Here is a 57,671-nt window from a genome sequence, read left to right on the forward strand (position 1 = left end):
TGGGTAAAAATTAATGCTTTAATTAATTAGCCATAAGGATTAAAACGCATAATTCATTGATAAATAGGCCACTGAAAAACACAAAACAAAAACACAACTCCAAATAAGGCATAAACACGTTTAACATTTATACTGTTTAGTTTATAAACTTCGCATATTAAAGAAACTTAGGACACCAAAAAATGCGACTATAAAATACAACGGAAAGGCCGCATAAGCATTTAACTACTTTGGAAGTAAAGGGCGTTGTGGTGTTGTACAGCCCCATGTTAGCGACACCGCATATTAAAAAGCATAAAAGCCAAATACAATACTTGCAGTATTGTATTTGGCTTTAAAATCTTTTAAGTGTGGTTTACGGCATTATGACACGCTCAATGGTGCTATACCGAACTTAGAAAATGCTATTTAAAGAATGAATCTACAAACTCATATTTATTAAAGACTTGTAAATCTTCAATACCTTCACCTACACCAATATATTTTACAGGAATTTGAAACTGATCACTAATTCCTATAACCACTCCTCCTTTGGCAGTTCCGTCTAACTTAGTTACGGCTAAAGAAGTAACTTCGGTTGCTGCTGTAAATTGTTTTGCTTGTTCAAAAGCATTTTGACCTGTTGAGCCATCTAAAACTAATAAAACGTCGTGCGGTGCATCACCAACAACTTTTTGCATCACACGTTTTACTTTGGTGAGCTCATTCATTAGGTTAATTTTATTATGTAAACGCCCGGCAGTATCAATAATAATCACATCTGCATTTTGAGTCACACCTGACTGTAAGGCATCAAAAGCAACAGATGCCGGATCAGATCCCATTTCTTGTCTAATCATAGGCACATCTACACGGTCTGCCCATACTTGTAATTGATCTATAGCTGCTGCTCTAAAAGTATCTGCAGCACCAAGTACAACTTTTAAACCTTTCTTTTTAAACTGATAAGCTAACTTTCCAATAGTTGTCGTCTTACCAACACCATTAACACCTACAACCATAAGGACATAAGGTGTTTTAGAACCATTAGCTTGTTTTGGCAAATCAGGAATAGTGTATTCCGTTTCTTCTCCAGATTTGGTTTCAGACAATAAGCCTGCTATTTCCTCTCTTAAAATTTTATTTAATTCTGAAGTGCCTAAATATTTATCTTTAGCGACCCGTTCTTCAATACGAGTGATGACTTTTAATGTCGTGTTAACGCCAACATCGCTAGAGACTAGAATTTCCTCTAGATTATCTAAAACGTCATCATCGACTTTAGATTTTCCTGCAACGGCTTTATTTAATTTGCTAAAAAAAGAGGTCTTAGATTTCTCCAAGCCTTTGTCTAAGGTTTCTTTCTTTTCGGAAGAGAATATTTTTTTAAAAAAACTCATTTTATTGTTTCGTTGGTTTCTGTTAAGTTGTGACATCTCATCCCTTTAACTTTAGATATATTAAATCTAATAGTCCTAAAAGACAGATGAACTAACCCAATACAACAACCTTGCCTTTAATGAGTTACTGCTAAGTTGTCATACACACTCAAATATAACCATAAAAAAACTGCTTTCATACGAAAGCAGTTTAGTTAATCTATATTAAAATAAAGATTATTTTTTATTAAAAAAGTCATTGACAAATTCTGGTGCCATTACTGATTCTACGAACATGTATGCTCCAGTTTTTGGTGATTTCACCATTTTTATAGCTTTTGTCAAACGTTTTGATCCTGTCTGTAAAGACGCTACTGATTTCTTTGCCATGGTTTCTTATTTTATCTCTTTATGAACAGTCATACGCTTAAGGATAGGATTAAATTTCTTAATCTCCATACGATCTGGCGTGTTCTTCTTATTTTTTGTTGTAATATATCTTGATGTTCCTGGTTGTCCAGAAGTTTTGTGCTCTGTGCACTCTAAGATAACTTGTATTCTATTTCCTCTTTTTGCCATAGTAAATTGACTTAAGCGCTAACGCTATTATTTGTAAAATCCTTTTGCTTTAGCTTCTTTTAACATTGCAGCGATACCAATTTTATTGATAGTCTTTAATGCAGATGTAGAAACTTTTAATGTTACCCACTTATCTTCTTCAGGAATGTAAAAACGTTTTTTGATCAAGTTTGCATCAAACTTGCGTTTCGTTTTATTCATAGCGTGAGAAACATTATTTCCAACCATCGCTTTCTTCCCAGTAAGTTCACAAACTCTTGACATTGTTTTCTTTCTTTAGGTCTATAATTATTATTCTGTTAATTCGTATTGCTTTTAAAGGACATCCTTCAAATTAAGTTCAATAAGAATCTAAAATCCGAACATGGATATTTTAAACAGGGTGCAAATTTAATAAAACTTTACGTTTCAACAAACATAAAACTCTACTTTTTCAAAAAATATTTTTGAAGCATTTCAAAAGCCTTATTTGTAGCTCTTATAATGACTTTCTCTCGATGGTTTCCAAAGTCAAAAACTTCTGAATAAATCTTATCTTTTGAAGCAATTGCAATCCATACGGTTCCAACCTCTGCATCCGAATCTCCTTTTGTTGGGCCTGCATTTCCCGTAGTACTTATAGCATAATCACTATGATACAACGTTCTCACTTTTTGTGCCATGGCTTCTGCCACTTCCTTACTAACAACAGAATACTTCCTAATAACAGCTTCAGAAACCCCTAAAACCTTTACTTTATATTCTGTTGCATAAGACACAACACTGCCTTTAAAATAGGCTGACGCTCCTGCATTTATGGTTAATGCTTGTGAAATACGACCACCTGTACAACTTTCTGCTACCGCTAGTGTTTTATGTGTTTCTGTTAATCGTTTCCCTATTATGGCTTCTATAGAGCCATCTTCTTCATAGCCAACAAAAATATCCGCTATTTGTGGTAAAAGCAAATTAACTTGCTTTTCCATTTCGTTCTCAACAGTAGATCGATCTGCAGCCTTGCCCGATAAACGCAAACGCACACGTCCCAAACTTGGTAAGTAGGCCAGTTTTATAAAACTAGGTAAATTATCTTCCCATTTTTCAATCCGCTCGGCTAATGCACTCTCACCTAAACCATAGGTTAAAATTGTTTTGTGCATTATATAAGGAAACTTAAATAAGGTTCTTAAGTTCGGAATAACCTGCTCGGTTATTAAAGCCTTCATTTCATAGGGCACTCCCGGAAGCGACACAAACACTTTTCCGTTTTTCTCTAACCACATACCTGGCGCTGTACCATTATGATTCATAAGTACCTTAGCCTTAGTAGGGACTAAAGCTTGCTGCTTATTAACCTCTAAAAGTGGAGCCGCACTATATTTAGCAAAAATCTGCTCTACATTAGCTAGCACCGCTTTATCTTCTACTAAAGTGTCATTAAAGTATTCGCAAATTGTATGTTTGGTAATGTCATCTTTAGTTGGTCCTAATCCACCTGTAATAATGATGATATCCGCATTTTCTTCAGCCTCTTTTAAAGCCTTAAGAATATGTGATTTCTCATCTTGAACAGATGTGATTTGATAAATTGAAATCCCAAATTTATTGAATTCTTTTCCTAAGAATGCGGAATTTGTATCTACTATCTGACCAATAAGGATCTCATCTCCTATGGTAATAATTTCGGCTTGCATTACAGATTGAAATCAGCTTTTATTTCATTGGTAGCGTTTTCTACAGCGGTTAAAACAATTTGAAGTTGTTCATCGACATTCATATCCGATTTCTCAAACTTCCCCCAATCTTGTACTTCAATTAAGGTGTCTAACACGCCTAATTCAAATAAATCAATTGTAGGTTTCATTTTATGTGCTGCTTGGTACACTTCTTTATAATCTTTTGCAGGGACTGCTGTTCTTAAACGTTCAGCATCTTCTGGTACTTCTTCTATAAAAGCGGCCGCTATAGCTAAGACAAAATCTTCATCGTTATCAGCCATTTCTCGTACCCGGTGTAATTGATAATATTTTGACATTTATTTTATTTTTATTGAAAACATTTCCTCGTCTTCAAGATATCCTTTTAACTGATCGTTTGCACAAACTTTGCCAACTCCTGCTGGTGTGCCCGTAAATATAATGTCTCCAATTTTTAAAGTGAAATATTTTGACACATATTCTATGAGTTCATCAATTTTCCATAACATTAATTCTGTATTTCCGTTTTGAACGCACGCCTCATTCTTCTTTAAACTAAAGTTGATATTATTAATATCTTGAAACTTTGTTTTAGGTAACCATTTCCCAATAACCGCAGCACCATCAAAGGCTTTGGCTTTTTCCCATGGTAAGCCTTTGCCTTTTAATTGCGCTTGGAGATCACGCGCTGTAAAGTCAATTCCGAGTCCAATTTCATCATAATACTTATGTGCAAATTTCTTATCGATATACTTCCCTACTTTATTGATTTTCACCAAAACCTCAACTTCATAATGCACATCATCCGAAAAATCAGGAATAAAAAACGGCTGCTTCTTTAATAGAATGGCCGTGTCTGGTTTTAAAAACACCACAGGATCTGTAGGTTTTTCATTTTCTAGTTCTTTAATGTGGTCGGTGTAATTGCGACCTATACAGATTAGTTTCATTTGTTAGCTGTTGGGTATTAGCTTTTGATTCTTGGTTCTTGATTTTTGATTCTTGGTGCTTTGCTCTGTTTTATCTAAAAAAATTAAAGACACTTAATAAATATAGCTCTTATTTTTCTTATGAAAGCCCAAAAATGTAAAATTTATTCAAGCGAAAAAACTTACGAAAAACAACTTTTTACGCTTAACTTTTCACTTTTCACTAACTCAACTTATTATTAAATTGACGTAACTTTATTGCTGTTAAAACTTTTTTAGTATAGAGTGGAAAATCGGCATTTAACAACCAACCAAAATAACCAGGCTCTTGCTCTAAAACATCTATAACGCGTTTTCCTTTATGCTTTCCAAATGAAAAACATTCTTCTCCGTCTTTATTAAAGATTAAAAAACCAGCAAAGTCAGCAAACTTTTTACGCGAACTAAATTCTGCTAAAAACTTAGTGTCATTTTCTAAATCTTGGTAGCGGTCTAATTGCGCCTTTAAAACTTCGTAAGTTGCTTTTGTATCTGCTTCCGCACTGTGAGCATCACTTAAATCCTTATCACAGTAAAACTTATAAGCAGCCACTAAAGTACGCTGTTCCATTTTATGAAATATGGTTTGCACATCTACAGATTGTGTATTTTTCATATCAAAATCTATTTCGGCTCGCAACATCTCTTCGGCTAAAAGCGGAATATCAAAGCGGTTAGAATTAAAGCCCCCTAAATCCGAATCCTTAATCATGTTATAAATCTCTTTAGACAAAGCCTTAAAGGTAGGCTTATCTGCAACATCTGCATCTGAAATACCATGAATTGCTGTAACCTCTGCAGGAATTGGCATCTCCGGATTCACAAGCCATGTTTTAGCTTCTTCTTTTCCGTTAGGATGTACTTTTAAGATTGAAATTTCTACAATTCTATCTTTTGAGATATTGATTCCTGTAGTTTCTAAATCGAAAAAACAGATAGGCTTTATTAGGTTGAGTTGCATGACGTATTTATTTTTTACAAAGGTAATTAGATTCTTTTATAAAGACCGATTTGCTTAAAAAAACCTATAACATATAGAACCATACTTTAGTAATTTACTTTTCTTTTTTATCAAAAAAAACTAAACGCTACCCCCAAAGCATTCCGCTATTAATATTATAAAATACCCACAGTTAGAACAATAAATTTCAGTATTATTGTAGGACAATAAAACATTTTGTCGACCAACAATGCGATTTTTACTTTCCTCCATGCTATTACTTTTACTCGTTTGGAGAGGGCATGCCCAACAGACAAATGACACCAATGCTAGTACCCTAGACGCTTCCGAATCTGAAATCACAAGTCATATTGATTCCATAAAAAACGTAATGATAGCTGATTATTATGAAGAAAACTACAGCTCTGTAATTCTTAATGCCAGCCAAATTTTAAAAATTGTTGACCAAAATGAGCTTCCTCTCGAAGTTTTTAATATCCAGAGTTACTTAGCCAATTCTTACCTTCATTTAAATGATTCAATAAAAGCTATTACATACGCTCAAAAAAATAATAAATTATCAGAACAACTAAAAGACACTACAGCCATTGTAGGGGCAAAAATAGACCTAGGTAATATCTATTTAGCGTTTGGCTCCGCTATGGAATCTATACATTCTTTTGAACAAGCCTTACCCCTAGCTGAAAAGCAAAATAATAAAATGGCGCTTTTTATACTCAACTATAATATTGCTGATATCCATTTTAACCAACTTAACGATCCTATTGGAGCTAAGCCTTATATAGATGCTGCTGAAGAAAATGTGGCCAAAGATTTTAAATTAGGGCAAACAGGTATTAGTTTACTTAAGTCGCATTATGCGTTTTACAATAAAGATTACGATGTAGCCGCAGGTTTATACCAACAAACCATACGCATGGCTAAAGAAACAAACTATATCGATGTCTTAAAACAAAGCTATGAAGGCTATATTAATTGCCTTGTAAAAAAAGAAGATTATAAAAAAGCTTACGAGATTGGTAAAATACAAGACAGTCTTTCGCTTGCTAGACGTGAAGAAGAAATTGAGAAATCGGCAAAAATTTTAACAGCGGGTTTAAAAAGTGCGCAAATTCAAGAAGAACTTGAAAATGAAGAATTGAGAAGCAAATTAGTGATTGAGAAATCCGAAGCTCAAAAAGATCTATTAATCGGCAGTATCTTAGTTTCATTACTCCTTTTAGGCCTTTTAATCTACCTTCTAAAAGTGACAAAAAACAGAAGAAAACTTAACAATGAACTCAAGATTAAGAATCAAGAATACTTAGAAGCGAAACTAGAATCTGAAAAATTAGCAGAAGTAAAATCGCGTTTCTTATCTACAATGAGCCACGAGTTACGCACACCCTTATATGGAATTATTGGATTAAGCACTGTACTTAACAACGATAAAAATTTAAAATCTCATAAAACAGAATTACAATCCTTAAAATTTTCTGCAGACTACTTACTCAATTTAGTAAATGACGTATTGACTTTAAATAAAATGGATTCTAATGAAAAAAATGAATTAGAAACTAAGGCCTTTCACCTTAAAGATTTATTAAATAATATAAAAGAGTCTCTAGAATACATCACAGGCCAAACCAACAATAACCTTACAATAGCTTTAGACAACAAAATCCCTAATTGGATAAAAGGCGATCAGACAAAAATGTCGCAGATCTTAATTAATTTGCTTGGTAATGCTTTAAAATTTACCAATAAAGGCGAAGTACAACTGGTTGTTACTCTAATAGAAAAGACAAAAAACAATTTAAAGCTAAAATTTGAAGTCATAGATAACGGCCAAGGCATCTCTAAGACTGACCAGAAAAAAATCTTTGAAGAATTCGGGCAACTAAAACATCAAGGTCATTTTCAAGGCTCAGGACTAGGACTCACCATTGTACGTAAATTACTTTTTGACATGGGGTCTAAAATAGAACTCAAAAGTGCTGTTGGTGAAGGTTCTAATTTCTATTTCGAAATCAAAGTTGGCCTAGCAAAAAAAGAACACTCCAATAAAAATATCGAAGACAAGACATCGATAGACATGCTTCAAAACAAAAGAGTTTTAGTTGTAGATGACAATACAATCAACCTCTTAGTTACCAAAAAAACGCTAGAGAGTCACAATATTTTAGTAGATGTTGCCAATAACGGACAAGAAGGTATCGATAAAATAATGCAAACCCAATACGACATAGTTCTTATGGATGTTCACATGCCGGTGATGGATGGCATTGAAGCGACAAAAAGAATCCGAGAACTTCAATTACCAATAACCATTATTGCCTTAACGGCCGTAACACAAAACGAACAAGATAATCGTTTTAAAGAAGCGCAGTTTGATGACGCTATTGTAAAACCTTATAAAATTAACGAATTCCTAAAAACACTCGCCTACAATCTCAATAAAAGAGCCCAAGGATAGAGCCTACCTAAATTGTTCTATGATTCAACTTGAAATCTCAAAGCACAATAACACATAACTTAAGCGGTATAAAATAGCTTATACTATTTTTTAAAGCAATTCGGTTGTTACAGAAATCACTCCATCCGTGAATAAAAAAAGCACAGTTCTAAAACTGTGCTTTTTTTTAATTCAATAGTTTACATCCTATAGGTTTACGTTACAAAAATCAAAACAAGTAAGACTAAGTAATATAAAATCATAGAACAAACTGATATAAGAATAATTCCACCTAACCAATACAAAATAACCTGACCTACTTCAATAAGTTTAGACCTCGTTTTGTTGGTAATTGTTTTTTTAGACGGCATTATATCTCTCTATCTTTATCCCAACCTTCTAAGTAATCCTTAACAGCTTTAACAAACTGTCCACCTAATGCTCCGTTAACAACCCTGTGATCGTAAGAATGTGATAAATACATTTTATAACGAATACCAACATAATCTCCTTCTGGTCCTTCTATAACAGCAGGTGTTTTTCTAATAGCTCCTAAAGCTAAGATACCTACTTGTGGCTGATTGATAATAGGGGTTCCCATGATGCTACCAAAAGTACCAACATTAGTTACAGTATATGTACCTCCCTGGATATCATCCGGATCTAATTTCCCTAAACGCGCTCTATTAGCCAAATCGTTAACACGTTTTACCATGCCAAATAAATTTAACTGATCGGCATTTTTAATAACAGGAACAATTAAATTTCCATCTGGTAAGGCTGCTGCCATACCAAGATTAATCGCTTTCTTTTTAATGATTTTATCTCCTTGTACGGAAATATTCATCATTGGAAAATCCTTTAAAGCTTTCGTAATAGCTTCCATAAAAATTGGAGTAAAGGTTAAATTTTCACCCTCACGTTTCATAAAGTCATCTTTAACTTTCTTTCTCCAATTCCAAATACGAGTCACATCAGCTTCAATAAACGACTGCACATGTGCAGAGGTCTGTACTGAATCTACCATATATTTTGAAATGAGTTTCCCCATTCTAGTCATTTCTATCACCTCATCTCCGCCAGCAGTTATCACTGGTTTTACAACCGACTGTTCTGCTTTTGGCTTTTCTTGAGCTTTAACTGCTGCTACTGGTGTTTCCGCATCTTGCGCAACGGCAGAACTTGGTGCAGAACTACGAGATTCTAAATACGCTTTAATATCGTTTTTAGTCACACGGTTGTCTTTTCCTGTTCCCGGAATTGCATCCAATTCCGCTTGAGAAATACCTTCTTGTTTTGCTATGTTTTTTACTAAAGGAGAATAAAAACGACCTTCAGTAGACACTATTGGTGTCACTGCTGTTTTTGCCGCCACCACGGTTTCTACCACTTCTGCAACTGCTTTTGGAGCTGCGACTTCAACAGCTACAGGTTCTGGTTTTGCTGCTGGTGCTTTCACTTCTACAGTATCACCACCTTCAGTTTCTATTACCGCTATAATTTGTCCAACTTGTACAACATCATCAACGTTAAATAGTTTTTCAACTAAAACGCCATCTACCTCACTTGGAACTTCACTATCGACTTTATCGGTAGCAATCTCCAAAACAGCTTCATCTGCTTCAATAGTATCTCCAACATCTTTAAGCCATGAGGTTATAGTTGCTTCTGCAACACTCTCTCCCATTTTAGGTAACTTAAGTTCAAACTTTGCCATATCTATAATTTGTAGGTCCTTATTTGCTAATCGCGTGCAAAATTACTAAAAAAATACATGTTTTATTGGTTTTTATTCAAGAAATACATTCTAGAAGTGTAGAACCTCGCCTCTATGAATTGCGCTATCACTTCCGATGATAAATTTACTGTTTTTTGGAATAAATCTAAAAACAATATTACCTTGTTTCGATTTTAGTTTCATATCAGCAATTACAACACTCGCAGTCAACATCTTAAAATCATAAACAAGCATACTATTATTTTTAATAGTACGCAGTATTGAGGCTTCAATTTGGGTGGGTTGGGGTAATTGATCTGCGAAAGTTGAATCTATATGTGTTGCATAAATATAAGACTGATTTTGTCTTGCTTTGGTTTCTTCTGGAGACTTTCGCATTAAATAAGCCATTTTAATGCCTAACCAAACCACTGCGTTAAACACCAAATTCTGCTTAAAATGCTTTTTATAAAATATTTGCATGGCACCGTAGAACCGTTTGGCATATTTAGCATCTCTTAATGTACTTTCTCCTTTAAAATGAATTACAGTGGTCTCACCAAAATAAAAATTATCATATCCTGCTTTTTTGATTTTATACGATAAGTCAATGTCTTCACCATACATAAAATAAGCATCGTCAAATCCACCAACAGCTTCATACACCGTTTTCTTAAGCCACATAAAAGCGCCTACTAAAATATCAACAGTTCCTATAGCATCAACGGCAACATCATTCGCATAATAATCGCTAGCATCACCTAAAACTTTCTTTAAAGAAACCTTTGGCGTGGGTACATTACGTTTGCTTTCTGGAAGAAATTTCCCTTTTCCATCTATGAGCTGGCACCCAACAATCCCAAGATTTGTTTTAGTTTCTGCAAAATCTAAAAGTTTAGTAAACGTATCTTCTGCAACTACAGTATCCGGATTTAAAATACAGAGGTAGTCGCCTTTTGCTTGCGCCACTCCAATATTATTTCCTTTTGAAAATCCTAAATTCTCCTTATTCGCTATCAATTTTACAGAAGGAAATTGTTCTTTTACCATAGCACAACTATCATCTGAAGAGTTGTTATCTACGACAATAATTTCGGCATCAATAGTAGCAATTGCAGCCGCTACACTTTTTAGACATAATTCTAAAAAATAGCGTACATTATAATTTAATATGATTACGGATAACTTCAATGGCACTTATGATTTTAAAGAGGCCTCAAAAGGCACACGGTCTATAATACTACGACCTAAAGTAATTTCATCGGTATATTCTAATTCGTTACCTGACGCAACTCCTCTAGCTATGGTAGAGGTAGCAACCTGGTACGCTTGTATTTGTCTAAAAATATAGAAGTTGGTTGTATCACCTTCCATGGTTGGGCTCATAGCAAAAATCAATTCTTTAACTTTTCCTGTTTTTACTTTTTCAACTAAGGTCGAAATGTTTAAATCTTGTGGCCCAATACCGTCCATAGGCGATATTTTCCCACCTAAAACATGGTACAAGCCTTTAAAAGAGCTCGTGTTTTCTACAGCCATAACATCTCTAATATCTTCAACAACACAGATCAATTCGTTATTCCGGTTAGGATTTGAACAAATTTCACAAAGCGATTGGTCACTAATATTATGACACGATTTACAGAAATTAATTTCAGCCCTCACCTTTGTCAGCGCATTTGCTAATTGAAAGGTTTGATGTTCTGGTTGACGCAACATATGTAACACTAAACGCAATGCTGTACGCTTACCAATCCCTGGTAATTGCGACATCTCATTCACTGCATTTTCTAAGAGTTTTGATGAAAATTCCATAAGCGCGAAGGTACTGATTTTTGCACATAAAAAGGTAGTTGTAATAAAAGTCTATTTTAGAGTTAATTAGCAATTGTTCGCTATTTTTTTCATAATTAATTCTAATTTAAGCCCCTCGTTTTTTGCAAATGCACTACTTTCATAAATTATACTAAAATTTAATTCTCATGTCTCCAATAGCAATACTGATATTAATTGTATGTTACTTTGCTTTACTTATTTTAATCTCTTATTTCACTGGAAAAGAAGATTCTAACGCCGCTTTTTTAAGGCAAACAAATCAGCGCCATGGTATTTAGTAGCCTTTGGAATGATTGGAGCCTCCTTATCTGGTGTAACTTTTATTTCTGTCCCAGGTGCCATTGAGGCCAAACAATTTGGGTATTTACAGGTAGTTTTTGGTTACTTTTTTGGGTATTTAATTATAGCCTACGTGTTATTACCACTGTATTACAAATTAAACCTCACATCAATATACACCTACCTAAGAGACCGTTTTGGTAGCGTTAGTTACAAAACAGGATCAGTAGCATTTCTAATCTCTAGAACTGTTGGTGCGGCATTTCGTTTATTCTTAGTCGCTAAAGTATTACAACTTTTAGTCTTTGATCTTTTTGATATTCCGTTTGCCATTACAGTTATAATTACAATCGCCTTAATTTGGCTCTATACCTTTAAAGGAGGTATAAAAACAATCATTTTTACAGATACACTTCAAACCTTATTTATGTTAGTTTCTGTTGTTGTTACAATTGTATTTTTAGCCTCTGCTTTAGATTTAAACAGTATTGGAGAACTTATAACTTATACCAAAGAAAGCAACCTCAGTAAGGTATTCTTTTTTGAAGACGGCAACGATTCACAATATTTTTGGAAAAGTTTCTTGTCTGGAATATTCATTACCATCACCATGACAGGCTTAGATCAAGACATGATGCAAAAAAACCTAACCTGTCGCAATTTAAAAGACGCGCAAAAAAACATGGTGACCTTTAGTGTGGTTCTCATTTTTGTCAACATCCTGTTCTTAGTCCTTGGATTAATGTTAACACAGTATGCTGCAACAAATGGTATTACAGCTTCTAAAGATGATTTATTCCCAACTATAGCAATGCTTCCTGAAATAGGAATTGTAACCTCGGCATTCTTTTTACTCGGTTTAATTGCGGCTGCGTATTCTAGTGCAGATTCGGCGTTAACCTCATTAACCACATCGTTTTGCTTTGATATTTTAGATATTGAAAATAAACCCCAAGCCAAAAGAAAAGGCTTAAGAAAACGCGTGCATATTGGTTTTAGTGTACTACTTGTTTTGGTAATCTTGTTATTCGACTTAATTTTTAAAGATGTCTCTGTGATTTGGGAACTCTTTAAAGCTGCCGGTTATACCTATGGACCATTATTAGGCCTATTTGCTTTTGGCTTAATCACCAAATATCAAATTAAAGATAAACTGGTTTGGATTGTAGCCATTGTTGCACCACTTATTTCATACACCTTAAACCTATATTCTAAAGACTTATTTAACGGTCATGAAATTGGATTTGAAATATTAATATACAATGGCCTACTTATGTTTTTAGGACTGCTTTTAATAAAAAAGAAGGCTTAATACTGACCTGTACTTAGTAATACTAAAGTACAAGCTTCTTCATACATAATATGCTGTTGCTTTAGTAGATTATAAAATTCCGGATTTTCAGTCCCAGGGTTAAAAATTACACGCTTAGGATGTAAACCAATAATATAATCATAATAGGGTTTTTGGCGCTGCGGATTAAGATATAACGTTACGGTATCTATATGCTTATACGGCATTAATTCTGTATCAATAGACACATCTTCAACCGTACCAGACTTTAACCCAAAGGCCTTAACTTCATGATTATAACTCCGTAATCTTTTTATGGCAATGTTAGAATAGCGCTCAGGTTTTAACGACGCTCCGATAACTAATGTTCTTTTATTCATAATGTTAAAATAATGTTAAGCAAACTTTTTAGAGTAACACATCCTAAATATAGTCGTCTACTGTTAAACAAACTATCAAATCAATCAAAAAATCAATCAACAATGAAGCATTTCTTACTAATGCTTATAATGATCTCATCAACCATTATAAGTGCACAACCCCATTCCAATTCTGATATTAAAGACGGTTCTGTTTCAGGACGTGTTATAGACGCGGAACTCAACGAACCTTTACCTTATGTAAATATTGTCATTAAAGATATGGCAAATAAAATCATTACAGGTGGCATCACTAATGACGACGGAACCTTTGAAATTCAAAATATTCCTGAAGGTAAAATCATCGTTTCCATTCAATTTGTAGGCTTTAAAACGGTCGACAAAATCATAAGTATTGGCAAAGGAAACTACAAACCCAACCTTGGTGATATAAAACTCGAAGAAGAGTCTACGAGCTTAGATGAAGTGACTATCGTTGCCGATGTGTCCACCATTCAGCAAAAGGTAGATAGAAAAGTTATTACTATTGGAAAAGACTTGCAAACAGCAGGTGCAACAGCAAGTGAGATCATGAACAACTTACCCGCTGTTAGTGTCGATCAACAATCCGGTGCCATTAGCTTAAGGGGAAACCAAAATGTACGTGTCATGGTCGATGGCAAATTATCAAACATACCAGCAGAACAATTACTAAAACAGATTCCGTCAACCTCAATAAAAAGTATTGAGCTCATTACAAATCCTTCTGCAAAATATAATCCTGAAGGCATGAGCGGTATTATTAATATCGTACTACATAAAAACACACAAATTGGTTTTAATGGTAATATTAATTTTGGTTTGGCTCACGACATTGAACCAAAATTCAATAGTTCTATCGATGCCAATTACAGAAATGGTAAACTCAATTTTTACGGCGCTTACAGTAATAGTATTGTTAAAAATGCGAATGATGGCGGATTTAACAGAACTGAACAAAACATTGAGCAAAACTTCGATATTTTAAACAATAACAAATCCCACTTATTTAAAGTTGGATTAGATTACTACTTAGACGACAAAAACACCATTTCAGTTTTCACCAATCAAAATACATTTAATGGTAAGCCCATTGTAAATTCTGAAATCCTATATCTCGCCAATCCAAGTCTTAATGAATCTCAATTTATGAATGGAGAGGTTAATAATGATTCGCAGCAGTACAACTTTAATTACAAGCATAATTTTAACGAAGAAGGTCATAATATAGAGCTTGAAGTTGACTATAATACTTACGAAGGCTTAGGGGATACCAACAATATATTTTACAACTCACAACGTCCAAATTTTATAGAAGACACCGATACTGACAGAACGAATACGACTATAAATTTAGATTATGTTAACCCAATATCAGAAACAACAAAATTAGAATTAGGTTTAGAAGCACGCTTGTTTGACACTGGTATTTTTTATGAATCTAATAGACGTGAAAGAAATGTATTTGGCGACTATATTCCAACCACTACACAATTTGATTACGCCAGAGATATTTATTCTGCTTACGCCACCTATGGCAAAAAAATAGAAAAATGGAGCTACCAAGTGGGAGTTAGAGCCGAAACGGTAAACGTAGATTCTAAAGCCTATAAAAAGGATTTAGCTTCAAATGAAGAATTAAATATTCCTTTTAAAAATGATTACTTTGAATTATACCCTTCGGCGTTCGTAACCTATACGCCTTCAGAAAAAAACTCATATCAATTAAGTTATAGCAGACGAATAGATCGTCCTGGCATTGGACAAGTAAATCCATTACCAGAATGGAGTACCCCTTTAATTTCACAATTTGGTAATCAAGAATTACGTCCACAATTCACTAATTCTGTAGAAACCAATTACACCAGACAATTTGAAAAAGGAAGCATAACGGCTGGAGTATTTTATAGAATTATTGAAGATGAAATTCAACAAGCCATACTAATTGACCGTACAGACATCAATCGTTTAATAATGACGAATATGAATTTTGACAACAGCACCTCATATGGTGTGGAAGTCTCTTCAAATTACCGTCCAACAAAATGGTGGAGTGTTAATGCTAGTTTCGATTTATTCTCGCAAACCCAAAAAAGTGTAGCAGAATCGTTTGATGGCAACCAAGATATTGTTTTAAACACGGTTGAAGTCGATAATGTGGCTTGGAGTGCAAGAGCTTTTAATAATTTTAAAGTCAGTAAAAGCTTAAGTTTTTCAGCCTTTGGAATGTACCGTGGAAAAAATAAAAATATTCAATTTGAAATGAGTGAAATGCTCATGGTAAATCTTGGAATGCGTTATAGTTTTATGGAAAACAGAGCGAGTTTCAGTCTAAGTTATAATGACATTTTTAATACGATGTATGCTGAATTTGAAAGCAAAAGACCTTATGAACAATACGGACGTTTTAATTGGGAAAGTCAACAAATATCAGCACGTTTATCGTACCGTTTTGGTGGTGGAAAATACAGCGCTAAATCTCGAAAACAGCGTGATAACGACGTAAAAGACGGAGGAGGCATGTTCTAAACACCTGTTTAATAGTTGAGCCAAATGTTGATGGTTAGTGTTGGTACTTAACTATTACATAAAGAAAACCCGAAACGAAAGTTTCGGGTTTTTGTTAAATGCACGTTAAAAGTGAAAAGCGGTGAAATAAAACGCCTCTTTTTACGTCTACTGTAATATAGTTTTAAGTAATAGTAATTATAAATTAGTTTTTATAATAGTGTTAGTTAAGTTGGTTAATAGCTGAAAAGCCCAGACGAATTTTTGTTTGGGCTTTTTTTATAGCAAAAACACATTAAAATTTAAGCTAGTTAAACAACGGTCACAAATTATGTTCTGTTCTATAATTTTATAAATATTTATCCCCCAATCCCCCAACATCTAAAACCTAACCACCTAATCCCTAATACCTAATCCCTAAGCCCTAATCCCTACCTCCTATATAACTCACAGAACTATAATAAATTTATTAAATAAAATGGAGTTGTAAATTGCTTTCAGTTCTATAGCCTTACAGAGAATATACAGAATTTTTTTACAATTTTTCTAAGCCCTAAGCATGGTAAATTGCTTTCAATTCTATATTTTTATAGCAGATTCACAGGCATAATTAACGTACATTAGTAGGTAGGTGTTGTGAATTGCTTTCAGTTCTATAGCTTTATAGATAATTCGCAGAAATGCATTTTGAAGCATGATAGTATTGTTTGTTGTGAATTGCTTTCAGTTCTATATCTTTATAGATAATTCGCAGGCATACAGAAAACCTAAATATGCACGCAGTAGTTGTGAATTGCTTTCAGTTCTATATCTTTATAGATAATTCGCAGGCTTTTACAGGCGCACGCCAACCCACGTTAGTTGTGAATTGCTTTCAGTTCTATATCTTTATAGATAATTCGCAGGAATGTAAAGGAATACCATTTTGAAACTTATGTTGTGAATTGCTTTCAGTTCTATATCTTTATAGATAATTCGCAGGTTACGAGCAACTTCAAGCGTCTATTGAGAAGTTGTGAATTGCTTTCAGTTCTATATCTTTATAGATAATTCGCAGGATCTGCAGAAATGTAATCGTATGTAAATGTGTTGTGAATTGCTTTCAGTTCTATATCTTTATAGATAATTCGCAGGCTTTATATTTTGGATCGTTTAATAAAGCGTGTTGTGAATTGCTTTCAGTTCTATATCTTTATAGATAATTCGCAGGAGAAAAGTCCTAAAGACCACAGAATAATAAGTTGTGAATTGCTTTCAGTTCTATATCTTTATAGATAATTCGCAGGAAACAATGTTGTAATGGATGTTAAAAAAGAGTTGTGAATTGCTTTCAGTTCTATATCTTTATAGATAATTCGCAGGTATTCATTTAAAAAACAAAACTCATGGAAGGTTGTGAATTGCTTTCAGTTCTATATCTTTATAGATAATTCGCAGGCAAAAGACGTATATTAAACTCTAGGTATAAGTTGTGAATTGCTTTCAGTTCTATATCTTTATAGATAATTCGCAGGTCAGGGAACTCATCGACCCATACCATATTAGTTGTGAATTGCTTTCAGTTCTATATCTTTATAGATAATTCGCAGGGGGTCGTAGAAACTCAACCGATGACAATAGTTGTGAATTGCTTTCAGTTCTATATCTTTATAGATAATTCGCAGGAAAAGCCATCACATCTATACAGTTAGATTAGTTGTGAATTGCTTTCAGTTCTATATCTTTATAGATAATTCGCAGGTACAATGGATGGTGATTATTTGAAAATATAGTTGTGAATTGCTTTCAGTTCTATATCTTTATAGATAATTCGCAGGATATGGACTACAAAGAAAGACTTAAATTAAGTTGTGAATTGCTTTCAGTTCTATATCTTTATAGATAATTCGCAGGCAAGGCTATGGTGTCGTTGCGATTGATTAAGTTGTGAATTGCTTTCAGTTCTATATCTTTATAGATAATTCGCAGGAGTTAAAGCGCCTGTAACAAATAAAACCAAGTTGTGAATTGCTTTCAGTTCTATATCTTTATAGATAATTCGCAGGTTAAAAACGAAGGTGGCTTTGGTCGTGTAGGTTGTGAATTGCTTTCAGTTCTATATCTTTATAGATAATTCGCAGGTGATAAATTTATAACATAGAAATAAATACTGTTGTGAATTGCTTTCAGTTCTATATCTTTATAGATAATTCGCAGGATTTAATACAACTACATACACGGCAACAGTGTTGTGAATTGCTTTCAGTTCTATATCTTTATAGATAATTCGCAGGATACTTGCTATAATACGCTGGTATCCTGTTTTTTACATACACCATTAAAATCACACAAAATACTGGTCTTAAAGAAGACAACAGCACCTAGAACCTCAGTTTTATAATCCTAAAAAAGCTCTAATTGCTGACTTGGAGACTCGGGTTCCACTGCCTTCTTACCGTGAAACAATTCCATCATCCCAAACTGCTTATCCGTAATCTGCATAATACAAACCTTGCCTTTTTTAGGTAACGCATTTTTAGTGCGCTTAATATGAACTGCAGCATTTTCTCTACTCGGACAAAAACGCATATAAATACTAAACTGAAACATAGCAAAGCCATCAGTAATTAATCCTTTTCTAAAGCCCGAAGCTACTTTCCGCTCCGTAGGCGTTTCGGTAGGTAAATCAAAAAACACCAAGACCCACATACTTCTATATTGATTTAACCGTGTAAGAGATAATGCCATAAATAATAGCCATTTTAGCCTACCCGTTTTTTAATAGCTTGCAAACTCCGGATACAGTAGTTTTCTACGGCCTCCTTCAAAGCATTCATACAAACTTGCAGTGGTACGGCTCATCGCATTCATCAAAGGACTCCGTTTTCCATCTATTACCACATCCATAGCAGGAATAAGCAACAATTCCTTTTTAATACTTGTATTCAAGGCTTCAATATTACAACCGCTTTCTACAATATCATACACCACAGCATCAACATAGGGCCTATAAGGTTCCATCACATCATCTGCCAAACAATAAGCATTGTACTTATTGCGATGAAAGATTCCCACTGAGGGCAATAATCCACTACTCACCAAAGCTCGTGCGGTTATAGCACGCAAAATAGCATACCCATAATTAAGCAAATTATTAGGTGCCATAGCTTTCCGATTTCTACTAAATCCCGCTATAGCAAATAAATTTTGAAAGTAAAATGCTGCTGCCAAAGCTTCCTGATTTCCCAAATCACCACTACTTACCGAACGCGCATAACGCTTTAATCGAAGCGCATTTTTACCCCGAGCTAAAAAATGATTAGCTTGATTATCTATTTTAGCCACCACCGTTTGCTGCCACAACTGTTTCTTTAAGGGCACACTCGCATTTAATTGATACCGCATCCGCTCCGTTTGCTCACTATGACCTACCAAAGGCTGTAAAAAACCAGTGGGCAAATGCTGCTTATCACAGGTAATAACAGCCGTTTTATGTTGTACCAATTGCATCAGTAAACCATTGGTGATCGTAATCTGTGGATGCTCTAAAACCACATAACCCAAATCTTCAATAGGAACAGTCACATCCTGTTTTTCTGAATCAGGAAAAGCAACCACTAACTGCTCGTTTCGAGTACTTAAATAAGCGGGATTACTAAAAAACAGAGTGCGCTTAATCATCGTTTAAGCTTTTGAAATATGACCTAAGCGATTCACTTTAAGTTTCCAGCAATACTTTTTCACTTGTGTCTTTCCATCAATCATATTTTGATTTTTGTTTTGTTGACTACCTAATCCAAATTCATTTTGTATAAGTTCTTTTTCTGATATACTTATTTTATTTTCAGCTTTTAATTCATTATAAATTTCTTTATTTTTTTTACCATGAAACCTCCAAATTGGAGTAGAAACAGAATATGATACAAAGTTCGCAATCTCTTCACTGCCATCAACATATTTATATATTCTATTTAGTTGCTCGTTTGTTAGATTTTTAAAATCAACTTTAGATGGATTTTCAATTTCTTCTTCTGTTGGCACATAAACTAAATCTAATGGAGAAAGTGTAAATATTCTATGAAATTCATTTTTATATTTATCAAAAAATTTATCGGGTAATGGATGTAAACGATTGTTAGAATCTTGTTTTAATGTCTCTATAAGGTCAATTAAACCAATAGATTTAAATTTTCGTTCTGTTACATTATTCCCATTATCATCCTGATAAACTCTTTCGTAAAAGCCTAAATAAAGATTAGAACCAGCAGCTGTAACTACAAATTGCTTTGATTTTACAGATGAGACATCATCACTTATAGCTCGTTCTTTCCCAAAACCTTGGAATGTTTGAACCTTATATATTGGTTTGTGAAATTCACCATCATTAAGCCTTTTAAGCTCATTAGGTTCATTCATTTTCTCAATAGCTTCTGGTATAAATGCCATTTCAGGATGCTCATCTATTTCATATTTATTCTTGTTGTTCTCTAATTTTTCATTTCTAAAATTACGTTCAGAAATTTTTTCTATGAATAAATTTAATTTTGAATAATCAGTCTTTTCATATTTAAATGAATTAATTCTTAAATATTTTATTAAATCCTCTATTGCTTTAAAACTATTCGTTTCATCACTTACTATTGCCTCTAATTCTTGTTTTTCAACTACTGCATATAAATAATTTATAGCCTCTTCAAACGGAAGTTTAATAGTATCAAATTGACTTAAATGATTATTAAGTATTTGTTGAATACCTTTATCTGTTATTTTCCTAATTTTTGCTCGGTTAAATTTATCATTTAACTTTTCTCTTTCTACTCTTATTTCTTGATTATTAACTATGCGCTTACCGTAAACTGTTTCCTTACTTAATTGTCTGCGTATAGCCCAGTTTTGTTTTTTACCTAAATTATATTTTTGAATTGCAAACTTATTTTTGTTAGGAGTATTATTATATCTATTTATCGTTTTATTTATTACCCGAAGATTTTGTTTAAAAGTAACGACGGTATGTTGTAAAGCGGTTAAAACCATTTTTTGATAATCCTGTCCAAATGAATCAAAATTTTTATATGAATACGACATTTCTATAACCGAATCCCTATGAGAATTTTCTTCACCTTTTTTTCTGAATTCTCCCGGTAACATGTAATACCAATTTTTCTCATCTTGTCCAACATCCTTTTTAGTAAACATTATTTTTCGTTTCAATGTCAAACGATATTTTTCAATTTGTTTTTGTTTACCATAATTTTCTGATGAGGAATTTGAATTAATATTATTGATGTAATTCACATGATCTTCTGTACATAAAGCTACGATTAGAGCATCTAAAGCATGATGTCTATGGTCTATCCGTTTAATATTATAGGATTCATCTTTTTCCCTAATACTCTTATCTAAATTACAATTAAAATATTGATGTCCGGATTTTGAGGTTTGCCATCTTCCAAAAAGATAAGATTGATCTTCGCTTGGATTATCACTAAAGAGCTCTGGCTGAATAAGTTTATTTAAACGAATATATCGCGAAGCAACTAATGCTGTCCAAACTTGATCTAATTTCCAAGCTCGTTTCAATTCCGTAGTTATTTTTCCTGTAACTGGTAATACATTTTTAGAACGGAATTCTACTTCTCCCTTTTCTCTTACAATATGACTTAACAGCTCCATGGCTTTACGTGCAATATGTCGAGCATTATTCATTTGGCTATTAGTAAATTCTTTCGGAATATCCTGAGAAAGAAGGACAAAACGTTTTGTCCCTGAAAATTGCGTTTTTACAATATTAACATATTCTTCCTCAGAACAAATAGGTATTCCAGCATAGGATTGTCCATTTCTCGACTGAATAAAAGCTCTAGCTGTTTGGTTACTTTTCAACTTATTTAATTCAACTTCAACAACAACTTTATTACTTAAGGAATTATTGGTAATTAAAGCTTGTGGAAAAATATGATCAATATTGTATTTATTACCATCAAATAAATCGGTTATTTTTATAATCTGACCAGAATAAGGAGAACGATAACCTTGCTCTATCCACAATTTATATTTTTCAAAATCTGCCTTTGTGATATGTGGTTTTTTGAGAATGCCTTCAATAGTCTTTTTTGTAATATTTTCTCTTTTCAATTCTTCATTCTCTTCAAAAAATTTCTTGTCAAAATTATTTCTATTTATAGCCGCATCTTCCACAATTTTTAATCGCTCAAAATGATCTTTACTATTTAAAATCGCATTGTATGGATTATTTATTAAAAACTCTTCTAAAACTTGGCGAATACGTTTGTTTTGAGCTCGATTCCCAGCTATACGCCTAGAATCAGTTTCTTTATCTTTTGCAGATTTTTTAAGTTCTCTTCCTATTTCAAGATGTATCTTAGAGAAAAAATTTTCTTTTCCTTTACCGTAATAATCCCAAATATCAGCTACTACTTGCATCATTTCCAAAAGCACCTTTTCCGCTATTGGGTTATTCAACGAATGTTGCTTTAATTCTTGATGGAGTTCTTTTCTAATATCATCAGGAGAAATCCAATATTTTGCTTTGGCTAGTTCTGAATGACGTCCATAAACCAAATAAGAAGCTTGAGTTAAGTTTAACCCCTTAAAGTTTTCTTTATTTTTAAATGCTTTAAAGACATTAAATAATCCTTTTGGAAATGGCAATTCTCCTTTTTGTACATCTACATTTGTATCAACCACTTTGGAATAATCAATCTCTTTAGATAAAAAATTTAATTGTTCAAGCTTCTGAAGTATTGCTTCTTCACGTTTTAAGAGGCTTTTTTTCCATTTTATAAACCATTGTTCAGTTTTCCATTTGTCTTTTACGATTGGTTCACATAATCGTATCAATGGTAAAAGTTTTTTTAAAGCCTTTTCTGAATAAGCACAATATTTTGAATCATATTTTGGATAGTTTGCAAAATCATTAATAATTTTCTCTTTTACAATTTCATCAATATCATATCCTTTAAAAAAGGTATTGAAAAATGTTTTTAAGCTTTTATGATTATTGGCTATTCTTTCTTTGTAATTAACAGAATACAAATAATGCCAAAGTTCAAGTTCTTTTGATTGGGTTAAAAAATTTGAATATTCAATAAAACCACATCTCTTAAAACGAGTGGCAAAACTTACCCTTGTTTCATTTCCTTTTATTTCTTCATCTTCTGGAAACTTCCACACAAAATTTCCAAGTTTTTTATTGTAAGGAAGTTTGAATTTATCTTTACAAAATCTTAAAAATTGCTCTTGACTTAATGATTTCTGATTATTTAATTTTTCAAATAGCTTTTCATAATCTTCTTCATTTTTAATATAAGTTTTGGTTACGTCTACATTGGTTGAAATTTCACCTGTCACTTCATTTATCTTTTCAACCTCTATAAGTTTTAAGTTATGTAATTTATCCCAAATTCTAAATTCCTGAAAATAGGGATGAGAGGTTGAAATAACTTTATGAAAAATTGGTTCTTTACGTATTTTTATTTCTCCTGTTTCTTTATCAATCTCTTCTATCGGTTTACCTTCTTTATTTTCGATAGTTTTCCAGTATCTTATTTCATATTTACAATTTGCAATTTCTGACTTCTTACTTTTTAAAGGACGTTGGTACAATAAAATATCTTCTACTAATAAATGTTGAATAGCATTTTTATTTTTTAATAAAGCCTCTTGGTGTTTTTTATTTTTAGGATATAGCGTTTTCACACACTGCTCAAATACTTTTTTATCCTCTAAACTTGCATGGAATTTTTTTTGAGTTACTATAATTTCATTAAGCTCTTCACGGTAAAAATCTCTATCTACCACTTGAAACATACCGCCTATAATTTTGGTATGTTTGCCAGTTTTAGCATCGGACTTTAGTACACTATAAATTTTAGGTGAAATAAATTTCTTAGCACTATTATCTTTATTTTTTAACCCTTCTGCAATATTAAACGTAAGAGCTTCTTTTTCTGTTTTCTTTTTTAATAATGTCCAATCGGATGAATTATCACTAAAATCAGGCTCTCTAAGTTGTCTTTCTTTTCCTCGTATTACTTTGTTTTTCCCTTTATAATCATAAACAGTTTCTACTATATAATCATAAGGCTTATTTTGTGCATTTTGGTATTTATAAGTGAAGTTATTAATAGGCGGCTTTTCTTCAACCCAACCATTTTCATACTTTAAAATATATTTATGTTTATTATTTTCTTTCTCGTATTTTACATCTTGTATTTTTAATTCATAAATATCAATAATTTTGAATTCTGTTTTTTTATTATCAACATTACCTTCCTCATCAACTTTAGATGTTTTTATAACTTCTTTTAAATCCCCTTTAAAGGTCATTTGTTGATTCGAATATTCAGAATAAATAAAATTATCATTTCCTTCAAGGTGAACTTCATAATATGGCCTTTCTTCTTTATCAACTTTAAAAAAAACATCTTTTACTCTTAAATCTAACTCTTCAATAATTTCACCTTCTTTATTAGATTTATCTTCAACTTCTGTTTTTTCATAACCTCTTTTTTGATTATAGCTCAAAAGCACCCAAGCCAATTCTTCTAAACTTATTTTGTGAGACAGCGCTTTTTGTCTTAAATAATATAGAGTCCAATCATAGGGTATACGTTTACCTTTTTTATTTGTAACGTTTTCATCTCCAACATCATTTAACATGTCTATGTAAGAATCCATAAACAAAAATTCTGTTTTTTTACCTTTAGTTATTGGTAAATAAGCAATTTTAGGTTCTTTATTTTTCTTGAATTGACCGCTTTTTTCTCCTTTCGAATTTGTAAAATCAATATCGAGTTTATAATGTTTAGGAAGTGTATCTAATAAATTAAGCACTAAATGTAGCCTATCTCTTCTTAGTAAATACCTCTCATTTAGTCTTCTTGACCCTCTTTTTTCGGTTCTTTGAGCAGCAGTACTTTTAATTTTTCCACTACTTTCAAAATCTTTAATTTCTCCAGCATCCATTGGTATAATGCGTGAACCGAGTCCAATAATTTTTACTAAACTATTTTCATGGTCTATGTTCACCAACGCCCACCCAATACTATTAGTTCCTAAATCTAATCCTAATACGGTTTTCATTTCTTAATTATTTTGCCTCTAAACATATAAAATTATTTTAATTACTCCTTACGGGAAACCTCATTGCATATTAAAAATTATTGTTTTAAATTTACAGTCTGAAAGCAATTCACAATAAGGATTATTCCGTTGTGAAAACATTTAAGTTCACCTCTCGACTTTAACTGGGAGGTTTTTTTATGCCCTAACTAGATCTCCATAAACAACTCAACACCAAACCCTTTACGCATATCATACAAAGCCCCATCAATCTCCTGATAAAACTGCACTTGCCCTACACCAAAAACCTCTCCTGTACCATAAGCTAACGCAGGCAACACAATTCTATAATCCAAGGCTTCTGCAGACCTCCGCACTAATAACGGATCTGCAAATACGTGCTCAAAAGCCAAACAATCAAAATCAAAACGCACCAATCCTACAGACAAAACAACAACATCACAACCCTTCATAAAAACACCAGAATCAAGACCTTCTATAAAAAATACTCCTTCATTCCAATCTAATCCATAATCACAAGCTAACAACCTTGGCCGTTCAGGTGTTACCTTAAAATCATTAAACAACCGTACTCCCTGCCGCGTTTCTATCCCTAAAGCAACCTGCCTTTTACCCGGACCCGAAATCCTATCCAAATTCTTAATCCCCAAAAACAATGACATTAGCCTACTGTGAAGAGTACCATCTTTATGCCCTTTCAAAAAAGGTGCTAAAGCCTGCTTAAAAACCTTATTAATCTTAGAGCATCCTGCAAATTCAGTATTACTCTCTCGTACCCTTTCCATTGTAGGACTATGCTTAATGGCCGATCTTGTAAATCCTCCACCAGCCGCCCTTGCTATCGGAACACCTTTTCTATAATAAAAATTAATACCCTTTAACGTGCCTTCTAAAGGCACCAAACCTTTTTGTCTCGCCATAATACATTAATTTTCAACAATATAAATATATAAAATACATAAGATAAAAACCAAATCCCCCCTATTTACACCGACTATATGCCGACTTTATACCGACTTTATACTGACTTTATACTGACTTTATACTGACTTTCATCTATATCACCCCCCTATGCAATACCTACCACCCCCCTTTCTAATCCTGAGTTCCCATAGCCCAACCTCTACACACCTCCTTGCAAATAGCACCTTAACCTCAACAATAGCCAACCCATACTTACAGAAACATAAAAAGGCAGCCTATAATAAGGCCGCCTTTTTTCATATCAAAAACGCAATAACATTTGAGAGGGAAAAACCATTAACACAAGTCAATCACTCAAGCTTACTAGTATATATTTTACCGTCTTTCATTACAAATACCACTTGGGTAATGCTAGTCATAAAATCAGTCATAAGCGAACCCTTTACCGCAATAATATCTGCTTTGGCACCACGCTTTAAGACGCCAATGGCAGTCTCCTTATTTATACTTTGCGCTGCATGGTAAGTCGCCGACTGTAAAATATCTAAAGGGCGCATTCCCGATTCATAATAAGCGCGAAACATATCTCGTGAAGATTCACCACGCGTACCACCAATATCTGTATAGTTATCCGAACCTGCTACAATGGTGACTCCTTTTTCAATGGCTCTTGAAAGTCTGCTTTTCATTCTATCTAAATAATTATCAATCCAACCTAAATCATCATCGTCATAACCTGCAAGTTTACTATACGTTTCCATATAGGTTTTACTATTTTCTGTTGGCACCAAAAAGACCTTTTTTTCAGCCATTAAAGTTAAGGTTGAATCCGCTAAATTAAAGCCATGCTCAATACCATTTACACCAGCTTGTATAGCATTCCATGCCGATTGATTCGTTATAGAATGTGCTACCACACTAAGTCCATAAGCATCCGCAGTTTCCACAATCGCTTTCATTTCAGCGATGGATAAATGTGTATTGTTCGGAATGTTGTCTGCACAAATTTTAATGAGATCTACCTTTTGATTGACGTGCTCTCTTACCGCAACTTTAGCATCTTCTACTCCATTTATAATGCGGTATTCTAAATCGATGAGATTTTGATGTTTTGGAGATACACCGTAAACTTGACCTCCTGTTGCTGCAAGTATTGGACCTGATGCAAAAATGCGAGGGCCTTCAATAGTGCCTTCATTTATAGCATCGCGCAAGGCAACATCTAAAAACAATCCTGAATTACCTAGGTCTTTTACCGATGTGATGCCAAGGTCTAAATAAGATTTCGCTCGTTTCGAACCTCGGAGTGCTCTTATGGCATCACTTTCCATAGTAAGCGAATGAATGCTATGTTCGGAAAAATCTTCGCTTGCATCTTGAGAAAACAGCACATGTGTATGTGCATCAATAAGTCCTGGAAGAACCGTGTAATCTGTTAAATCTATAATTTCAGCATGCTCTGGAATAGAATTAAAAGCTCCAACAGATATGATTGTATTGCCTTTAACATGAATGACTTTATTCTTTATTAATACATTTTGTTCGCTATCGTATAAAAGTCCGGCTTTAATGTAAACATCGGTTTGTTGTGAGAATACACTTGATTGTAAACAAAGGATTAAGGATAATAAGACAAATAATTTTTGCATTGAGAATTAGGTTTAGTTGTGGCTGCTCTTTTTAAGTCTATAAAGCGCAAAAGCAAACAATAAAATCCCGACAATTAACATTACATATACCTTGGAATTATCTCCAAAATTTAAATTCTCAAAATCTAAATACGTAATTCCAAAAGTCAAAAAAATGATTGCAATAAATCCGACAAATCCTAAGTTATTCTTCATAATTAATATTTCTCGTTTTTATATGATATTTTCAACCAATCATTTTGATTTAAATCTTATGAGATCCCTTTTTTCAAAGGGATTTGTTTACCACTTCATAATCACACTTCCCCAAGTAAATCCACTACCAAAGGCTGCTAAAACAACCGTATCTCCTTCTTTTATTTTACCTTCTTCCCAAGCTTCGGTTAAAGCTATAGGAATAGAAGCCGCTGTTGTATTACCGTATTTCTGAATGTTATTAAAGACTTGATCGTCGTTCAACTTAAACTTACGTTGTATAAATTGTGAAATACGTAGGTTCGCTTGGTGTGGAATCAGCATATCAATAGCATCAACCTGAAGCTTATTCTTCATTAAACCTTCCATAATCACTTCGCTAAAACGCACTACAGCATTTTTAAAGACAAACTGACCGTTCATATGTGGAAAATAACTCTCGTCATTGGGGTCGTTATCGGCTAGAATATCACTTACCCAACGTTTCCCCATTCCTGGTGCGACTAACACCAATTCCTCAGCATGTTCTCCTTGCGAATGTAAATGTGTAGATAATATGCCTTTTGAATTATCCTCTTCTCGTGTTAAAATAACAGCTCCGGCACCATCACCAAAAATCACAGATACTCCACGACCTCTCGTGGTTTTATCTAAACCAAAAGAATGCAATTCACTACCAATAACTAAGATGTTTTTATACATCCCTGTTTTAATAAAATTATCGGCTACAGAAAGCGCATATACAAAACCAGAACACTGATTACGAACATCTAATGCTCCAACGGTTTTTATATCTAAAGCATGTTGTACTTGCACTCCTGGGCCAGGAAAGTACATATCAGGACTCAAGGTGGCAAAAACAATAAAGTCAATATCGTCTTTATCGATTCCTGAGCGTTCAATCGCTATTTTGGCCGCTTTAACTCCCATGGTTGCTGTAGTATCACCACTGCCCTTTTTAACCCAACGACGTTCTTTTATACCGGTGCGTTCTTGTATCCACTCGTCATTGGTGTCCATCATTTTAGACAAATCATCATTGGTTACAATATTATCTGGTACGTATTTACCTAAGCCTATTATTTTTGAATTGTACATCTAAAGTTCTTTTATTTCTGTGTTTCGGGTAATCTTTTGGGTATTCCAATTTAACAAATCTAACATTTTCAAAACTAGTAAAGATTTAGTTGTACTTATATTAACTATGCACGCATAGTATAATCTACAATTTTAACAATTGTCTCACACTTAGCGATTTCAAATTTAACTACCTTAAGGGCATTAACCAATTCCGAAAACAATATGAAAAAATTAATCCAACTTTGTGTGTTGCTTTGTGCCTTCAGCAGTTATGCCCAACAAAATTTGACCTACCAACTACCCTCCAAGGAAATTTTAGAATTAGCGGATGCTGATTTAGCACCAGCAGTACAAATTGATAGTAAAGGAGAAAACATGGTGTTACTCTATCGCAATCAATACAAATCTATAGCAGAGCTCTCTGAAACCGAATTACGATTAGCGGGTCTTAGAATTAATCCTGTTACAAATATTGGAAGTAGAACGACGTATTACACCAACTTAAAAGTCAAAAAAACGAAAGACAAAGATGCCAAACAGGTGTCCGGATTACCTAAAGAACCAAGATTATCGGGCTTTAGATGGTCGCCAGACGAATCTATGATTGCTTGTCTCAACACCACTGCAAAAGGTGTAGAAGTTTGGGTGGTAAACATTGCAGAAGCCAAAGCTACAAAGCTCACTGACGCCAATGTTAATGCCAATATGGGAAGTACTTTAAATTGGTTTAAAGACAACAAAAACTTATTAGTAAAACTATTACCAAGCGATAGAAAACCTTTAATTGATACTGATATTGCGGTACCAACTGGACCAACCATTTCGGTTAGCGACGGAGCCAAAGCGCAAAATAGAACGTATCAAGATTTATTAAAAACACCAAATGATGAATTTAATTTTGAGCAATTAGCGCGTTCCGAAATCAAAAAAGTATCTATTGATGGAAACATTGAAAACTTTTTAGCCGCAGATATGTATCGCAATATTAATTTTTCACCAGACGGAAAATACATTATGATAACAACCATAAAAAGACCGTTTTCATATTTGGTAACTTATTCTAGATTCCCGAGTGAAAGCATCATTTACAACACCAAAGGCACTCAGATTAAAACGGTAAACGAAGTTCCCCTAGATGAAGTAAGACCTAAAGGATTTATGGCTACACGTACAGGAAAGCGTAATATGACATGGAGAAAAGACCAACCTTCTACATTAGTCTGGGCTGAAGCATTAGACCAAGGAGATCCTGAAGTTGATGTGGCCTATAGAGATGCTGTTTATGAAGTAAAAGCTCCATTCGATGCCAAACCAAAATTAATTTTAAAAACCAAACAACGATTTTCTGGCATCCGATGGGGAAATGATCAAACCGCCGTAGCTTATGATTATTGGTGGAATACCAGAAATACAAAAACCTATCTTTTCAATCCTTCAAACCCTTCTGAAGTTAAGATTATATCCGACAGAAGCTACCAAGATGTGTATAGTAATCCTGGGAATTTTGTGAGTTCTAAAAACGAATATGGCGAATACACCCTAACCATAAGTGGTCATAAATTATTCCTTATGGGTGATGGGTATTCTAAAGAAGGACAATTCCCGTTTATAGATGAGTATAATATAAAAACGAATAAAACCAAACGCTTATACCAATCGGCTTACACTGATAAATTGGAAAGTTTATACAGTGCTATAGACATGAAAAAAGGCGATATTTTGGTTAGAATTGAATCTAAAACAGAATATCCTAATTACTATGTTAGAAACATCAAGAAAAAAAATAAACTAACAGCAATCACCGCTTTTGAAAATCCTTTTAAAAGTCTCGAAAACGTTAACAAACGTGTCATCAATTATAAAAGAGACGATGGCTTAGATTTAGAAGGCACACTTTATTTACCCTTAAGTTATGAAGAAGGTAAAAAATACCCAATGCTTTTATGGGCTTATCCTCGTGAGTTTAAAGATAAATCAAGTGCTGGACAAAGTACTGCAAACCCTAATGAATTTGTTTATCCTTATTGGGGGTCACCAATATATTGGGTGACTAAAGGCTATGTGGTTTTAGATGATGCAGCCTTCCCTATTGTTGGTGAAGGAGATGAAGAACCTAACGATACCTTTAGAACACAATTAGTCGCCAATGCAAAAGCAGCGATTGATGCTGTTGACAATCTCGGGTATATTGACAGAAAAAAAGTCGCCGTTGGTGGCCATAGTTATGGTGCGTTTATGACCGCTAATTTATTGTCGCATTCTAATTTATTCGCTGCAGGCATAGCACGAAGTGGTGCTTATAATAGAACCTTAACACCTTTTGGCTTCCAAAGTGAAGAGCGTAGTTATTGGGATGCACCTGAAGTGTATTATAATATGTCTCCTTTTATGCATGCTGACAAGATGAAAACTCCGTTGCTTTTAATTCATGGCGTTGCCGATAACAATTCGGGGACCTATCCTTTACAAAGTGAGCGTTATTTTAATGCCTTAAAAGGTTTAGGGGCACCTGTGCGATTGGTAATGCTACCTAAAGAGAGTCATGGCTATAGAGCTAAAGAGTCTATTATGCACATGCTTTGGGAACAAGACCAATGGTTAGAAAAACATGTTAAAAACAAAGTTGAAAAAGCAGAAGTAATTGACACTGAAAAAGACGAAAAGATTAAAGATTAATTAATCGTTTTCTCAATCTAAAAGAGCCATTCATAAACTGAATGGCTCTTTTTAATTTTAGCAGTTTTGAATTTATTCTTTTATAAACTTTTTAGTTATGTCCCCTTTATTTGAAGCTATCTTAACAAAGTAAACACCCACATTTAATTTAGATATATTTAATTTTTCTTCAAATTGATTATCCGTTAAAATGAAATCTTGAAGTAATCTTCCATTAATATCATGCAACTTTATAGATTCTATGACAACGTTACTTTCAATAAATAAGTAATCACTAACTGGGTTTGGGTACAATTTAATAGCAGCTTCGATATTAAAATCATTTACAAATAAACTTTCCTCCACAATGGTCATCGCTGTATTTGTTATGATAGGCGCATTATAATCAAAATAAATTTCTGCGCTATTTCTAAATATATCTCCTAAATCTAATGTTGACCATGTTTTTATTTTAAAAGCCACATAACCATCGTTGTTTGCATCGTCTTCTGGCAAGTTTATATCTTCAAAAATAAACTCTACCACATCGGTATCCTTAATTCTTGTTACAAAATCATGACTTCCCATTACTGGTTTTAGAGTAGAAATATCATATTTAAACTTATCTATTTCATCCTTTACAACAATATTAACGGCACTTGCAGAACCTGTGTTTTCAAAGCGAATCATATAATGGACATAATCTCCGACTTCTGATGGATCAATAGTATCCCCTTCTAAACAAGTTTTATCATTAGGATCGTATGAGTTGACGACATTTTGATTCAATATAAAAACATTATCTTCTGGAGTTTCATCTCCTGATAAAGGGCTAATATTTGACGTAAAGCTTAACACATCATTACCATTAACAGGGAAATTTGGATCTGTTGGTGTGTTGATATTCATTGTAAAATGAACACTTCGAGTTTCAAAAGGTTGTAAGTCACTAAAATTCCATGATAAATTACCAATCGTTTGTGTATTTACAGCGGGATTAGAACTTACTAAATCCATTAATTCATCTTGAAAATTTAAAGAGAGCATTCCAGACAAGGTCGTATTTCCTTTATTTTTATAAATTATACCGTAATATGTATCAAAACCAGGCCGCGCTTGCTCATAAGGCATAATAACAATTTCTAAATCATTTTTTACACCAACAGGAGTCACACAAAAATCTTGGATAAAAGCACTACCATCTGTTGGGAAATCTACCGTAAAACTACTTGGAGAAACATCAAAGTAACTTGGGTTTTCTAAAACGGGTGTTACAGTATGGCTACCAGAACCAACCGGAATATAATATTGCCCAGACGTATTGGCTATATACGTACCATTATTTGAGCCATCGGTAATATCAAATTTCAACTCAGGAAAACTAATATCTGCAACATCACAACCATTAGCATTAAGGTCTAATGTAACGTTTCCGCTTATCTCAAAAAAATCACCACCCGGATCAAATGAGCAATACGAATTATAGACAAAACCAGCAGTTGTTATTGTGCCTGTTGTAACATACAAATTGTTATAATCATTAATACACGCATATTGCAATGCATTATTAGACCCTACATGGGCTGACACTCCATTGTCTTGCCAATTTACTCCGTTCTTAAGGTACAACTGAGTAAGAGCACTATTATTTTCAGAGCAGTCTAATCGTGTAATATTAGGGTTGTGAGTGATATCTAAAACTTCAAGCTTATTTTCCTCAACATATAAATATTCGAGATTTACCAAATTAGACACATCTAATTCGGTTAAATTATTTTCAGCAAGATAAAGTCGTTCTAAATTTATATTATTACTCACATCTAAAAAATCTATACCGGCCTTAGTACAATTTAATTCCCTTAAATTTAAGTTATTAGAGACATCTACGGTATTCGGATTTAAAGAATCCATATAATGATCAAAAGTCAATTTTTCTAAATTAAGGTTATTTGAAACATCTATACTTGTAAGATTTTGTGAAGAAGTTAAATCCAACTCAATTAAGTTAACATTCTGACTTAGATCTAGTGTTATCAAAGGCGAACCAGTTATTGCCAACACTTCTAAATTAATGTTCTGGGTTAAATCTAAAGCTTCCAATGCAACACCTTCAGTTATTAATCTAACGAGGTTTGTATTTTGAGTAAGGTCTATAGCATTAAATTGCCAATTTAAACTTCCTAAATTTAAGTCTACCAAATTGGTGTTTTGTGTCAAATCTAAACCGACTATATCATAATTACGCTTACAAGTTAACACTTCTAAATTCGTGTTTTGCGTTAAATCTAAACTGACCAAATCATCATTTCCAGAACAATTCAAATATTTTAAATTCACATTAGAACTTAAATCTAGCGTGTTAAGTCCGATATCAGGACATGACAAATATGTTAGATTAACAAATTCCTCAATACCTTCAAAAGATTCCATATCTGATGAAAACCAACTATCTATAAGGATTATTCCTTTTACAGCCAAGGCCTCTGATACTTGTATTTCTGAATCACCATTAGTATCTACAGATCCATCTGGAATATGGTCTCCATCAAGATCAGCTACATTTCTATTAAGTAATGCATTCTTAAAAGTGGAGTCAGGAATATTTACAATTTGAGCCTGGCTTAGCGCAAAAGATAAAAGTGTAAAGAGTAATACGTAGATGTTTTTCATATTTAGATAGTTTGGGTAGTTTGGGCAAACATAATGTTTTTAATTTTGGCAATCTTTTAATAGTGTCACTTTGTCACATTTTAACTCTTGGTATTTTATTTGACTATACCTAAGCATTCAAATTAATTATACAAAAAACTATATATCATGACAAAAGGAAGTATTAATGTATCGGTAGAGAATATCTTTCCGTTAATTAAAAAATTCTTATACTCTGATCACGAAATCTTTTTACGTGAACTTATTAGTAATGGTACAGATGCCACACTAAAATTAAAACACCTTACAAGTATAGGGGAATCTAAAGCTGAATACGGAAATCCGATCATTGAAGTTAAGATTGATAAAGAAGGAAAAAAACTTCACATCATTGATCAAGGTTTAGGAATGACAGCCGAAGAGGTTGAAAAATATATTAACCAAGTGGCATTTTCTGGTGCTGAAGAATTTTTAGATAAATACAAAGACTCTGCAAAAGATTCAGGTATTATTGGGCACTTTGGTCTTGGTTTTTATTCTGCATTTATGGTTGCAGAAAAAGTTGAAATTATTACCAAATCACATACAGGTGCTGAAGCTGCACATTGGACATGTGATGGCTCTCCAGAATTTACATTAGAGCCTTCTGATAAAGCCGATAGAGGAACTGAAATCATCCTTCATATTGCAGAAGATTCTACTGAATTTTTAGAAGACTCTAGAATCCGTGAGTTATTGAATAAGTATAACAAGTTTATGCCTGTGCCAATTAAATTTGGAACTAAGGAAATAGACGATCCAGATTTTACTCCAAAAACTACTAAAGATAAAGATGGCAAAGAAACGACTGAGCCACATAAAAAAATTACCGTTGATAATATTATCAATAATCCTAATCCGGCTTGGACAAAACAACCAGCCGATTTAAAAGATGAAGATTATAGTAGTTTCTACAGAGAATTGTATCCAATGCAATTTGAAGAGCCATTATTCCACATTCATCTCAATGTAGATTATCCGTTCAACTTAACAGGAATCTTGTATTTCCCTAAGATGACGAATGATATGAACATACAGAAGGATAAAATTCAACTGTACCAAAACCAAGTATACGTAACGGATAACGTTGAAGGGATTGTTCCTGAATTCTTAACCATGTTACGTGGTGTTATTGATTCGCCAGATATTCCATTAAACGTATCTCGTTCGTATTTACAAGCAGATGGTGCGGTGAAGAAAATTTCATCTTACATCACTCGTAAAGTTGCTGATAAGTTGAAATCATTATTCAACGCAAATCGCGAAGATTTCGAAAAGAAATGGGATGACATCAAAATAGTCATTGAATACGGAATGTTATCTGAAGAGAAGTTCTTCGAAAAAGCAGATGCCTTTGCCTTATACCCAACCGTTGATGGTAAATTTTACACTTATGAAGAGCTTTTCAATAAAACGAAAGCAACGCAAACTGATAAAGATGGTAAGTTAGTATTACTTTATGCTTCGAACAAAGATCAGCAACATAGCTACATTGAAGCTGCAAAAGCTAAAGGCTATGAAGTATTATTATTAGACTCTCCTATTGTTTCGCATTTAATTCAGAAGTTAGAAACGACTAAAGAGAATATTTCTTTTGCAAGAGTTGATGGTGACCATATTGATAACTTAATTAAGAAAGAAGAAAATACCATTTCTAAATTATCAGAAGAGCAACAAACAGAATTAGATACGATATTAAAAGAAGTTATCCCTTCTGAAAAATTTACGGTACAATTAGAAGCAATGGATAGCGATGCGTCTCCGTTTATTATCACACAACCAGAATTTATGCGTCGTATGAAAGAGATGCAACAGACTGGTGGTGGTGGCATGCACATGTTTGGCAATATGCCAGAGATGTACAACCTTATCGTAAATACAAACGCTCCATTGGTTGGTGAAATTTTAGAAACCAAAACCAAAAAGAAGCAAGAACGTTTAATAAACCAAAGTTTAGATTTAGCACGTTTATCTCAAGGCCTTCTAAAAGGTGAAGAGTTAACCAACTTTATCAAACGTAGTTACGAGATGATTAAATAACCTAATTCCTGATTTTAACAGGAATCTCTATAAAAATTAAAAAACCACTTTATTCGTTTAAAGTGGTTTTTTTATGTGATAGTAACGGATTAACTGCATTTTAAATAATATCAACGGATTAAAACACGTATTCAAAAGCTTATACGTACTTTACTCCCAACTAAGTAAATTTAAAGTGCAATCAGACAATTCTAAAATTCAAGTTATTTTTAATGGTCTTACATTTTCAAAAAAAGAAATTAAGATTATTGAATCGACATTGCAGAAAGTAAATGTAAAGAAAGGGACTACACTTCTCCATGCTGGTGATATTGCAGATACTATTTATTACATCTATGAGGGTTGTCTAAGAACATATCATATCGACAAAAACGGCAAAAAACACACGTTACAATTCGCACTTAAGGATTCGTGGATTACCGATTTTACAGCATTTTTCTCAAATTCAAAAGCACTTTTAAATATTGAAGTACTTAAAGACGCAACGATTTATAAACTATCTGCAAAAGACAAGGATTATTTAATCCACCAAGTTCCACAAATTCAACCATTTATTATTAAAAAGTTAGAATTAGCATTCTCTAATCTCCAAAAACGCATTTTAGCCAATCTTTCTCAAACAGCAACTGAGCAATATCTCAACTTTATTACCACCTATCCAGATATTGAACAAAACGTAAAAAACTACCATATAGCATCTTACTTAGGCATCACTACAGAAAGCTTAAGCCGAATTAGAAAAGAATTATTAAATACTTAAGTTTTATTAACATACATCAATTTTTTTATTTAAAAAAAATTTTATTTTTGTTCAACCCTAACTAGGGTAAATATTATCCCTAAGATTAATAGCCCTAAAAGCGCAAGTTTATTAAACTTGCGCTTTTTTTTATTTAAATTAGCATATCTAGCACATCTAAATACGTTAGCTATTACTATTACCGCTTTGGAAAATAATTAATCCATAAACTATGCATGTCATTTCAACGAATATAGCAGAACCAATCACTTTTATTTGGAATGGCACTGAAATTACAACAGGCATATATAAACAACCAACGGAACACTCAATATACTTAGGGCAATCCGATGTTAAAGGAGATGAAGTGTCAGATCGAAAAGTACATGGAGGTGAGTTTAAAGCGTGCTACTTATTTTCTGCAAACCAATATCCCTATTGGCAAGATTTATACCCTAATTTAGATTGGACTTATGGTATGCTTGGTGAAAATTTAACGGTTGAAGACTTAGACGAAAGGCAACTATATATCGGTGACATTTATAAATTGGGGGATGCCATAGTTCAAATTACACAACCGAGAGAACCCTGCTTTAAATTCGCCCATAAGTTTGGTTCCAATACCGTTATAAAACAATTTATTGCACATGGCTACTCCGGAACTTATGTAAAAGTTTTAAAAGAAGGAGACGTCAAAGTGGGAGATACATTTGAATTACTAGAACGAGGAAAAGATAGTATTTCTATTTTTCAACTGTTTGAATTACGCTACACAGAAAACAAAAACATATCGCATATCAACTTACTTCTAGATAATGATGCCTTACCAAAACGCTTTAGAAAACGCTTAACGTTCTTTGCGCGATAACCGCTTACAAGCACTTAAATCTTCAAATCACACTAGATTTAAGCTAATTCACACTACTATCTTTATTTTATTATAAGCACCTAAAAAGCAGAATATTATTAAATAATATCCTTTTTACGCAAACGTTGTAGTTAATCTTTTAATACCTTTACAACGACTCAAAATAAAGCAAATAAAAACATTCTACCAGTCATGAAAATCAAAAAAATTCTAGTTGCCAATCGTAGTGAAATTGCCATCCGTATTCTACGTGCATGTGCGGAACTTAATATCGCAACAGTTGCTATTTACACCTATGAAGATCGCTATTCGCAACACAGAAATAAAGCAGATGAATCATATCAAATAGGTGAAGACAACGATCCCCTAAAGCCTTATTTAGATATTGATGAAATTGTGGCTTTAGCAAAAGAAAAAAATGTCGATGCTATTCATCCTGGTTATGGTTTTTTATCTGAAAATTCAGAATTTGCGAGACGATGTGCAGAAAACGACATTATTTTTATTGGTCCAGACCCTGAAGTTATGGATGCTTTGGGCGATAAAATTACCGCTAAGAAAATCGCTGTAAAATGTAATGTTCCCATTATAGAAAGTAATAAAAAAGACCTTAGTTCTTTACAAATTGCACTTTCAGAAGCTAATACCATCGGTTATCCATTAATGCTAAAAGCTGCTTCTGGAGGTGGTGGACGTGGAATGCGCGTGGTTAGAAATGATAAAGACCTAGAACAACATTTTGATTCCGCTAAAAACGAAGCCTTAAACGCTTTTGGTGACGATACCATGTTTTTAGAAAAGTATGTCGAGAACCCTAAACATATTGAAGTACAAATTGTAGCCGACAGACATGGTAATATTAGACATTTATTTGAACGTGACTGTTCTGTGCAACGTCGCCATCAAAAAGTTGTTGAAGTTGCTCCATCTTATAATATATCTCAAAAGGTAAAAGATGCCTTATACAACTATGCTGTTGCCATTACCTCTGAAGTCAACTATAATAACATTGGTACGGTTGAATTTTTGGTAGATCAACAAGACAATATCTATTTTATTGAAGTCAACCCAAGAATTCAAGTAGAACATACGGTTACCGAAATGGTTACTGGAATTGATTTGGTAAAAACCCAAATATTCATTGCTGGTGGTTATAAATTATCGGATCAGCAAATAAAAATATACGATCAAGAATCCTTACAAACCTATGGTTTTGCTTTGCAATGTCGATTAACTACGGAAGATCCTGAAAACAATTTCACTCCAGATTACGGTAATATTACCACTTACCGAAGTGCTTCGGGAATGGGAATTCGTTTAGATGCTGGTAGTATTTATCAAGGGTATAACGTGAGTCCGTTTTTCGATTCTATGCTTGTAAAAGTGTCTGCACATGGTAGAACACTCGATGGAGCGGTTCGGAAAATGACACGTGCCTTAAAAGAATTTAGAATTAGAGGTGTAAAAACCAATATTCATTTTCTTCAAAATGTCATTCAGCATGACACCTTTAAAGAAGGAAAAGTCACGGTAAATTTTATTCAAAATACGCCTTCATTATTCGAAATAAAACTACCTCAAGACCGAACCACTAAAGCAGTGAACTTCTTAGCTGAAGTAATTGTTAACGGTAATTCTGATGTCAAAAATATTGATAAAACCAAAGTGTTTAGAACAGCTAAAGTTCCTAAGTATAATCGCTCTGAGGCATTTCCAAAAGGCACTAAAGATCTATTAACAGAATTAGGTCCTGAAGCCTTTTGCCAATGGCTTAAAGACGACAATAAAATACATTATACAGATACCACCATGCGCGATGCGCATCAATCACTTTTAGCAACACGTATGCGAAGTTATGATATGCTTAAAGTGGCCGAAAGCTTTGCTAAAAATCATCCTAATACCTTTAGTATGGAAGTTTGGGGAGGCGCTACTTTTGATGTCTGTTACCGCTTTTTACACGAAAGTCCTTGGACACGCTTAAGGGAATTACGTAAAGCCGTTCCAAACATTTTGTTTCAAATGTTATTACGTGGCTCTAATGCTGTGGGCTATAAAGCCTATCCTGATAATTTAATTGAGAAATTTGTTGAAAAATCTTGGGAAAATGGAGTTGATATTTTTAGAATTTTCGACTCACTCAATTGGGTAAAAGCTATGGAACCTAGCATAAATTATGTTCGTGATAAAACAGGTGGAATTGCGCAAGCTGCCATTAGTTATACAGGAGATATTTTAGACCCAAAGCAAAGCAAATACAACCTCAACTATTATACGCAACTCGCCAAAGATTTAGAAAATGCAGGCGCGCATATGATTGCGATTAAAGATATGGCTGGTTTATTAAAACCTTATGCTGCAACGGAATTAGTTGGTGCTTTGAAAGACACTGTAAATATCCCGATTCATCTTCATACGCACGATACCTCATCCTTACAAACCGCAACATACTTAAAAGCCATTGAAGTTGGAGTTGATGTGGTTGATGTAGCACTTGGCGGTTTATCAGGATTGACCTCTCAACCCAATTTTAATGCCATTATTGAAATGATGAAAGGGCAAAAACGCGCTCATGATTTTGATATGAATACGCTCAATCAGTTTTCAAACTATTGGGAAGATACCCGAGAAATGTACTATCCTTTTGAATCCGGATTAAAAGCAGGAACAGCTGAGGTGTATCAACATGAAATTCCTGGTGGTCAATATTCAAATTTAAGACCACAGGCCATTGCCTTAGGTCTTGGAGACCGCTTTGATGAGGTAAAGAAAATGTACGCCCAAGTGAATACTATGTTTGGCAACCTCATAAAAGTCACACCAAGCTCAAAAGTGGTTGGTGACATGGCTATTTTTATGGTGACTAATAATCTCACGCCAGAAGATGTCATGCAACGTGGCGAAACGATTTCGTTTCCAGAATCGGTAATCAATTTCTTTAAAGGAGATTTAGGCCAACCTGTTGGCGGCTTTCCTAAAGACCTTCAAAAAATTATATTAAAAAATAAAACCCCTTACACCGACCGACCAAATGCCCATTTAAAACCTGTAGATTTTACTAAAGAATTTGCTGCTTTTAAAAAGAAGTTCCAGCAAGGCTTTACAAGACCTATTGAAATAGAAGATTTCTTATCGTTTATGTTATATCCAAAAGTATTTGAGAAAGCCCATGAAAACTATAAACTTTACGGAAATATAGCACTAATACCAACTAAAGATTTCTTTTTTGGTATGAAGCTTCAAGAAGAAACCAACATTACGCTTGAACCAGGAAAAACGATAATTGTAAAATTACTTTCAGTAAGTATTCCAAATGACGATGGAGTAAGAACTGTATTTTTTAAGGTCAATGGTGAAAACCGATTTGTTGAAATTTTTGATACCTCTTTAAATATAAAAAAGGTTGAACATATAAAAATCGATCATGAGGATTCCAACCAAATTGGAGCACCTTTACAAGGATCCTTATATAAGGTTTTAGTGAAGAAAGGCACAACTGTTAAAGAAAACGACCCTCTGTTTATAATTGAAGCCATGAAAATGGAAACAACCGTTACAGCACATAAATCTGGAAAAATAAAATCGGTAACTTTAGCTGAAGGCAGTATGGTAAAACAAGATGATTTAGTAGTAACCATGGAATAGTAAAAACGCATCATCTTTGTGCTTCTTATAAAACGTGAAGCGTTAATAGAGATGAGGTTCTACGGTTTAAAAAAGTAGATTAATCACATTATCATTATTTATTTAATTTATTGGGTTATTTAAGCTTAGGTTTTAATAACCCAATTTGTTTTCCATTACCTTTGCCCCTATTAAATTATTAAGCATTGGAAAAGAAAAAACAACATCCTCAAGTAAAATCAGAACTTCATCCAAGAAGTCAGCATAGATCTCGCTACAATTTTGACGCACTTATCAAAAGTTCTCCAGAATTAGCCAAGTATGTGGCACCAAACACCTATGGTGATGATTCTGTAGATTTTTTCAATCCTGCAGCTGTAAAGGCACTTAATAAAGCTTTATTAATTCACCATTACGGATTAGACTATTGGGATATTCCTGAGCATTATTTATGCCCACCTATTCCTGGCAGAGCCGATTATATTCATAATATCGCCGATTTATTAAAAGGAGATGGTACTGTTATTCCAAAGGGAAATCACATTAAAGGCTTAGATATTGGAGTTGGTGCCAATTGCATTTACCCCATTATTGGTCAGCATGAATATGGCTGGTCCTTTATAGGAAGTGATACTGATGAAGCCGCTATTATATCTGCTAAAACTATAGAGCAAAAAAATTACAAATTAAGATCTACTCTAGAAATTAGACGTCAAGACAAAGCAAACAACTTTTTTTATGACATCTTAAAACCCGAAGAAAAAGTAGATTTTACCATTTGTAATCCACCATTTCATGCCTCTGCCGAAGATGCTCAAAAAGCAAGCTTGAAAAAACAAAGGAATCTTAAAGGGAAAAGACCTAATAAAGCACTTTTAAATTTTGGTGGGCAACATAATGAATTATGGACCAAAGGTGGTGAAGCACGCTTTGTAAAAGACATGATTTATGAGAGCAAGCATTTTGGCAAACAATGTTATTGGTTTACAAGTTTAATTTCTAAGGAAGCGACACTAAAACCCACCTATAAAGTTTTAGACAAAGTGAATGCTACTGTTGTAAAAACTATTGAAATGGGACAAGGTCATAAAATCAGTAGATTTATAGCTTGGACTTTTTTAACCGAACAAGAACAAAACGATTGGATACAAGAACGTTGGTAAAACATTTATTCTACCTTTGCCATAAATACAAAACACATGTCATTTAAAGACTTAAGCCTAATAAAACCAATATTAAAAGCTGTTGCAGCTTCTGGTTATACAGAACCGACCTTAGTACAACAACGTACTATTCCATTGGTTTTAGACCGTAAAGACGTTATTGTTTCTGCACAAACCGGTACAGGAAAAACGGCAGCTTTTGCCTTACCTATTCTTCAGCAATTGTACGATAAACAAGATGCTCCTAAAAAAGGTAAAAGAATAAGAGCGCTGATAATAAGTCCTACACGAGAATTAGCCATTCAAATTCAAAAGAATTTTAAAACCTATGCTGAGTTTACTAATCTAACGTCGTTAGTCGTTTTTGGTGGTGCATCTATAGAGCCACAAATAGATACGTTAAAGAAAGGCGTTGATATTTTAGTGGCAACACCTGGTCGTTTACTCGATTTACACAAGCAAGATTATATCAATCTCGATTTTGTTGAAACCTTTGTTTTAGATGAAGCGGATTTAATGTTAGCTATGGGTTTTATTGATGATGTAAAAAAGATTGAACGTCTTTGTCCTCAAGACAAGCAAACCTTATTATTCTCGGCAACGATTCCATTTAAAATTGAAGAATTAGCCAACACCTTGCTTAAATATCCAGAACGTATTGATGTGACTCCGACAAAATCGGTTGCTAAAAATGTGAATCAGGTATTGTACTATGTACCAAAGCAAAATAAAATTGAATTGTGTTTACATTTAATGCGCAACACAATTGAAGGTAACGTTCTTATTTTTAGACGTACTAGAAATGGCGTAGATAAACTTGAAGCTACCTTATTAAAAAACGGATTCTCTGTAAATAGTATTCATGGAGATAAACCACAAAGCGAAAGACAAACGGCTTTAAACAAATTTAAAAACGGTTACGTTAAAATACTGATTGCTACAGATGTTGCTGCACGTGGTATTGATATAAACGAACTAGATAACGTTCTTAATTTTGATATGCCAGGCATACCAGAAACTTATGTACATAGAATTGGTAGAACTGGTAGAGCTGGACATACAGGTAACGCTTATTCGCTGTGTTCTGCTGATGAGAAAAATTATGTAAAAAAGATAGAACAAGCTATTAATGTTCAGATTCCTGTAGAAACCGAACATCCTTATCCTTTAGATCCTAAAGCAGAACCTATTGTGCATAAACGACAAGGTAGCAAGTATAAAAAAGGTCGTAAGAGTGAAGCCTCTAAGAAGAAGAAAAAACGTTGGTATTAGAATAGCTGTTAGCTGTTAGCTGTTAGCTGTTAGCTGTTAGAAAAAATAAAAAGCACTTGGATAAACTAAGTGCTTTTTTTGTTTTAATATATATTCTGAATTACTCTTTTAGATCAATAAAATCCTCTCCAAATCTTATAATTCCGTGAACTGAATTAATTTGAATTTTGTTTGGGTTTGATTCCTCACCTATCACCATCATTTTTGATAGTCTATTTTTTCGACTTGGCTCTATTTCAAACGTGACACTATCATGAGAATGTACTGTATCGTTCCCGTAAGTTTCAATATAATATTTCATGTCTTCCGGATAAAAAAGATTGATTTCTGAATATTCTGTATCCATTTGAAAATCTTTAAAATTATTTGAGAAATTATGAAGCCAAAATTTCCCATTAAAATCTACTATTTTCACATGCTCCCCTACTTCTCCAATTTTTGTTGTTGAAAATTCACCATCAATAGTCAGGTTTTTCACCTCTGCTATTTGAACTACCTCTGCATGATTAAATTTGTATGAACCACCATTTAAAGTATTACATCTGAAACTCCCGTTAACAATATCAAGATTATTTAAAGGATTCTTAATACTTTGGAATTTCAAACTCGTATTTCTTGCATTTACATTTAACTGACTGTCTAAATCTAGTTTGAATGTCATACTAGAATTTACAGCCATAATCCTTAAGTTAATATGAGAAGGTATTTTTATTATGAATTTAGTTCTTAATACTTTTACACTTTTAGAATTAATTTTCCTTTTTTCCCCCTTATTATCAACCTCTCTTAAATTCTTTAAATACTCTTTTAAGCTTTTTCCTCTAGAACCACTATTAATATCTAAAAAATACTGTTTAGACTTCCTAAACATCCTAGTTGTTGGTTCTTTAAAATTAATATAATCACCTTCAAAAGTAATTCCATAAAGTGTTTCAATAGAATAAGTAACATCACTCGCTATATTGTTCCCTTTACTTTTAAACTCTAATTTATCATTTACAATTTGTGATTCAGGCTTAACGGCATTTAAAATTTTCTCAATTTCCTTATTTGAATAGTTTTCAAATTCGATCGTATAATCAAAATGAACTTTATTGTCTTCTGATGCTTCTATTTCTACATAAGTTCCTTCTAAATTTAAAACTAAGTTATTCAGATTTGCAGCATCAAAGCTTTCTTTAAATATCTCTTTAATTTGAGACTGAACCTGCAATGATGTGATGAGCATCAATGCTAAAATTTTAAATGGTGTTTTCATTATGTCCGTTTTTTTGATTTAATATGTTGATGTGTTTTTGAATGTCTTTTAAAATCTGTAATCGTGTTTGAAGGTTTTCAACTAATGCTTCAATGACTAAAATATTATTAGCATCGTCTTTAAACTGAAGAGAAATATCTTGATAATCTGCATCTAAGTCTTTCAATTTTTTTCTAAACCGTTCTACCAAAACAGCATCATCTGCAATAGCTACAAAACTCTGCCATTCGGTTTCAATATCTTTAAGATATGCTGCCTCAACAGCTTCTACTTGTGCTACTATTGGTGACACCTGATTTTGTTCTAGTTTTGTTTCCATTTCCAGAGCATTAAACCCTATAGTTAATGCCATAATTAAAATAGCTGCAGCACCTAACCAAGTATAAGGATTTTGCTTTGGTTTGGATTGCTTTTTAAGCTTATCTGCAAATTCACTTCTATGATTTTTAGGAAGCGGTTTTAAATCGTCTTCCTCTGTAAATAAAGTTCTAATATCTTGCTTCATTGTACTTTTGTTTTAATAGGTCTTGTAACTTTAATTTCCCACGTCTTAGATGTGTACGTGAGGTTTTTACGGGAATTTCTAAGATGTCTGAAATCTCTTCATGATCGTAGCCCTCTAATAAATAAAGCTTCACTACTACTCTATGTTTTTCAGTGATCTGATCAATAGCACATAAAATCTCTTGCTTTGTAATTGCAATATCAAATTGCCAATCGTCTTCATTTGAGATTTGCAATTCTGAAACTTCAACCGCTTCAAACTCTAGTTTATTTTTCTTTAAAACGTCTAAACACTGGTTAATGATAATACGTTTTAACCAAGCTCCAAAAGTGGCTTCGGGTTTATAGCTATCAATATGTCTAAACGCTTTTAAAAAACCGTCTTGCATCGCATCCTTCGCATCTTCTTCATTCAAATAACGACAAGCAACGGTATACATAGCTTGACTATATTTATCATAGACTTGCATTTGCGCAACGTCATTTCCTTTTTTGCAAAGCTTAATAAGTTTCGTCTCTAATTTGTGCATTGGGTTGGTTAGCGGTTTCTATTATAAAAACGACAGAATTTGTAAAGAGTTTCAAAATAGAATAAAAACGATTGATTTTAATTGAATATGTCTAATTTTAACCTGAATTTCAATCTACCCAATATAAAGATGAGCGACGATTACAAGAAACCTGCGTTTAAAAAATTATTAGATCGATTACAAGAAGAGAGCTGGCAATTAGAATTGCTGATTTCTGGTTTTGCTATTTTTGGATTATTCTCAGCCTATCCTGCTTTAGAAATAAAAATGGCCTATCACCAGTCTCAAAACGATAATAATCTGTTTTTTACGCTGATTTTAATTCTTGCGATTTCTGCATGTTCCATATTAATTTTCAACTTACTTCTTCACGTTCTTCTACGAGGCTTATGGATTGGTGCCTTAGGATTACGGTATGTTTCTGGCGACATTGAATACGATACCTTAAATTACACTAAACGATTTAGCAACTATCTAAAAATAAAAGTTGGTTCTTTTGATAGGTACATTGCAAGATTAGAAGACTACTGTAGCATCATTTTCGCAATCACGTTTTTGCTCATCTTTTATTTACTCGCTCTTGTTCTAATCATAGGGTCAATTGCTACAATAATTTCAGTGTTTTTAAATGGTCATACTTTTCGTGATTTTTCTACGTATGTTGGCATTATCCTTTTAGCATTTGTAATTATTGGTATGCTATTAACGTTTATCGACTTTATTACACTCGGTTATTTAAAAAAGAAAAAATGGCTCAGCAAAGTATATTTCCCTTTCTACTGGGTTTTTAGTATTATCACACTTTCCTTTTTATACCGACCATTAGTTTATAATTTTCTAGACAATAAATTCGGAAAACGCCTGAGTCTCTTTTTAGTTCCTATTTATATTTTATTGGTATGGATGACCTCTTTATATTACAATCAATCTAACTATTTTAATTTTATTGAGGACTCGAGTACTAACATTTCTAATTCTGCAAATTACGAAGATATGTTAATTGAGGAATCTGATTTTATTAAAAACATTGCTATCAATAGTAAAGTTATAAGCGATCCGTACATCAAAGTATTTATAGCTTTTGATAAATATATAGAGGATGAAATTTACCTCTTCAACCCAAGTTTAAAAGTTGATGAAGATGCTAGAGGTATTACATCAGAAATCAGCACAATCAATTATGACTCCAACACTAATGCATTAAAAAACAACTATTTGGATACATTTAATTCACTCTATTCTGTTGAAATTGATTCTACTTTATATAAAACCGAATTTTTACTCGGTAAAACTATAAAAAAACAAAACGGCTTTGAAACCTATATTGGTTTAAAAAACATAGATGAAGGTAAGCATATGCTACATGTAAAACGCAGGGAACTAAAAGCATCTGATACCCTATCTATAACTCAAGCTTCTATACCATTTTGGTATTATCCAAATTAGCATACAGTATAAATAATGTATCTTTAAAATCTATACACTTAACCATGCATAAAATTTTATTTATTCTAGCATTTATTGGGCAAATCTCGTTTGCTCAAATAACTATTAAAGATAGTATTACCAAATACCCTGTGAGTTATGCCACCATTTCTTTTGGCAATGGCAACGGTCTTTTTGCTGATGATGAAGGTCAATTTGTTTTTACAAAAAAATTATATCCAGATATTGATTCCTTATTTATTTCGGCTTTAGGTTTTAAAGACTTAAATATTGCCACTCATAATTTACCCAGTCAATTGTTAATGCAACCCGAAGCGCATCAACTAGATGCGGTTATGATTGCTAATAAAATAGATCGGAAATTTAAAGAAGAAAAACTGAAACCCTCTTTAGATGACGATTATTATAATTGTTGGCTGCCTACTATAGAATCTGAAATTGCGGTTTATTTTCCTAAAACGACAACCAAAGATCAAAAGCTAACTAACGTATTATTTCCTATTGCACTAGAATCTAAAGATTGGAAAAAACGCAACCGTTCTAATAGCGATAAGAAAAAGTTTTCCACCTTATTTAAAGTGAAATTTTACACCAACAATAATGGTGTTCCTGGTAACGTACTAACCAATGAAACCATCGTTTTTAGAGCTACTGAAAAAGATGGAGATGCTTATGATTTAAATGTAAATGATTATGATATCTATATTCCTGAAAATGGTTTTTTTGTATCACTACAAGTTTTAGGCTATACTAATAAAGACGGAAAACTACTACCTAACAAAAAATATAAAGAGATTGTTTCTAAAACTGGTGGTGTTGTTAAAATCCCAACTAATTTTAGACCATTATTGCCTTTTACAGATGAAATTGAAAGCAAAAACACCTATATTAAGCGCGTATTTATTAATGGAAATAATTGGGTAAAGTTTGACAAAGGCCATCAATTTAAATCGAGTTTATTAGACAAGAATCTTTTTAATTATGGTATAGGCTTAACCTACAAAACATATAAAGATGAATGATCCCATTGGTTTATACCTTATGGCTGCAATGTATATAATTGCAGGGTTTATGCACTTTATACGACCAAAATCTTATATGCGTATTATGCCAAAGTATTTACCAAATCATAAAATATTGGTTTACTTAAGTGGTATCGCAGAAGTCTTTTTAGGTATTGGTTTGTGTATCCCTACATTAAAAGTAATTTCTATCTATGGTATTATTCTAATGTTGGCTGTATTTCTTTTGGTACATGTTTATATGCTTTCTGGAGAAAAAGCTTCTGCTGGAATTCCAAAATGGATATTACTTATACGCTTACCACTACAGTTTGGGTTGATGTATTGGGCTTGGATATATTTATAAGTTAATAGCTATGATTATTACCAAACATTGCCAATTCTGCGATCATCAAAAAATTGATTTTAAAACAGGTACAATTTGTGCCTTAACTGATAGAAAACCCGACTTTAAGACAACATGCGTAAATGCCAAACTAGATGATAAATTAGAAGCAAAAATTAAAGCTATAAACATTACGTATGAAGCCGTACTTAAAACAAAATTATTAGTCTATACTAATTTTGTTGTATTCCTTACGATAGCCATTTCTGTTATTTTAGCTGGCTATTTTTTAGCTCAATATCTATTAAATTTTAGGGTTATTGCAGCAGCCCCCTTTATCATATCATCAGTAGGTTTATTAGTCATTCTTCCTCTTGCTGTAGGGCCACTAAATACGTATAGAAATGATTTAAAATTAGCTAAAGCAAAAAAAGATGATTTAGATGCTGTTCTAAAGATTTATAATATTAAATATGATATAACGATTTACTTTGGAGCCAAATATCATGGCACACAAGATGTTGCCGTTGATTTACAACTTAAAAAATAAGAATTACTCTACCTCAAAATCAAAATAAGTCTTAGGAAAAGGCTCCCATCGCAACGTAAAATGCCACCACTCTTTTGGGTAATTTCTAAAATTATGTTTCAACATTACAGTTTGTAATAACTGTCTATTTTTCTTTTGCTCAACAGTTAAAGCATCATGTGCAATCCAAGAAGCTTCACCAAAAAAATCATAAGGACTGCCCATATCTAAAGGCTCGCCTGTTTCCCCATCTATAATCGTTAAGTCCACAGTACTACCTCTACTATGACCAGATCGCGATGCAATATATCCTGCTTTAAATAAGTTTCTCTTATTAACTTCTGGATAAAATTGTTGTTTATTAATGGTATCATTTAGATCTTTTGCCCATCGAATAAAATGATTTACAGCCCTTTGTGGTCTGTAGCCATCATAAATTTTTAAACATAAATTTTGTGATTGCAATTCATCTTGAACCCGTTTTAATTTTTCAACAGCACCTGTGGTTAAGATTAAGCGGTTAGCATTATAACCATCAATCGTATCTCCAACAAAATTGTTTTGCGAAAAGTATCTCAATTCCACATCCAAATCAGGAATCATAGATTTAGCATACACAAAACCATCTGGCAAAGTTTGCTTTTGTTGAAACCCGAAAGTCAAAAGGATTAAACTCCCAATATATAGTAGCGTTTTGTAATTCATATCAAAATACTAAATTAATAAAAAATACAGTAGAAACTTATTTTAATAAAACAACATTATAATCATAGAAATTAAAAACCTAATAATAACAATTAATGTGTCAAAAAAAAAGAAATTAAACTAGTCTCCAAAATATATTCCTGGAGTTAAAACAATCTAAAATTGAAGTTGAACACCGACAAACTTGACATTATAAAAAACAAAAAACCGAGATCCCTCAATCTCGGTTTTCGTTTATTTGCTTTTTTCTATGCTGGTAGATTCAGGGTCTCTAAGCCAACTCAACATAAGGCAAATATTAATTAATTAATCCATTGAACTAAAAACTAAATTTTAGTACGGGTCAAATATATAATTCATTTTGAATGGTGTCGCTAAAAAACATATTTAATCGACGAAATACATACAATTTTAACGTTTAAAGACAAAATAACGCATTTGAACGATGAAATGCGGTTTTAACAAAATTGATATTTCAATAAATAACCTATAAATTTGGTATAATATTTAAAACAAACATTGAATTCAGTGATTATGAATTAACTTTATACCTCTTAAAAAATTAAAAATGAAACACTATTTAATACTTATTCTCTGTTTAGTTAGCATGCTTGGCTTTAGTCAAGACAAAACATATAACGAGGAAGAATTGTCAATAACCCAATGGATAGATGGTACATTACTAACACCAATAGCGAGTAATAAACCTAATTTAGCCATTATTATTGCAGGATCGGGCCCTACCAACCGGAACGGTAATCAAAATTTTCTAAAAAATAACTCTTTAAAAAAATTAGCAGAGGGTCTTACAGAAAATGGTATTGCCACTTTTAGATACGACAAACGCATTGTAAAACAAATACTTAAAAACCAAGTAGACAAAAACATTATGTTTGATGATTTTGTAAACGACGCATCAGAAATCATTAGCTTTTTTAAGGAAAAGGATGCTTACGGTAAAATCTATGTCATTGGCCATAGTCAAGGTAGTTTAGTCGGAATGTTAGCCGCGAAGGATAAAGCCGATGGGTTTATTTCTCTAGCCGGTGCTGGCAACAATATAGGAGATGTTCTAATAGAACAAGTGACTAAAATGGCACCAAAACTAGGTGAAGAAACACAACGTGTGGTTACGATATTAAAACAAGGTAAAACAACAACAGATTACCCTGAGGCATTAGGATCATTATTTGGTCCAAACATTCAAGACTTTATGATAAATTGGATGACCTACTACCCTACCAAAATTATAAAAGAATTAAAAATGCCAATACTTATTGTAAATGGCACAAAAGATCTTCAAGTCTCAGTTGATGAAGCTAAAGTTTTAAAAGAAGCCAATACTAAAGCGGAACTGCTAATTATAGAAAACATGAATCATGTGCTTTTTGAAATTGAAGGTGATGATTTAGAAAATTCAAAATCGTATAACGAATCGTTTAGAGCGATTTCTCCACAACTTATGACTGGTTTAACCGACTTTATAAAGTCTTAAGGACTTTATATCTACTTAAAAAGAAAAGCATCTCGCCTGATCATAATCAGAAATGAGATGCTTTTTCTACTTAACCAACTAAATAATAATGAAAAGCATCCCAACCACGAGATGCATTTTCTAACTAACCAACCAATGTAATGTTACGACTTTGTAGTACTGCTATCAGTTGATAACAGCTGTAATAAGCATTACAATTAGTAATATGCAAACCTTGTGCCAAACTTTATATTTTAATTCTTTTTAAGAAAACTGTAACAAAAAATTCTATTTGGATACTTATATTTTAAACCATATCTTTATGATATCATTTTAATATCATATTGATTAATTAAAATTATTAACCAATCAAATTTTTTAAATCATGAAAGAAGAAAAAATCATTATCCCAGCAAACGGATACCTAATGTTGTTCTTATTTATACTACTCTTCTTTGGTAGTATTGCACTTATCACTATAACAGAAACCGGCTGGCCTGTGTTTGGTATTGCTATAGCATTACTTTTAGCTTTTGGCTTTTTAATGGTACAACCTAACGGCTCTAGAGTTTTGCTTTTATTTGGAAAATATGTTGGTACAGTTAAAAAGAATGGCTTCTATTGGGTAAATCCTTTTTATACCAAAAAGAAAATTTCACTTAGAGCGAGCAATTTTGATAGTGAACGTTTAAAAGTGAACGACAAACTAGGAAACCCTATAATGATTAGCACCATTTTAGTTTGGCGTGTTCAAAACACCTACAAAGCCGCATTTGACGTTGATAATTACGAAAACTTTGTACGTGTACAAACCGATGCCGCTGTTCGTAAATTGGCAAGTATGTACCCTTATGACAATTTTGCTGACGAAGGTGTTGACGAAGATATCACCTTACGCTCAAGCGTTAATGAAGTCAGCAACGCCTTAGAAAAAGAGATAGACGAGCGTTTATCCATTGCTGGTATCGAAGTTTTAGAAGCTAGAATAGGCTATTTAGCCTATGCGCAAGAAATCGCTAATGCCATGTTAAAGCGTCAACAAGCTACTGCTATTGTTGCAGCGCGGCATAAAATTGTAGAAGGTGCCGTAAGTATGGTAGAAATGGCCATTGAGCAACTCAGCAAAAAAAATGTTGTCGATTTAGACGAAGAACGCAAAGCTGCAATGGTAAGTAATCTTATGGTTGTACTATGTGGTGACAAAGATGCGTCACCTGTTTTAAACGCAGGAACTTTAAACCATTAATAAATATGAATCAAAAACAAGTTTATAGCATCGGTATAGGATCAGCTATTGGAAGTAGTATTGGGACCACAATTGGGGCCATAACAGACAGCATTGCAACCAGCTTGATATTTGGTTCAATTATCGGAACCATAATAGGTATTATATTTGCCTTCGTGATTTTTAAAACAGATACGTTATGAAAGAATATAAAGTCGTTATGCTTAAATTAGGCTTCAGAAATCGTATTCAAAATTTTGAAGATCTTCTCAATCAGTATGCACGAGAAGGATGGGTTGTTAAGAATATTGCTGTTAATTGGTCTTCAGTCGTTTTTGAACGTGATAAAAATAGATAATGAGAATCTTTAAAGAAGAACAACGTTTTAATCAAGTGTGGCTTATTATAGTTTTAATGGTAAGTGCAATCGTTCCAATTTCCGTTTATATAAATGAGTATTTAGAAGACCCTTCTAAATCTTCTGTTTTAGAATTAACTGGATTAATACTTGTCGTAATTTTAGTTACAGGATTAATATTTTTCTTTAAACTAACGACGCGTATAGACGAAAAAGGAATTCATTATAAATTCTTTCCTTTTCATTGGAGCTTTAAGGTCATCAAATGGGATGAAATCCATAAGGTTTATGTCAGAACGTATGATCCCATAGGCGAATATGGAGGTTGGGGACTAAAAGGCGGCATACTTTGGAATAAATCGAAAGGTAAAGCCATAAACGTTTCAGGAGACATCGGAATTCAATTAATTTTGAAGAACGAAAAAAAAATACTCATCGGCACACAGAAACAGGACGAAGTAAAAAACGTCATAGCGACTTATAAATCGAAATTAAAATAACAAAACTATAATGTCTAAAAAGAAAGCCTTTGCACTACGAATGAATGAAGATATGCTGAAAGCCGTTGAAAAATGGGCTTCGGACGAATTTCGTAGTACTAATGGTCAGATAGAATGGATGCTAATGCAATATCTCAAAGAACACAATAGACAACCCAAACTAAAAGATAAACCCACAGAAAAAAAGTGACCGGAAACGGTCACTTTTTTTAGTTTTAAATTTTTGTATTTTGCGCTGAAATAAAGCTAGAATATGAAATCATTATTTAAGACACTATTAATACTATCCTTATTCTTATTTAGTATCAATTTTTCATTCGCTCAAACCTTGACGTTTGAAAAATCCAATACCAATCATTCCGAAGAATTTACAATACCAGTAAAACTAGATTCTATATCCTTCAATGCCTTTAAAATTGAATTTACCATTTCCGACGATTTAGCTGAAGTTGTTCAATTTATTCCTAGTAAAAAGATTACAGAAGGCACCTACAAGTATAACAACACCAATAAGATTTACAGTATTGAATATAACCATTCATCACCTATAAAATTTGAAAAAAAAGCATCTTTATTCGATTTAAAGATGAAAACAGAAAATCGTTTCAAGGATAGAGAACTTATAAAATTAATATCTACCAACTTTATTTTAGATGACACTAATGTGCCATTAAAAAAACAAAAGATTGAAAAAGCAACAGCCAATCAATGGGTGTTATTTAAAAACGATGCTATTGTCTTTGGTTTATTAATGATTGCATTAGGATTTGTCTTTTTCACAGAATCTAAGAAAACAGGATTCTGGTACAAATTCTATCGTATTGTACCTGCCCTATTAATGTGTTATTTAGTTCCTGCTATATTTAACTCATTCGGATTAATTTCAGATGAAATCTCTCAAAGTTATTTTATTGCAAGTCGTTATTTATTACCTGCTTCGCTCGTACTTTTAACTTTAAGTATCGATTTAAAAGCTATTTTTAACCTAGGATGGAAAGCATTAGTTATGTTCTTCACTGGAACCATAGGAATTGTAATTGGAGGACCTATAGCCATTTTATTAATCTCATCGTTCTCTCCCGAAACTGTTGGTGGCGCAGGATTTGATGCCACATGGAGAGGATTAGCAACCCTAGCCGGAAGTTGGATTGGTGGCGGAGCCAACCAAGCGGCAATGTTAGAAATTTATGAATTTAACCAAGAACTTTATGGGGGAATGGTTTTAGTAGACATTGTCGTTGCTAATATTTGGATGGCAATAATTCTACTAGGCATTGGGAAACGAAAAAAGATTGACAATTGGTTAAAAGCAGATAATACAGCAATTAATGAACTTCAAAATAAGGTGCAGAATTTTAGTGATAAAATCACACGGAATCCATCATTAACCGATATCATTGTAATTCTAGCTTTTGCCTTTGGCGCTGTTGGAATTGCACATTTTGGGGCCGACAATATATCAGTGTATCTAAAAGACAACTTTGAAGCTGTAAGTAATCCTAAAAGTGCTTTATCATCTTTTGGAAGTGGTTTCTTTTGGCTTATCTCTATTGCCACACTAATTGGAGTTTTATTATCATTTACGAAAGCTAAAAATTACGAAGGAGCCGGTGCTAGCAAAATAGGAAGTGTATTTATATATATTCTTGTTGCAACTATTGGAATGAAAATGGATTTAGGTAAAATCTTTGAAAATCCTGGACTTATATTAATCGGATTAGTTTGGATGACTATTCATGCTTTATTATTAATATTAGTAGCTAAACTTATAAAAGCACCATTCTTCTTTTTAGCAGTTGGTAGCCAAGCAAATGTTGGAGGAGCTGCTTCTGCTCCTGTTGTTGCTGCTGCTTTTCACCCGTCTCTAGCAACTGTTGGGGCATTATTAGCGGTGTTTGGTTATGTTGTTGGAACTTATGGAGCGATTCTTTGTGCAGAACTTATGAAAATAGCAGCTGCAGGTTAGTATTTATTAAACTATTATAAGATATTTGCGCACCTAATTATTTAGTAAACCATGACAAAATTAAACAAAGCTCTAAGCCTCATAATTTTAGTAATATTGGCCGTTTCTTGCGGTAAAAACAATGACTCCAATTTCACCCTAAAAGGTCATATTAAAGGGTTAAAAAAAGGAGTTGTCTATCTTCAAAAAGATGGGGATTCTAGTATTGTAAATTTAGATTCTATGCGTATTACTGGGCAACCAGAATTTACTTTACAAGCTAATATAGACGAACCCATTCTTCTTTATTTGAAATTATTTAAAAACGACGGAGAAGAACATTATATTCCATTCTTTGCAGATAAAGGAGTTACAGAAATCACGTCTACATTAAAGAATTTTAATTTTGACTCTAAAATTAAAGGCTCTAAACAACAAGAACTTTTAGATGCGTATATTAGTGTTATGTCTAATTATAATAATAGAAACCTAGATATTATTGAAGCAAGTTTTAAGGCTCAAGAAAAAAAGGATAGTATTGCACTCGATTCATTGAATAAACTAGCAGATCACCTTATAAAGCGTAAATATGCCTATACCATACAATATGCAATGAACAATAAGGATAGCGAAATTGCACCTTATTTGGCCTTATACGAGGCACGAAATGCTAATCCAGTCTATATTGATTCTATTTATAATAATCTTACACCTGAAATTAAAAATTCACTTTATGGCAAAAAATTAAGTGACTTTATAGAACATAGGAATTCTGCCAATTAGTAAGAAGTCCAAAATACCGTATGATTTTCAATAAATATTATTAAAAAATCCAATCATGTTTATGATTGGATTTTTTTTATTTTATAAAGCATATAGAACGACACAACCTTAACAAATTCTGTACTCGTATTTCTTCTACTTTATTCATCATTGTGGTCTAAACAAAAAAAACTCCAAGTACTTTACAGTAATTGAAGTTTTAATTAAGAGCCGATGGAGGGACTCGAACCCACGACCTGCTGATTACAAATCAGCTGCTCTAGCCAGCTGAGCTACATCGGCAATAAAATGCTTACCTTATATCGGTAAGCGAGCGCAAATTTAAAATAGATTTTTAAATATGCAAACCAATTTACTTTAATTTATTGATTTTTTCGATAAGTGCTCTTCCTTTGGTTTCAAGGTCTGCGCTAATTGCTTTAAAATGAGCTTTCTTATTTTCTACACTTCTGTCATTCACACGAGCAATTAACTCATCAAACGTTACGATAGCTTCATCTATAACAGCTTCACTTTCTTTAGTTGGCTTTTCTGCATTCGCTAATTCCCAAACATACACTGCTTCAATAATATCTCCTAAGACGTAATTGATATCTTTTTTTAATTCTCTTTTGTTTGCCATGATAATTATTTTTTATAATAACCGCAAAAATACTAAATCCTTTTAGTTATTCGATCTCATTGTTACTTTTTATCTAAAGTTTTAAACGTAGACCTCTAGAAGTTTTCCGTAATCAGATTTTAATTTAAAATTTTCAATTTCTGCCGGAATCAAAATGGTTTCTCCTTTTGAAATATATTCTTTCGAATTTTTGGTAGAAACTTCAACATCTCCATCGACACACATATATATCAAAAACGAATCGTGAGTATTTTGAATTTCAATTTTAGAGGTTATTTCTATAAAATTTGTCGTAAAGAAAGGGCAACTTACCATTTCGTTAGTTACATTTTTTTGTTTTTTGTAGTCGATTCTAAAATCGTTTTCCATTTCAAAATCAAAAGCATCAATAGCAATATCGTTATGCAATTCGCGTCCATTACCATTAGCATCAACACGATCCCAATCGTAAACACGATA

General features: G+C 33.1%; 47 protein-coding genes, 1 tRNA gene, 1 pseudogene and 1 CRISPR repeat array (2 of these 50 cut by a window edge). Of the genes and pseudogenes, 22 read left to right on the forward strand and 27 right to left on the reverse strand.

All coding sequences use genetic code 11. The features are described from left to right. Positions 1-30, forward strand: partial view of a serine hydrolase domain-containing protein gene (locus tag ACXGSQ_RS17035; protein ID WP_458627339.1) — the 3' portion only. The gene continues 1,047 nt to the left of window position 1, outside the view; 30 of the gene's 1,077 nt are visible here — the last part of the coding sequence; its start codon lies beyond the left edge, outside the window; it ends in the stop codon at positions 28-30. Between the two features lie 374 nt (positions 31-404). Here ACXGSQ_RS17035 and ftsY read toward each other — a convergent pair whose 3' ends face one another. The 8 genes from ftsY to ACXGSQ_RS17075 all read right to left on the reverse strand — a co-directional run bounded on the left by ftsY (position 405) and on the right by ACXGSQ_RS17075 (position 5,542). After that, a complete protein-coding gene (gene ftsY / locus ACXGSQ_RS17040) occupies positions 405-1,379 on the reverse strand; it encodes a signal recognition particle-docking protein FtsY (protein WP_458627340.1) in 975 nt (324 codons plus the stop codon). 216 nt (positions 1,380-1,595) lie between these two features. Further along, positions 1,596-1,748 carry a DUF4295 domain-containing protein gene (locus ACXGSQ_RS17045; RefSeq protein ID WP_195872391.1) on the reverse strand — a complete coding sequence of 51 codons (153 nt, stop codon included), beginning with the start codon at positions 1,746-1,748 and terminating at the stop codon, positions 1,596-1,598. Between the two features lie 6 nt (positions 1,749-1,754). Further along, positions 1,755-1,937, reverse strand: coding sequence for a 50S ribosomal protein L33 (gene rpmG, locus ACXGSQ_RS17050; protein ID WP_020896723.1), 183 nt, complete (start codon positions 1,935-1,937; stop codon positions 1,755-1,757). Between the two features lie 27 nt (positions 1,938-1,964). After that, entirely contained in the window at positions 1,965-2,201 is a 237-nt protein-coding gene (gene rpmB, locus ACXGSQ_RS17055) for a 50S ribosomal protein L28 (protein ID WP_458627341.1), read from the reverse strand. A 161-nt stretch (positions 2,202-2,362) separates the two neighbouring features. Continuing rightward, positions 2,363-3,610: a competence/damage-inducible protein A gene (locus tag ACXGSQ_RS17060; protein ID WP_458627342.1), complete on the reverse strand. Its 1,248-nt coding sequence runs from the start codon at positions 3,608-3,610 to the stop codon at positions 2,363-2,365. Then, positions 3,610-3,951, reverse strand: coding sequence for an Hpt domain-containing protein (locus ACXGSQ_RS17065; RefSeq protein WP_458627343.1), 342 nt, complete (start codon positions 3,949-3,951; stop codon positions 3,610-3,612). The genes ACXGSQ_RS17060 and ACXGSQ_RS17065 overlap by 1 nt, the downstream gene beginning before the upstream one ends. Beyond that, positions 3,952-4,563 carry a fumarylacetoacetate hydrolase family protein gene (locus ACXGSQ_RS17070; RefSeq protein ID WP_458627344.1) on the reverse strand — a complete coding sequence of 204 codons (612 nt, stop codon included), beginning with the start codon at positions 4,561-4,563 and terminating at the stop codon, positions 3,952-3,954. Positions 4,564-4,765: 202 nt separating this feature from the next. Then, the gene (locus ACXGSQ_RS17075; protein ID WP_458627345.1) at positions 4,766-5,542 is read right to left on the reverse strand and encodes an exonuclease domain-containing protein; all 777 of its coding nucleotides are present in this window, start codon (positions 5,540-5,542) and stop codon (positions 4,766-4,768) included. Positions 5,543-5,792: 250 nt separating this feature from the next. On the opposite strand from ACXGSQ_RS17075, the gene ACXGSQ_RS17080 reads away from it, so the two are divergent. Next, on the forward strand, positions 5,793-7,997 hold the full coding sequence (locus ACXGSQ_RS17080) for a response regulator (protein ID WP_458627346.1): 2,205 nt from the start codon (positions 5,793-5,795) through the stop codon (positions 7,995-7,997). Positions 7,998-8,346: 349 nt separating this feature from the next. On the opposite strand, the gene ACXGSQ_RS17085 is transcribed toward ACXGSQ_RS17080, so the two are convergent. From ACXGSQ_RS17085 to recR, 3 genes are all read right to left on the reverse strand, one after another. Then, a complete protein-coding gene (locus ACXGSQ_RS17085) occupies positions 8,347-9,693 on the reverse strand; it encodes a dihydrolipoamide acetyltransferase family protein (protein WP_458627347.1) in 1,347 nt (448 codons plus the stop codon). A gap of 90 nt (positions 9,694-9,783) precedes the next feature. Beyond that, positions 9,784-10,884: a glycosyltransferase family 2 protein gene (locus tag ACXGSQ_RS17090; RefSeq protein WP_458627348.1), complete on the reverse strand. Its 1,101-nt coding sequence runs from the start codon at positions 10,882-10,884 to the stop codon at positions 9,784-9,786. A 6-nt stretch (positions 10,885-10,890) separates the two neighbouring features. After that, a complete protein-coding gene (gene recR, locus ACXGSQ_RS17095; RefSeq protein WP_458627349.1) occupies positions 10,891-11,508 on the reverse strand; it encodes a recombination mediator RecR in 618 nt (205 codons plus the stop codon). A gap of 167 nt (positions 11,509-11,675) precedes the next feature. On the opposite strand from recR, the pseudogene ACXGSQ_RS17100 reads away from it, so the two are divergent. Further along, positions 11,676-13,120, forward strand: a pseudogene (locus ACXGSQ_RS17100) (sodium:solute symporter). On the opposite strand, the gene ACXGSQ_RS17105 reads toward ACXGSQ_RS17100, so the two are convergent. After that, on the reverse strand, positions 13,117-13,479 hold the full coding sequence (locus ACXGSQ_RS17105) for a CoA-binding protein (RefSeq protein WP_458627350.1): 363 nt from the start codon (positions 13,477-13,479) through the stop codon (positions 13,117-13,119). The pseudogene ACXGSQ_RS17100 and the gene ACXGSQ_RS17105 sit on opposite strands and share 4 nt — an antisense overlap. 102 nt (positions 13,480-13,581) lie before the next feature. Between ACXGSQ_RS17105 and ACXGSQ_RS17110 the strand changes: the two genes are divergently transcribed. Beyond that, positions 13,582-16,026, forward strand: coding sequence for a TonB-dependent receptor domain-containing protein (locus ACXGSQ_RS17110; RefSeq protein ID WP_458627351.1), 2,445 nt, complete (start codon positions 13,582-13,584; stop codon positions 16,024-16,026). A gap of 462 nt (positions 16,027-16,488) precedes the next feature. Beyond that, a CRISPR array of direct repeats spans positions 16,489-18,278; the repeat unit is 46 nt; unit sequence GTTGTGAATTGCTTTCAGTTCTATATCTTTATAGATAATTCGCAGG. 109 nt (positions 18,279-18,387) lie between these two features. Here ACXGSQ_RS17110 and cas2 read toward each other — a convergent pair. From cas2 to ACXGSQ_RS17145, 7 genes are all read right to left on the reverse strand, one after another. Then, on the reverse strand, positions 18,388-18,732 hold the full coding sequence (cas2, locus tag ACXGSQ_RS17115; RefSeq protein ID WP_458627352.1) for a CRISPR-associated endonuclease Cas2: 345 nt from the start codon (positions 18,730-18,732) through the stop codon (positions 18,388-18,390). A gap of 30 nt (positions 18,733-18,762) precedes the next feature. Further along, entirely contained in the window at positions 18,763-19,665 is a 903-nt protein-coding gene (cas1, locus tag ACXGSQ_RS17120; RefSeq protein WP_458627353.1) for a type II CRISPR-associated endonuclease Cas1, read from the reverse strand. A gap of 3 nt (positions 19,666-19,668) precedes the next feature. After that, complete coding sequence (gene cas9, locus ACXGSQ_RS17125) at positions 19,669-25,089, reverse strand: type II CRISPR RNA-guided endonuclease Cas9 (protein WP_458627354.1); 5,421 nt, start codon at positions 25,087-25,089, stop codon at positions 19,669-19,671. Between the two features lie 188 nt (positions 25,090-25,277). Continuing rightward, entirely contained in the window at positions 25,278-26,009 is a 732-nt protein-coding gene (locus ACXGSQ_RS17130) for a hypothetical protein (RefSeq protein ID WP_458627355.1), read from the reverse strand. A 354-nt stretch (positions 26,010-26,363) separates the two neighbouring features. Then, complete coding sequence (locus ACXGSQ_RS17135; protein ID WP_458627356.1) at positions 26,364-27,662, reverse strand: amidohydrolase family protein; 1,299 nt, start codon at positions 27,660-27,662, stop codon at positions 26,364-26,366. 12 nt (positions 27,663-27,674) lie between these two features. Next, positions 27,675-27,857 carry a hypothetical protein gene (locus ACXGSQ_RS17140; RefSeq protein WP_458627357.1) on the reverse strand — a complete coding sequence of 61 codons (183 nt, stop codon included), beginning with the start codon at positions 27,855-27,857 and terminating at the stop codon, positions 27,675-27,677. Positions 27,858-27,944: 87 nt separating this feature from the next. Further along, complete coding sequence (locus tag ACXGSQ_RS17145; RefSeq protein ID WP_458627358.1) at positions 27,945-28,955, reverse strand: 3-oxoacyl-ACP synthase III family protein; 1,011 nt, start codon at positions 28,953-28,955, stop codon at positions 27,945-27,947. Positions 28,956-29,159: 204 nt separating this feature from the next. Between ACXGSQ_RS17145 and ACXGSQ_RS17150 the strand changes: the two genes are divergently transcribed. Next, positions 29,160-31,613: an alpha/beta hydrolase family protein gene (locus ACXGSQ_RS17150; protein WP_458627359.1), complete on the forward strand. Its 2,454-nt coding sequence runs from the start codon at positions 29,160-29,162 to the stop codon at positions 31,611-31,613. Positions 31,614-31,685: 72 nt separating this feature from the next. Here the strand turns inward: ACXGSQ_RS17150 and ACXGSQ_RS17155 are convergent, their stop codons facing one another. Beyond that, positions 31,686-34,262, reverse strand: coding sequence for a T9SS type A sorting domain-containing protein (locus ACXGSQ_RS17155; RefSeq protein WP_458627360.1), 2,577 nt, complete (start codon positions 34,260-34,262; stop codon positions 31,686-31,688). 147 nt (positions 34,263-34,409) lie between these two features. Here ACXGSQ_RS17155 and htpG point away from each other — a divergent pair, with 147 nt between their 5' ends. The 6 genes from htpG (at position 34,410) to ACXGSQ_RS17185 (ending at position 43,986) form a co-directional block, all read left to right on the forward strand. Continuing rightward, positions 34,410-36,320: a molecular chaperone HtpG gene (htpG, locus tag ACXGSQ_RS17160; protein ID WP_458627361.1), complete on the forward strand. Its 1,911-nt coding sequence runs from the start codon at positions 34,410-34,412 to the stop codon at positions 36,318-36,320. A gap of 175 nt (positions 36,321-36,495) precedes the next feature. Next, positions 36,496-37,080, forward strand: coding sequence for a Crp/Fnr family transcriptional regulator (locus ACXGSQ_RS17165; protein ID WP_458627362.1), 585 nt, complete (start codon positions 36,496-36,498; stop codon positions 37,078-37,080). Positions 37,081-37,291: 211 nt separating this feature from the next. Continuing rightward, positions 37,292-37,927 (forward strand): MOSC domain-containing protein, encoded by a 636-nt coding sequence (locus ACXGSQ_RS17170; RefSeq protein WP_458627363.1) that lies wholly within the window; start codon positions 37,292-37,294, stop codon positions 37,925-37,927. 192 nt (positions 37,928-38,119) lie between these two features. Beyond that, complete coding sequence (locus ACXGSQ_RS17175; RefSeq protein ID WP_458627364.1) at positions 38,120-41,572, forward strand: pyruvate carboxylase; 3,453 nt, start codon at positions 38,120-38,122, stop codon at positions 41,570-41,572. Positions 41,573-41,757: 185 nt separating this feature from the next. Further along, complete coding sequence (gene rlmF / locus ACXGSQ_RS17180; protein WP_458627365.1) at positions 41,758-42,714, forward strand: 23S rRNA (adenine(1618)-N(6))-methyltransferase RlmF; 957 nt, start codon at positions 41,758-41,760, stop codon at positions 42,712-42,714. 36 nt (positions 42,715-42,750) lie between these two features. Beyond that, entirely contained in the window at positions 42,751-43,986 is a 1,236-nt protein-coding gene (locus ACXGSQ_RS17185) for a DEAD/DEAH box helicase (RefSeq protein ID WP_458627366.1), read from the forward strand. Positions 43,987-44,086: 100 nt separating this feature from the next. On the opposite strand, the gene ACXGSQ_RS17190 is transcribed toward ACXGSQ_RS17185, so the two are convergent. Genes ACXGSQ_RS17190 through ACXGSQ_RS17200 form a run of 3 tightly spaced genes read right to left on the reverse strand, consistent with a single transcriptional unit; the run spans position 44,087 to position 46,278 of the window. Beyond that, a complete protein-coding gene (locus ACXGSQ_RS17190) occupies positions 44,087-45,244 on the reverse strand; it encodes a hypothetical protein (RefSeq protein WP_458627367.1) in 1,158 nt (385 codons plus the stop codon). Continuing rightward, positions 45,228-45,749, reverse strand: a complete 522-nt coding sequence (locus tag ACXGSQ_RS17195; protein WP_458627368.1) for a hypothetical protein — start codon at positions 45,747-45,749, stop codon at positions 45,228-45,230. The genes ACXGSQ_RS17190 and ACXGSQ_RS17195 overlap by 17 nt, the downstream gene beginning before the upstream one ends. After that, entirely contained in the window at positions 45,733-46,278 is a 546-nt protein-coding gene (locus tag ACXGSQ_RS17200) for an RNA polymerase sigma factor (protein WP_458627369.1), read from the reverse strand. The genes ACXGSQ_RS17195 and ACXGSQ_RS17200 overlap by 17 nt, the downstream gene beginning before the upstream one ends. Positions 46,279-46,407: 129 nt before the next feature. Between ACXGSQ_RS17200 and ACXGSQ_RS17205 the strand changes: the two genes are divergently transcribed. From ACXGSQ_RS17205 to ACXGSQ_RS17220, 4 genes are read left to right on the forward strand one after another with little or no spacing between them, the layout of a single operon-like run. After that, entirely contained in the window at positions 46,408-47,724 is a 1,317-nt protein-coding gene (locus ACXGSQ_RS17205) for a hypothetical protein (protein WP_458627370.1), read from the forward strand. A 44-nt stretch (positions 47,725-47,768) separates the two neighbouring features. Continuing rightward, positions 47,769-48,746, forward strand: coding sequence for a hypothetical protein (locus ACXGSQ_RS17210; protein ID WP_458627371.1), 978 nt, complete (start codon positions 47,769-47,771; stop codon positions 48,744-48,746). Next, positions 48,739-49,092 (forward strand): DoxX family protein, encoded by a 354-nt coding sequence (locus ACXGSQ_RS17215; RefSeq protein ID WP_458627372.1) that lies wholly within the window; start codon positions 48,739-48,741, stop codon positions 49,090-49,092. Before ACXGSQ_RS17210 ends, ACXGSQ_RS17215 begins: the two co-directional genes overlap by 8 nt. Before the next feature lie 10 nt (positions 49,093-49,102). Beyond that, the gene (locus tag ACXGSQ_RS17220) at positions 49,103-49,621 is read left to right on the forward strand and encodes a hypothetical protein (RefSeq protein WP_458627373.1); all 519 of its coding nucleotides are present in this window, start codon (positions 49,103-49,105) and stop codon (positions 49,619-49,621) included. Positions 49,622-49,624: 3 nt separating this feature from the next. Here the strand turns inward: ACXGSQ_RS17220 and ACXGSQ_RS17225 are convergent, their stop codons facing one another. Continuing rightward, complete coding sequence (locus ACXGSQ_RS17225) at positions 49,625-50,305, reverse strand: M15 family metallopeptidase (RefSeq protein ID WP_458627374.1); 681 nt, start codon at positions 50,303-50,305, stop codon at positions 49,625-49,627. 568 nt (positions 50,306-50,873) lie between these two features. Between ACXGSQ_RS17225 and ACXGSQ_RS17230 the strand changes: the two genes are divergently transcribed. The 7 genes from ACXGSQ_RS17230 to ACXGSQ_RS17260 all read left to right on the forward strand — a co-directional run bounded on the left by ACXGSQ_RS17230 (position 50,874) and on the right by ACXGSQ_RS17260 (position 56,590). Continuing rightward, on the forward strand, positions 50,874-51,800 hold the full coding sequence (locus ACXGSQ_RS17230; RefSeq protein WP_458627375.1) for an alpha/beta hydrolase: 927 nt from the start codon (positions 50,874-50,876) through the stop codon (positions 51,798-51,800). A gap of 364 nt (positions 51,801-52,164) precedes the next feature. Further along, complete coding sequence (locus ACXGSQ_RS17235) at positions 52,165-53,025, forward strand: SPFH domain-containing protein (protein ID WP_458627376.1); 861 nt, start codon at positions 52,165-52,167, stop codon at positions 53,023-53,025. Between the two features lie 178 nt (positions 53,026-53,203). Then, entirely contained in the window at positions 53,204-53,362 is a 159-nt protein-coding gene (locus ACXGSQ_RS17240; RefSeq protein ID WP_458627377.1) for a DUF4177 domain-containing protein, read from the forward strand. Then, positions 53,362-53,862: a hypothetical protein gene (locus tag ACXGSQ_RS17245; protein ID WP_458627378.1), complete on the forward strand. Its 501-nt coding sequence runs from the start codon at positions 53,362-53,364 to the stop codon at positions 53,860-53,862. Before ACXGSQ_RS17240 ends, ACXGSQ_RS17245 begins: the two co-directional genes overlap by 1 nt. Before the next feature lie 10 nt (positions 53,863-53,872). Beyond that, positions 53,873-54,052: a type II toxin-antitoxin system antitoxin gene (locus ACXGSQ_RS17250; protein WP_458627379.1), complete on the forward strand. Its 180-nt coding sequence runs from the start codon at positions 53,873-53,875 to the stop codon at positions 54,050-54,052. 561 nt (positions 54,053-54,613) lie between these two features. Then, the gene (locus ACXGSQ_RS17255) at positions 54,614-55,828 is read left to right on the forward strand and encodes a DUF819 family protein (protein WP_458629378.1); all 1,215 of its coding nucleotides are present in this window, start codon (positions 54,614-54,616) and stop codon (positions 55,826-55,828) included. A 51-nt stretch (positions 55,829-55,879) separates the two neighbouring features. Continuing rightward, positions 55,880-56,590: a DUF4369 domain-containing protein gene (locus ACXGSQ_RS17260; RefSeq protein WP_458627380.1), complete on the forward strand. Its 711-nt coding sequence runs from the start codon at positions 55,880-55,882 to the stop codon at positions 56,588-56,590. Positions 56,591-56,798: 208 nt separating this feature from the next. On the opposite strand, the gene ACXGSQ_RS17265 is transcribed toward ACXGSQ_RS17260, so the two are convergent. The 3 genes from ACXGSQ_RS17265 to ACXGSQ_RS17275 form a co-directional block, all read right to left on the reverse strand. Beyond that, positions 56,799-56,872, reverse strand: a tRNA-Thr gene (locus tag ACXGSQ_RS17265). 70 nt (positions 56,873-56,942) lie between these two features. Next, positions 56,943-57,212, reverse strand: coding sequence for a hypothetical protein (locus ACXGSQ_RS17270; protein WP_458627381.1), 270 nt, complete (start codon positions 57,210-57,212; stop codon positions 56,943-56,945). A gap of 81 nt (positions 57,213-57,293) precedes the next feature. Beyond that, positions 57,294-57,671: the 3' end of a type I phosphomannose isomerase catalytic subunit gene (locus tag ACXGSQ_RS17275; protein WP_458627382.1), read on the reverse strand. It continues 585 nt past the right edge of the window; 378 of the gene's 963 nt are visible here — the last part of the coding sequence; its start codon lies beyond the right edge, outside the window — the gene reads right to left on this strand; it ends in the stop codon at positions 57,294-57,296.

Source organism: Winogradskyella sp. PC D3.3, assembly GCF_054366245.1.

What these genes read in the sequence shown, in the direction of transcription:
- ftsY (WP_458627340.1), bottom strand. Translation starts at nt 1,379, where the DNA reads ATGAGTTTTTTTAAAAAAATATTCTCTTCCGAAAAGAAAGAAACCTTA.
- ACXGSQ_RS17045 (WP_195872391.1), bottom strand. Translation starts at nt 1,748, where the DNA reads ATGGCAAAGAAATCAGTAGCGTCTTTACAGACAGGATCAAAACGTTTG.
- rpmG (WP_020896723.1), bottom strand. Translation starts at nt 1,937, where the DNA reads ATGGCAAAAAGAGGAAATAGAATACAAGTTATCTTAGAGTGCACAGAG.
- rpmB (WP_458627341.1), bottom strand. Translation starts at nt 2,201, where the DNA reads ATGTCAAGAGTTTGTGAACTTACTGGGAAGAAAGCGATGGTTGGAAAT.
- ACXGSQ_RS17060 (WP_458627342.1), bottom strand. Translation starts at nt 3,610, where the DNA reads ATGCAAGCCGAAATTATTACCATAGGAGATGAGATCCTTATTGGTCAG.
- ACXGSQ_RS17065 (WP_458627343.1), bottom strand. Translation starts at nt 3,951, where the DNA reads ATGTCAAAATATTATCAATTACACCGGGTACGAGAAATGGCTGATAAC.
- ACXGSQ_RS17070 (WP_458627344.1), bottom strand. Translation starts at nt 4,563, where the DNA reads ATGAAACTAATCTGTATAGGTCGCAATTACACCGACCACATTAAAGAA.
- ACXGSQ_RS17075 (WP_458627345.1), bottom strand. Translation starts at nt 5,542, where the DNA reads ATGCAACTCAACCTAATAAAGCCTATCTGTTTTTTCGATTTAGAAACT.
- ACXGSQ_RS17080 (WP_458627346.1), top strand. Translation starts at nt 5,793, where the DNA reads ATGCTATTACTTTTACTCGTTTGGAGAGGGCATGCCCAACAGACAAAT.
- ACXGSQ_RS17085 (WP_458627347.1), bottom strand. Translation starts at nt 9,693, where the DNA reads ATGGCAAAGTTTGAACTTAAGTTACCTAAAATGGGAGAGAGTGTTGCA.
- recR (WP_458627349.1), bottom strand. Translation starts at nt 11,508, where the DNA reads ATGGAATTTTCATCAAAACTCTTAGAAAATGCAGTGAATGAGATGTCG.
- ACXGSQ_RS17105 (WP_458627350.1), bottom strand. Translation starts at nt 13,479, where the DNA reads ATGAATAAAAGAACATTAGTTATCGGAGCGTCGTTAAAACCTGAGCGC.
- ACXGSQ_RS17110 (WP_458627351.1), top strand. Translation starts at nt 13,582, where the DNA reads ATGAAGCATTTCTTACTAATGCTTATAATGATCTCATCAACCATTATA.
- cas2 (WP_458627352.1), bottom strand. Translation starts at nt 18,732, where the DNA reads ATGGCATTATCTCTTACACGGTTAAATCAATATAGAAGTATGTGGGTC.
- cas1 (WP_458627353.1), bottom strand. Translation starts at nt 19,665, where the DNA reads ATGATTAAGCGCACTCTGTTTTTTAGTAATCCCGCTTATTTAAGTACT.
- cas9 (WP_458627354.1), bottom strand. Translation starts at nt 25,089, where the DNA reads ATGAAAACCGTATTAGGATTAGATTTAGGAACTAATAGTATTGGGTGG.
- ACXGSQ_RS17130 (WP_458627355.1), bottom strand. Translation starts at nt 26,009, where the DNA reads ATGGCGAGACAAAAAGGTTTGGTGCCTTTAGAAGGCACGTTAAAGGGT.
- ACXGSQ_RS17135 (WP_458627356.1), bottom strand. Translation starts at nt 27,662, where the DNA reads ATGCAAAAATTATTTGTCTTATTATCCTTAATCCTTTGTTTACAATCA.
- ACXGSQ_RS17140 (WP_458627357.1), bottom strand. Translation starts at nt 27,857, where the DNA reads ATGAAGAATAACTTAGGATTTGTCGGATTTATTGCAATCATTTTTTTG.
- ACXGSQ_RS17145 (WP_458627358.1), bottom strand. Translation starts at nt 28,955, where the DNA reads ATGTACAATTCAAAAATAATAGGCTTAGGTAAATACGTACCAGATAAT.
- ACXGSQ_RS17150 (WP_458627359.1), top strand. Translation starts at nt 29,160, where the DNA reads ATGAAAAAATTAATCCAACTTTGTGTGTTGCTTTGTGCCTTCAGCAGT.
- ACXGSQ_RS17155 (WP_458627360.1), bottom strand. Translation starts at nt 34,262, where the DNA reads ATGAAAAACATCTACGTATTACTCTTTACACTTTTATCTTTTGCGCTA.
- htpG (WP_458627361.1), top strand. Translation starts at nt 34,410, where the DNA reads ATGACAAAAGGAAGTATTAATGTATCGGTAGAGAATATCTTTCCGTTA.
- ACXGSQ_RS17170 (WP_458627363.1), top strand. Translation starts at nt 37,292, where the DNA reads ATGCATGTCATTTCAACGAATATAGCAGAACCAATCACTTTTATTTGG.
- ACXGSQ_RS17175 (WP_458627364.1), top strand. Translation starts at nt 38,120, where the DNA reads ATGAAAATCAAAAAAATTCTAGTTGCCAATCGTAGTGAAATTGCCATC.
- ACXGSQ_RS17185 (WP_458627366.1), top strand. Translation starts at nt 42,751, where the DNA reads ATGTCATTTAAAGACTTAAGCCTAATAAAACCAATATTAAAAGCTGTT.
- ACXGSQ_RS17190 (WP_458627367.1), bottom strand. Translation starts at nt 45,244, where the DNA reads ATGAAAACACCATTTAAAATTTTAGCATTGATGCTCATCACATCATTG.
- ACXGSQ_RS17195 (WP_458627368.1), bottom strand. Translation starts at nt 45,749, where the DNA reads ATGAAGCAAGATATTAGAACTTTATTTACAGAGGAAGACGATTTAAAA.
- ACXGSQ_RS17200 (WP_458627369.1), bottom strand. Translation starts at nt 46,278, where the DNA reads ATGCACAAATTAGAGACGAAACTTATTAAGCTTTGCAAAAAAGGAAAT.
- ACXGSQ_RS17205 (WP_458627370.1), top strand. Translation starts at nt 46,408, where the DNA reads ATGAGCGACGATTACAAGAAACCTGCGTTTAAAAAATTATTAGATCGA.
- ACXGSQ_RS17210 (WP_458627371.1), top strand. Translation starts at nt 47,769, where the DNA reads ATGCATAAAATTTTATTTATTCTAGCATTTATTGGGCAAATCTCGTTT.
- ACXGSQ_RS17215 (WP_458627372.1), top strand. Translation starts at nt 48,739, where the DNA reads ATGAATGATCCCATTGGTTTATACCTTATGGCTGCAATGTATATAATT.
- ACXGSQ_RS17220 (WP_458627373.1), top strand. Translation starts at nt 49,103, where the DNA reads ATGATTATTACCAAACATTGCCAATTCTGCGATCATCAAAAAATTGAT.
- ACXGSQ_RS17225 (WP_458627374.1), bottom strand. Translation starts at nt 50,305, where the DNA reads ATGAATTACAAAACGCTACTATATATTGGGAGTTTAATCCTTTTGACT.
- ACXGSQ_RS17230 (WP_458627375.1), top strand. Translation starts at nt 50,874, where the DNA reads ATGAAACACTATTTAATACTTATTCTCTGTTTAGTTAGCATGCTTGGC.
- ACXGSQ_RS17235 (WP_458627376.1), top strand. Translation starts at nt 52,165, where the DNA reads ATGAAAGAAGAAAAAATCATTATCCCAGCAAACGGATACCTAATGTTG.
- ACXGSQ_RS17240 (WP_458627377.1), top strand. Translation starts at nt 53,204, where the DNA reads ATGAAAGAATATAAAGTCGTTATGCTTAAATTAGGCTTCAGAAATCGT.
- ACXGSQ_RS17245 (WP_458627378.1), top strand. Translation starts at nt 53,362, where the DNA reads ATGAGAATCTTTAAAGAAGAACAACGTTTTAATCAAGTGTGGCTTATT.
- ACXGSQ_RS17250 (WP_458627379.1), top strand. Translation starts at nt 53,873, where the DNA reads ATGTCTAAAAAGAAAGCCTTTGCACTACGAATGAATGAAGATATGCTG.
- ACXGSQ_RS17255 (WP_458629378.1), top strand. Translation starts at nt 54,614, where the DNA reads ATGATTGCATTAGGATTTGTCTTTTTCACAGAATCTAAGAAAACAGGA.
- ACXGSQ_RS17260 (WP_458627380.1), top strand. Translation starts at nt 55,880, where the DNA reads ATGACAAAATTAAACAAAGCTCTAAGCCTCATAATTTTAGTAATATTG.
- ACXGSQ_RS17270 (WP_458627381.1), bottom strand. Translation starts at nt 57,212, where the DNA reads ATGGCAAACAAAAGAGAATTAAAAAAAGATATCAATTACGTCTTAGGA.